The organism is Pseudomonas sp. DrBHI1, assembly GCF_002205115.1.
Lineage (GTDB): Bacteria > Pseudomonadota > Gammaproteobacteria > Pseudomonadales > Pseudomonadaceae > Aquipseudomonas > Aquipseudomonas mosselii.
The window spans coordinates 20,740-76,956 of the sequence record NZ_NIBE01000116.1 but is presented as its reverse complement, the minus strand read 5'-3'; the positions used below and the strand labels follow the sequence as shown (position 1 = coordinate 76,956).

The following is a 56,217-nucleotide window of genomic DNA, read 5'->3' as shown; positions in this document are numbered from 1 at the left end:
GCCCCTGTCCGAGGCGGGCGTGGATATCTTCCACTGCTCCACCCGGCGCTTCTGGGAGCCGGAGTTCGAGGGCAGCGAACTGAACCTCGCCGGCTGGACCCGCCAGCTCACCGGCAAGCCGACCATCACCGTGGGCAGTGTCGGCCTGGATGGCGAGTTCCTGCAGTTCATGGTCGCCACCGACAAGGTGGCCAAGCCCGCCAGCCTCGAAGGGTTGCTGCGCCGCTTGCACGACCAGGAGTTCGACCTGGTGGCCGTGGGACGCGCTTTGCTGGTGGATGCCGAATGGGCGCGCAAAGTGCGGGAAGGGCGTGAAGACGATGTGCTGCCGTTCAGCCGTGAGGCGCTGACGACCCTGGCTTGATCACCAGTGGCGGGGTTTGTTCGCGGGCGGCCTGCGGCTGGCGGCAGGCGCCGTACAGGTAGCCCTCGAACTGCTCGACGATCGCCGGCCAGCCCTGGCGGCTGGCGTGCTGGCGGGCGTTCAAGCGCACCCGGCGCAGGGTTTCGCCTTCCTCCAGCAACCAGCAGGCGGCGTCGATGAACGCTGCCTGGTCCCCCGGCATGGCCAAGGCGCCACTGTGGCCGTGGCGGATATGCTGGGCGGCGGCGGCTTCGTCGTAGGCGACCACGGCCAGTCCCGAGGCGAGCGCTTCGAGCACGACGTTGCCGAAGGTTTCGGTCAGGCTTGGGAACAGGAAAAGGTCGCCGCTGGCGTAGTGCTCGGCCAGTACCTCGCCGCGCTGCGCGCCACAGAACACGGCATCGGGCAGTTGCTGTTCGAGTTGTCCACGCAGCGGGCCATCACCGACGATCACCAGGCGCAGGCGCCGCTGCGGATAGGCCTTGCCCAGGGCCTCCATGCAAGGACGCAGCAGGGCCAGGTTCTTCTCCGCGGCCAGGCGCCCGACGTGTAGCACGGCAATATCGTCCACACCCAGCCCCCACTGCTCGCGCAGGGCCTGGCTGCGGCGTGCCGGGGTGAACAGGCTGGCATCGACCCCGCGGGCCATCAGGCCGAGCCGTTCGAAGCCGCGGCGCTCCAGCTCCAGGCGCTGGCTGACGCTGGGCACCAGGGTGATGGCGGTGCGCCGATGGAACCAGCGCAGGTAGTGGGTGAGCATCCGCGACAGCAGGCCCAGGCCATACTGCCCCGAATATTGCGGGAAGTTGGTGTGAAAGCCGCTGACCACCGCCACGCCCAGGCGTCGTGCGGCGCGCAGGGCGCTCAGGCCCAGCGGGCCTTCGGTGGCGATGTACAGCACATCCGGGCGCTGCCTGCGCCAGCGACGCCACAGCTTGTGCATCGACACCTCGCCCCATTGCAGGCCTGGGTAGCCCGGCAATGGCCAACCTCGGCACAACAGCAGGGTCTCGTCGTTGCCGGCCCCGTTGTCGGTGGCTTGGCGCGGGCGGATCAGTTCCACCTGGTGGCCGCGCCGGCGCAGCCCTTCGCTGAGGCGTCCAAGGGTGTTGGCCACGCCATTGATCTCGGGTGGGAAGGTTTCGCTGACCAGGGTAATACGCAGGGACGGTGTGCTCATGGGAAAAAGTCTGGGCCGCCCCCGTTTCGGGCATGTGACGCCTTTGTGACGGGTACGTGACGCCTGATTTCCGGCACTTGCATCCGTTTGAATATTTCCTTGCAAGGCACTCAAGAACCCTCGCCACGCAGCCGATGCAGAGGCATTCGACTCTATGAATTCGCTCCGGGAGAGCGGCCATGTTCAACAGCAAATTGAAGAAAGAAATCCAGCAACTGCGCGAAGAGCTGATGTCCATCGAGCAGGTCAAGAACAGCCTCGACAGCGAAATGCTGGTGCTCCAGCTCGATCCCCAGGGGCGCATCGAGTCGGTCAACGGCAACTTTGAGGCCGAGATGGGCTATCGCGCCGAGCAACTGATCGGGCGCAACATCGAGGAGATCGTGCCCGCGCATGTGAAGAAGCTCGATTTCTACCAGCGCATGAAGCAGGCCATCACCCGTGGCGAGCACCTCAACGGTGCCTTCCGTCTGCTGCGCGGCAACGGTGACGAGGCGTGGCTGCGTTCGATCCTGCAGCCGGTCAAGAACAGCGAAGGGCGCATCAAGTACTTCTCCCTGCACTCCAGCGACCTGACCCGCACCATCGAGACCTCCCGCGAGCACGAGAGCCTGATCAAGGCGCTGATGCGCTCCACCGCGGTAATCGAGTTCAACCTCGAAGGCCAGGTACTGACTGCCAACGACCGCTTCCTGCAGACCATGGGCTACAGCCTGGAGCAGGTGCGCGGCAAGCCGCACCGTATGTTCTGCGAGCCGGAAGAAGCCAACTCGCCTGGCTACCAGGAGTTCTGGAACCGCCTGCGCCGCGGCGAGTTCGTCGCCGAGCGCTTCAAGCGTATTGATTCCCATGGCCGGGTGGTCTGGTTGGAGGCTACGTACAACCCGATCATCGACGCCCACGACGTGCTCTACAAAGTGGTCAAGTTCGCCACCGTGATCACCGACCAGGTCAACCAGGAACTGGCCGTGGCCCAGGCCGCCGACATTGCCTACACCACCTCGCTGGAGACCGACGACAGCGCACGCAAGGCCACCGACGTGGTGACCCAGACCGTCGAGGTGATGCGCGGCCTGGAAGGTTCGATGCAAAACGCCGCCGATGGCATCCAGGCGTTGGACAAGCAGTCAAAGGTGATCGGCGCGATCATCAAGACCATCAGCGACATCGCCGGTCAGACCAACCTGCTGGCGCTCAACGCCGCCATCGAAGCCGCCCGCGCCGGCGAGCAGGGGCGCGGCTTCGCCGTGGTCGCTGATGAAGTGCGTCAGTTGGCCTCGCGCACCAGCAGCGCCACCGAGGAGATCGCCAAGGTGGTGCAGCAGAACGAACAGCTGGCCCAGGCCGCGGTGGACATCATCGACACCAGCAAGCGCCAGGCCGAGCAGGGCCTGGCCCTGGCCGCCGATACCGGCGGGGTGATCGTCGAGATCCAGGAAGGGGCGAAGAAGGTGGTGGATGCGGTGGGGCAGTTTTCCAGCCAGTTGAGCCACTGACCGGACTTAAGCCATCGCGGGGCAAGCCCGCTCCCACGCATTGCGCGTGGGAGCGGGCTTGCCCCGCGATGGCTTCATTCAGGTACGCTCACGCACCCAGAACAGCGTCGCTCCGGCCACTGCCGCCGGCATCATCAGCACGTTGACCCCCGGAATCATCAGCGCAAGATAAGTGATCCCGCCAAACCCCATCGATTGCCAGCGCTTCTGCCGCAGCCAGGCGAGCATGTCCTGCCAGCTCATCTTGTTGTTGTCCGCCGGGTAGTCGATGTACTGGATCGCCATCATCCAGATCCCGAACACCAGCCACAGTGGCGCGGCGATCACGTTCACCACCGGGATGAACGAGAGGATGAACAGGCCGATGGCCCGAGGCAGGAAGTAGCCCAGCTTGCGCATCTCACGGCTGAGGGTGCGTGGCACCATGGCCACCAGCTCGGCCCAGCTGAAGGGCGGGAAGTTGTCCTGGCCGCGCACCACCACCTCGACCTTTTCCGCCAGGAAGCCGTTGAACGGCGCGGCGATGACGTTGGCCAGCAGGGTGAAGGTGAAGAACACCATCAACAGCACCAGGGCAACGAACAGCGGCCACAGGATGTAGGTGAGAAAGCCCAGCCAGTCGGGCAGGGTGGGCATCAGCGCATCGACCCACAGGCTGAACTGATGGCCGGCGAAATAGATCAGGCCGCCGAACAGCAGCAGGTTGACCGCCAGGGGCAGCAGCACGAACAGGCGCAGGCTCGGGCTCAGGACCAGTTTCAGGCCTTCGCGCAGGTACTGGGGGCCGGACAGGACGGGGGCTTGCATCGGAATGCTCCGCTTGAGGAAAACGCGCTGACCTTACCGAGTTTGGCGCGCGGACGAAAGGCACCGCGCCTCTGGGAAACGGTGTGTAACAAAGCACTGGGACAATGGCTGCCGGATAGAGACTGTCTATAAGGTGGATTGTCGAAGGATATTTCCTTAATCTCTGCGGCCTCGCTACAGTGCGCTCAACTTTTTCGGTTTTGGACCAACGCGTTGTAGCCTTCCCCAAGTGCTGCGTGGGTCCCTTTTAATTCCAGCTGGCGCAACCGGCACCTAGATGCCCCGTGCGGCCCGCTCGACAGGAGTTCGACATGTCTGAAGTACGTCATTCGCGCGTCATCATTCTCGGTTCCGGCCCTGCCGGTTACAGCGCCGCGGTGTACGCCGCCCGTGCCAACCTCAAGCCGCTGCTGATCACCGGCATGCAGGCCGGCGGCCAGCTGACCACCACCACCGAAGTCGACAACTGGCCGGGCGACCCCCACGGCCTGACCGGCCCGGCCCTGATGCAACGCATGCAGGAGCACGCCGAGCGCTTCGAGACCGAGATCGTCTTCGATCACATCAACGCCGTCGACCTGGCCAACAAGCCGTTTACCCTGCGCGGTGACAGCGGCACCTACACCTGCGACGCGCTGATCGTCGCCACCGGCGCCAGCGCCCGCTACCTGGGCCTGCCGTCGGAAGAAACCTTCATGGGCAAGGGTGTGTCGGCCTGCGCCACCTGCGACGGTTTCTTCTACCGCAACAAGCCGGTCGCCGTGGTCGGTGGCGGCAACACCGCCGTGGAAGAAGCTCTGTACCTGGCCAACATCGCCAGCAAGGTGACCCTGGTGCACCGCCGCGACACCTTCCGCGCCGAGAAGATCCTGATCGACAAGCTGCACGCCCGTGTCGCCGAAGGCAAGATCGAGCTCAAGCTCAATGCCACCCTGGATGAAGTGCTGGGTGACAACATGGGCGTGACCGGTGCGCGCCTGAAGAACAACGACGGCAGCTTCGACGAAATCAAGGTCGACGGCGTGTTCATCGCCATCGGCCACACCCCGAACACCTCGCTGTTCGAAGGCCAGCTGACCCTGAAGGACGGCTACCTGGTGGTCCACGGTGGCCGTGAAGGCAACGCCACCGCCACCAATGTCGAGGGCGTGTTCGCCGCTGGCGACGTGGCCGACCACGTCTACCGCCAGGCCATCACCTCGGCCGGTGCCGGCTGCATGGCGGCCCTGGACGTCGAGCGTTACCTGGACGGCCTGGCCAACGCCGCGCACTGATCCAGCCTTTGCGGGCCAGCCCCGCGATAAAAAAACCGGCCATCTGGCCGGTTTTTTTGTACTCGCGTTTCAGCTCACAGGCTCAGGCGCATCGACAGGTCCACCGCCTTCACGTCCTTGGTCATCGCGCCGATCGAGATGTAGTCCACCCCCGTCTCGGCAATCACCCGCAGGGTGGTCTCGTTGACGCCGCCGCTGGCCTCCAGCTTGGCCTTGCCGGCAGTGATGCTTACCGCTTCGCGCATCTCATCCAGGGTCAGTTCGTCGAGCATGACGATATCGGCCCCCGCCGCCAGCGCCTGACGCAGTTCGTCCAGGCTTTCCACCTCGATTTCCACCGGTTTGCCTGGGGCGATGCGATGCGCCGCCGCCACGGCCTCGGCCACGCCACCGCTGGCGGCGATATGGTTTTCCTTGATCAGGAAGGCGTCGTACAGGCCGATGCGGTGGTTGTGGCAGCCGCCGCAGGTGACCGCGTACTTCTGCGCCAGGCGCAGGCCGGGCAGGGTCTTGCGGGTGTCGAGCAGGCGCACCTGGGTGCCTTCCACCAGGTCGGCCAGGAAGCGCGCGCGGGTGGCCACGCCCGAAAGCATCTGCAGGAAGTTCAGCGCCGTGCGCTCGCCGCTGAGCAGCGAGCGCGCCGGGCCTTCGAGGTGGAACAGCACCTGGTTGGCCGTGGCCCGCTCGCCGTCGGCCACCTGCCAGTGCACCGCCACCCGTGGGTCGAGCTGGCGGAACACCGTATCGACCCAGGCGGTGCCGGCGATCACGCAGTCCTCGCGGGTGATGATGGTCGCCTTGGCCAGGCGCTCGGCCGGGATCAGCTGGGCGGTGATGTCGCCGCTGCCGATGTCCTCGAGCAGCGCGCGGCGCACGTTGGCTTCGATTTCGGCGGTCAGGTCGGCGAGGCGTAGGTTCGGCATGGTCGGCTCCACAAGCTAGGTGCCGCGATTATAGGGCAGGGGGGCGGCGTGTACAGCTGCCGGGCAGATGACCTTTGGTCAGGCGGTTTGAGCATTCCTGCGAACGCACTGTCAGTTGAGGCGCACGAATGGGGTGCTGGCAGCTGTCGGTGTTTTCACCGATAATGGCGACCAGTATTTGGCGTCATAGCTTTGACGATCCCCTTTCAGTCGAACAACGCAACATCCAGCAAGGAGTTCGGGATGCATGATGAAGGCAAGGTGGTGCCCCTGGCGGCCGCCATCGACCGGGGTGCGCGCGCGCCCTCGCCATGCCTTCCCGTGCTGCTCCTGCAGGTGCGCGACAAGGCCGCCCTGCAATTGCGCCAGGGATTGCAGGCTTTGTTCGACAATGCCGATGACACCCTGTTTGAAATGGCCGACAAGGCCAGCGGCCGCCTCGACCAGAACCTGTATTTCGAAGCCATGCGCGACTTGCGCCTCAAGCGCAAGAGCATCGAGCGGGGCTTCCTCGACACGTTCTACGAGGCCTTCGCCCGTATCGGCCAGGGCGACGGGCTCGAGTCCCTGGTCAGGGCGCAGACGCAGGACAAGCCGTCACTGGAGCGCTCGGTGGCCGTGCAGGCCATGGTCGACCGGGTGCTCTCCCGCGACGGCTTTCTGCTTGAGCAACTGAATCTGCGCTTCACCACGCTGCTGGAGCTGCCGGTGGCCAGCGCAAGCAATCCCCTGGGGCCCGGCAACCTGTGTGGCTACTTCCTGGATGCCGGGCGCAACCTGGGAGTCGGTGCCAGCGTCAAGATGGTGCTGCTCAAACTGTTCGAGCGCTACGTGCTGCGCGACCTCGACCTGCTCTACGGCGAGGCGAGCCAGTTGCTCGCCAGCGCCGGCGTGCTGCCGGAGCTGATGCCCGCCCCGCGGCGCCGCGCCGAGGACCGCCGCAGCATCGCCCGGCGCGTCCCGACCAGCCCGGCGCAGGGCGGCTTGTCCGACTCGGCCGGCCAGGCGTTCTTCGCCTCGGTGCAGGCGTTGCTGGCGCCGGTGCGTGGGCGTGTCGCGCCGCGGCTGCAGGCGGCCGGATCCGCGCAGCCGACCAGTACCGGCGACCTGCTGCGCCTGCTCACCCACCTGCAGCACTATGTGCCGGCCCCCGGCGAGCCGGATGACTTCAACCTCGGTCAGCAACTCGAGCAGCTGCTGCTGCGGGTCAGCGTGCGCAGCGGCACGCGGCGACGCATAGCCACCGACGACGAGGACACGATCAACCTGGTCGACCTGCTGTTCGCCTACATCCAGGGCGACGACAACCTGCCGGCCAGCCTCCGGGCGCTGATCGCCCGCCTGCATATCCCGGTGCTCAAGGTCGCGCTGATCGACAAGGGCATGTTCAGCCGTGCCGGCCACCCGGCGCGCCGCCTGCTCAACGAGATCGCCGCCGTGGCCATCGGCTGGGAAAGCGATGCCGAGGGACTGCGCGACAGCCTGCACCTGCGGGTCGAGCGTATTGTCCAGCGCCTGCTCAATGATTTCTCCGACGACTGCGCGGTGTTCAACGAGCTGCTCGATGAGTTTCTGGCCTTCAGCCAGGACGAGCGCCGACGCAACGAACTGCTCGAGCAGCGCACCCGTGACGCCGAGGAGGGCCGTGCCCGCACCCTGCAGGCCCGCCAGCGGGTGCAGCGGGAGTTGAACGACCGCCTGCACGGCCGGGTGCTGCCGCAGGTGGTGGTGCAGATGCTGGTGCAGTCCTGGAGCCAGGTGCTGCTGCTGGCCTGGCTGAAGCAGGGCGAGGGCTCGGCGGCCTGGGCCGACGCCTTGGCGACGGTGGACGACCTGCTGGTCAGTATTGCCCCGTACCGTGAACCGCAGCGCCTGCTGGAGCAGGTGCCGGGCCTGCTCAAGGCCCTGCGCGACGGCCTGGCGGGGATAGCGCTGGACTCCGCCGCCACCCGTGATTTCTTCCTGCAACTGGAGAAACTGCACCTGCGTGCCTGCGGTGGCACGCAGGAGCCGGATGCCGCGCTAGACGAGGTGTGGATTGAGGACGATATCGTGCTGGCGGTCAGCGACGAGTCCGCCCTTGCCCCTGGCCTGCCTTTCGACGATCAAGAGCCGGCATTGCGCCAGGTGCAACGCTTGCAGGTCGGTACCTGGGTCGAAGTGATGGACGACGACGAGCCGCTGCGTTGTAAGCTGGTGGCGCGCATCGACAGCAATGATCGCCTGGTCTTCACCAACCGCACCGGCATGAAAGTGCGTGAATGGAATCGCATGGGCCTGGCCCTGGCCTTGCGTCGTGGCGAGGTGCGCTTGCTGGACGGCGGCCTGCTGTTCGAGCGGGCGCTGGAGGCGGTGCTGGAGCAGTTGCGCGGGCAGCAGGCGCAGTAACGCTGACTTTCCCTACACAATCATTTACATGCAAGCGCCGGTTGGTCACGGCATACTGGGTACCTGTCTCGGGCGTCATTTCAGGATCTGCACCATGCAATTGGACCGTGCGACCGGCTGGTTCACCGGCGTCAGCCACTGCCCCTCGCCGAACTTCAACGCCCGCCCCGAGGGCGAGGCCATCGCGCTGCTGGTCATCCACAACATCAGCCTGCCACCGGCCTGCTTCGGTACCGGCAAGGTGCAGCAGTTCTTCCAGAACCGCCTGGACCCGAACGAGCACCCCTATTTCGCGACCATCAACCACCTGACCGTTTCGGCGCACCTGTTCGTCGAGCGCGATGGCGCGGTGACCCAGTTCGTCTCGTTGCTCGACCGCGCCTGGCATGCCGGCGTGTCGCGCTTCGGCGAGCGCGAGGGTTGCAACGATTTCTCCATCGGTATCGAACTGGAAGGCACCGACGAACTGCCCTACACCGATGCCCAGTACGCCACCCTGGAGCGGCTGACCCGCGAGATCCGTGCGGCCTGGCCGGTGATCGACGCCCAGCGCATCTGTGGCCACAGCGATATCGCCCCGCAGCGCAAGACCGATCCGGGGCCGGCCTTCGACTGGCCGCGCTACCGGGCCGCGCTGCAATGCAACGAGGACAAGGCATGAGTTTTCTGGTGTTGGTGCTGGCGCTGTGGGTCGAGAAGTTCTCGGCCCTGCGCCAGCGGTTGCAACGCGACGGCTTCTACCTGGGCGAACTGGTGCGCCTGGAGCGCAGCGGCAAGGTCCATCCCTGGTGGACGCTGGGCATCCTGGTCCTGGCGCCGGTGGCGCTGCTCGCGCTGCTGCTGCATGTGCTGGAGCCGGTGGCCTACGGCCTGCTGGCGTTGCCGGTGCACCTGCTGGTGCTGGTCTACAGCCTGGGTCGCGGCGATGTGAAAGCGGCGCTCGGGCCGTTTCGCGACGCCTGGCGCCGCGGTGACGACCAGGCCGCGCTGCACGTGGCCGAACGCGACCTGGGGCTGGCCGCCGACGATCCCCAACGCCTGATCAAGCAGGTCCAAGGCCACTTGCTGTGGCAGGCCTACCAGAGCTTCTTCGCGGTGATCTTCTGGTACTTCCTGCTGGGCCCGGGCGCGGCGTTGGCCTACCGCCTGCTGGCGCTGACCATGGACCATAGCCGCCAGCCGGCGCTGCAGACCCTGGCCGGGCAATTGCGCCATGCCATGGACTGGCTGCCGGTGCGGGTGATGACGGTGAGTTTCGCCCTGGTCGGCAATTTCGTCGCGGTGACCCGGGTGATGTTGCACGAGCTGCTCGACTGGCACGTCAGCGCCGGGCACCTGGTGGCCAAGGTCGGTCGGGTGGCCGACGACATTCCCGAGGAAGAAGACCGCCAGCGTGGCCTGGAACGCCTGGACAGCCTGTGGGAGCTGCTGCTGCGCTGCGCCGTGTTGTGGTATGCCTGCCTCGCCCTGTGGACCGTGCTGGTCTGAGCCGCTTATCAACGCGTTGGTTGCTTAACCATAAGTTACAAACCTTGATTCCAATCTGCGCTATACAAAGCCACTGGCCCTAGATGGCTTTGTGCTACCCCGCAGAACAACAAGAATTCAAGGAGGTGACCTGTGAAGCGTCTGCTCTATCCGGCCATCGCACTGATGAACCGGCTGAGCTTCGGCATGAAGTTCAGCCTGATCAGCGTCCTGTTCTTCCTGCCCATGCTGGTCACCAGCTTTTACCTGGTCCGCGATGCCTACAACCAGCTACAGGCCACCCGTGGTGAACTCCAGGGGCTGGCGCCGCTGTCCGAGAGCCTGGCCTTGCGTGGCGACCTGGAGTCGCTGGGCAATCTGCTGCAGATCAACGCCGTGCTGGGCCAATCGGGCCAGGCCGGCGATGTGGAAAGCCGTATCGGTGCCCTGCAGGACAAGGTCCAGGCCCGCCTCGAGGGTCTCAAGGGCAGCGATCCGGCGCTCGAAGCCAAGCGTGCCGAGCTGGCCGAGGCCTTTGCCCGCGCCCGTGACGAAAGCTCGCTGCAGAACAAGGCGGCACTGTTCGACAAGCTGCTGGCCCAGGCTCAGGTGCTGGGCAAGCTGGTCGCCAGCCAGTCGGGCTTGAACCAGGACAGCCAGGCTTCGGTGCGCCAACTGAGCGAACTGATCGGCAACGCCACGGCGCAGGTCACCCAGGCCCTGAGCGAAGGCCGGGCGATGGGCGCGGTGGCCCTCGGTCGCGGCTTCATGGATTCCTCGGGCAGCGCGCGCTTCGAAGACCTGCTGCAGCGCCTGGAGCGGCTGTCCGCCGACTATGCCATCCGTCTCGACGACGTCCTGGCCAGCGATACCGGGCTCAAGGCCGCGCTGGCCAGCGATGCCCAGGCCAGCCAGGCCACGGTCAAGCAGGCCGCGACCCTGTTCGAGGACCAGGTGGTGGTGGCCGAGACCCTGGATGCGCCCTGGAGCGGCTTCTACCAGCAGACCAGCGACCTGATGGCGCAGACCTACCGCTTCAACGACGCTGTCCTCGCCCACCTGCATGGCCAGCTGGAAGAGCGCCTGGGCGAGCACCACCTGCGTACGACCGCGTTGGTCGCGGCCCTGGCCATGGTGTTCGCGCTAATCCTCTACCTCTACGGCGGCTTTTACGTCTCCACCCGGGAAACCCTGGGCAACCTGGGCAACGCCATGGACAAGGTCGCCGCCGGCGACATGACCATCAGCTTCAAGGCCAACAGCCAGGACGAACTGGGCGAGCTGGGGCGTGGCTTCAACGAGACGGTACGGCGCATTCGCGGGCTGATCGAGCAGGTCGGCAAGACCGTGACCACGGTCGAGGAACAGGCCGGGCAGGTGCTGTCGGTGTCGAGCCGCAGCAACCAGGCGGTCAGCGGCCAGCGCGAGCAGATCGAGCAGGTGGCCACGGCCATGAACCAGATGAGCGCCACCGCGCAGGAGGTCGCCCGCAGCGCCGCCCTGGCCGCCGAAGGCGCGCAGCGGGTCAACCACGAGAGCGCTTCGGGCCGCGACCTGGTGGCAAGCCAGCAGGGTAGCATTGCCCGCCTGGCCGGCGAGATCGACCAGAGCGTGGCGGCGGTGAACCAGCTGGCGGGCGACAGCCAGGCCATCGGCCGGGTGCTGGAAGTGATCCGCAGCATCGCCGAGCAGACCAACCTGCTGGCCCTCAACGCCGCCATCGAGGCAGCCCGGGCCGGCGAGCAGGGCAGGGGCTTCGCGGTGGTCGCCGACGAAGTGCGGACCCTGGCCAGGCGTACACAGGACTCCACCGAAGAGATCGCGCAGATGATCCAGCGCCTGCAGGATGGCGTGGGCGCGGCGGTGCGGGTGATGGGCAGCAGCCACCAGATGGCCGCCGGCACCGTGGACGAGGCACGCCAGGTGCAACAGGCCCTGGGCAATATCCTCGGCGCGGTGGGCGGTATCGTCGAGCAAAACCAGCAGATCGCCGCCGCCGTCGAGCAGCAGACCGCCGTGGCCCACGATATCGACCAGAACATCGTGGCGATCAACCGCGCGGCACAGGACACCACCGAGGGCGCCTGTCAGACCGAGGACGCCAGCCGGGCGTTGTCGGCGCAGGTGGTGGAGCTCAAGCGGTTGATCGGGGCGTTCAGAGTGTGATCATGGCCGGCGCGAATCCGTGTCGGGCTTCCAGCCAAACACCTCGCAGGCATTGCGACTACTGGCTTCGGCCAGCAGCCCTGGCTCGATCCCCATGACGTCGGCCAACGCCTCGGTTATCTCGGGCAGGTGCTCCGGGCTGTTGCGCCGCCCTGGGAACATCACCGGCGCCATGTCCGGCGCGTCGGTCTCCAGCACCACGCTGTCCAGCGGTAGCCGTGGCAGGGTCTTGCGCAGGCGCAATGCCTGGGGCCAGGTGCCGGCGCCGCCGAGTCCCAGCTTGAAGCCGAGCTTGATGTATTCCCGCGCCTCTTCGTAGCTGCCGGCAAAGGCATGGATGATCCCCGCCCGCGCCGGCTTGTAGCGTTTGAGCGTGGCGATCACCTGGGCGTGGCTGCGGCGCACATGCAGCAGCGACGGCAGCTCGAATTCGCAGGCCAGTTGCAGTTGGGCTTCGAACAGCGCCTGCTGGCGCGTCGGGTCCAGCTGGGGCAGGTAGAAGTCCAGGCCGAACTCACCCACCGCGCACAGCCGTGAATCGCCGCGCAAGCGCTCGAGCCAGTCGCGCAGCTGCGCCAGGTGTTCGGGGCGGTGCTGCTCGAGGTAGATCGGGTGCAGCCCCAGCGCCGCGTACACGCCTTGGTTGGCGCAGGCCAGGTCCCAGACCCGCTGGAAGTTGTCCTGGAACACCCCCAGCACCACCATGCGCTCCACCCCGCGCGCCGCCGCGTTGGCCAGCAGGCGCGGGCGGTCGGCGTCGAAATCGGGGAAGTCGAGGTGGGTGTGGGTGTCGATCAGGCGCATGTTCAGGCCTTGGCGATCCGTTGCTTGAAGGTGCGGCCGATGGCGTGCACACCGGGCTCGTAGCGCTTGTCCTCGATGGCGGCCAGGGCCAGTTCCAGCGCGGTGGCGGCGATCAGGCCGTGCTGCTGGGCCATGGCGTTGACCGGCAGCGGCAGGAAGTCGAGCAACTGGTTGTCGCCGAAGGTGCCCAGTTGCAGCTCACGGGAATCCTCAGGGCGCGCCTGGAGGGTGTCGAACACGCCCTGCAGCAGCACGTAGGAGGTGGTCACCAAGGCATCCGGCAGACCGCCCAGTTCGTCGATCAGTTGCTGCATCAGGCGCTGGCCGCATTCACGGCTGAAGGCCTCGCCCTGGTAGCGCCGCACGTCGCCGTCGAAGCCTTGCAGGGCCTCGTCGAAGCCACCGGCGCGGGCCTGGCTCACCGACAGCTCGGGGCGGGCGCCGATCAGGGCGATGCTGCGCGGGCGGGTTTTCAAAAGGCTCTGGGCCAGCTGGCGGCTGGCGTCGCGGTCGTCGCTGATCACCGAGCAGAAATGCGCCGGGTCCAGGCGTCGGTCAATGGCGATCACCGGCAGGCCCTTGGCCTGCAGCTCGCGGTAGCTGTCGTCCTCCGGCGGCAGGCAGCTGGCGACGAACAGCGCATCGCAGCGGCGGGCGCGGAACAGCTGCTGCAACTGGCGTTCGCTGTCGGGCTGGTCGTCGCTGCTGGCGATCAGCAGCTGGTAGCCACGGGCGCGGGCGCCTTGCTCCAGTTGCTTGGCGATGCGGGCGTAGCTGGGGTTCTCCAGATCCGGGAGAATGAAGCCCAGGGTGCGCGTGTGGCGGCTGCGCAGGCCGGCGGCCTGGGGGTTGGGCGTAAAGCCGTGGGCCTCGACCACCGCACGCACGCGCTCGACGGTGCTGTTGCTGATGCGCTGCTGTTCGGCCTTGCCATTGATGACGTAGCTGGCGGTGGTCACGGACACACCGGCCAGACGGGCGATATCGCTGAGTTTCACCGAATTTTCCTTGTTGTTTCCGGGACTGGCCACGGGGCTTGACCGGCTAGTTTCACCCATCCGCGGGCCCGCGCGCAGACGACCATTGTCGCAATTGTCCGACAGGATGGGGCTTTTTCGTTGGCAGATTATCGAGTAACGTGGCCGTCTGGTCAGATTAAACGTTTCAGCAAGACGAAATTTCCTGCCTGGAAATACGCATTCGCCCGTTGCGCTGATCGTTTTGGCGGCTTTTGCCGTCGAATTCCACAACAATACCTCGGTAGCCAACAGGGCTGCCGCAAAAGGAGAGGGTCATGCTCGAGCTTGCCGTGGAGCAGATTGCCATGGGCCAGCGTGCCGCCGACAAGGGCGAGGCACTGGCGTTGCTGGCCGATCGACTGGTTGCCGATGGCTTGGTCGCCGAGGGCTACCTGGCGGGGCTGCAGGCCAGGGAGGCGCAGGGCTCGACCTTCCTCGGCCAGGGTATCGCCATCCCCCACGGCACGCCGCAGACCCGCGCGCTGGTGTACGCCACCGGTGTGCGTCTGCTGCAGTTCCCCGATGGCGTGGACTGGGGCGACGGCCAGATCGTCTACCTGGCCATCGGCATCGCCGCCCGCTCCGATGAACACCTGCGTCTGCTGCAGTTGCTGACCCGTGCCTTGGGCGAAACCGACCTGGCCGAGGCGCTGCGCCGGGCCAGCTCCGCCGAGGCGCTGCTCAAACTGCTGCAGGGCGCGCCGCGCGAGCTGGCGCTGGATGCCCAACTGGTCGGCCTCAACCTGGCGGCGGAAGATTTCGACGAGCTGGCCTGGCGCGGCGCCCGCCTGTTGCAACGCGGCGGCTGTGCCGACAGCGGCTTTGCCGCCGTGCTGCAGCAGACCGAGCCGCTGCCGCTGGGCGAAGGCCTGTGGTGGCTGCACAGTGAACGCGAGGTGCGTCAACCGGGCCTGGCCTTCGTTACTCCACAGCAGCCACTGCGCTACCGCGACCAGCCGCTCAATGGCCTGTTCTGCCTGGCCAGCCTCGGCGCCGCCCACCAGGCCTTGCTCGAGCGCTTGTGCGAGGTGCTGATCGAGGGCCGTGGGCAGATGCTCTACCAGGCCACCAGCAGCCGCGCCGTGCTCGAAGTGCTCGGCGGCGAGGCGCCCGCCGACTGGCCCAGCGCCCGGGTGGTGCTGGCCAACGCCCATGGCCTGCATGCGCGTCCGGCCAAGGCGCTGGCGCAGTTGGCCAAGGGCTTCGAGGGCGAGATCCGCATCCGCCTGCATGATAGCGCCCAGCCCGCCGTCTCGGTGAAGAGCCTGAGCAAGCTGCTGAGCCTCGGCGCTCGCCGTGGCCAGGTGCTGGAACTGATCGCCGAACCTGGCGTTGCCGCCGATGCCTTGCCGGTGCTGCTGGCCGCCATCGAGCAGGGGTTGGGCGAGGAGGTCGAGCCCTTGCCGCAAACGGCAGCTGTGGAGCAGCCACCCATCGAAACCCTCCAGGCTCCGGCGCCCGGCAGCACCCTGCAGGGTGTCGCGGCCGCGCCGGGCATTGCCAGTGGCCCAGCCCATGTGTGCGTCGAGCGCGAGATCGACTACCCGCTGCGCGGCGAGTCGCCGGGCCAGGAACGCGCCCGGTTGCGAGTGGCCATCGACAAGGTGCACGCCGACCTGCAGGCCCTGGTGCAACGCAGCGACAAGGCCATCGGCGAAATCTTCATCACCCACCAGGAAATGCTGGCCGATCCGGCCCTGACCGATGATGTCGAGGTGCGCCTGGCCCAGGGCGAGAGCGCCGCCGCCGCGTGGATGGCGGTGATCGAGAGCGCCGCCCGCCAGCAGGAGGTGCTGCACGACGCCCTGCTGGCCGAGCGCGCCGCCGACCTGCGCGATATCGGTCGCCGTGTGCTGGCCCAGTTGTGTGGCGTGCAGACGGTGGTCGAGCCCGAGCAGCCCTACGTGCTGGTGATGGCCGAGGTGGGCCCGTCCGATGTGGCGCGCCTGGACCCGGCGCGGGTCGCCGGCATCGTCACCGCCCAGGGCGGCGCCACGGCCCACAGCGCGATCGTCGCCCGGGCGCTGGGCATCCCGGCGGTAGTCGGGGCCGGCGCGGCCGTGCTGCTGCTGGAGAACGGCACGCCACTGCTGCTCGATGGCCAGCGCGGGCAGGTCGAGGTCGCGCCGCCCGAGGCCCGCTTGCAAAGGGCGCTGGCCGAGCGCGATGCCCGCGAGCGGCGCTTGCAGATCGCCTGGGCCAACCGCCATGAGCCGGCCCTGACCCGCGACGGCCACGCCGTCGAAGTGTTCGCCAACATCGGCGAAAGCAGCGGCATCGGCAAAGTCGTCGAGCAGGGCGCCGAAGGCGTCGGCCTGCTGCGCACCGAGCTGATTTTCATGGCCCACCCGCAACTGCCCGATGTGGCCACCCAGGAGGCCGAGTACCGCCGGGTGCTCGACGGCCTGGGCGGGCGCCCGCTGGTGGTGCGCACCCTTGATGTGGGCGGCGACAAGCCCTTGCCGTACTGGCCGATCGCGGCGGAAGAGAACCCGTTCCTCGGCGTGCGCGGCGTGCGCCTGACCCTGCAACGCCCGCAAGTGATGGAAGACCAGCTGCGGGCCCTGCTGCGCGCAGCGGACAATCGCCCGCTGCGCATCATGTTCCCCATGGTCGGTCAGCTCCATGAATGGCGTGCCGCCAAGGCCATGGTCGAGCGGCTGCGCCAGGAGGTTCCAGTGGCCGACCTGCAGGTGGGCATCATGGTCGAGGTACCGTCGGCCGCCCTGCTGGCGCCGCAGTTGGCCCGCGAGGTGGACTTCTTCAGCATTGGCACCAACGACCTGACCCAGTACACCCTGGCTATCGACCGTGGCCACCCGAGCCTCTCGGCCCAGGCCGACGGCCTGCACCCCGCGGTGCTCAACCTGATCGACATGACCGTGCGCGCCGCCCATGCCCAGGGCAAGTGGGTGGGCGTGTGCGGCGAACTGGCGGCCGATCCGCAGGCCGTCGCCGTGCTGCTGGGCCTGGAGGTGGACGAGCTGAGCGTCGCCGCCCGCAGCATCCCTGAAGTCAAGGCTCTGGTACGCCAGGCCGACCTTTCGACGGCACGCGCCCTGGCGCGCGAGGCCCTGCAACAAGACAGCGCCGAGGCAGTCCGGGCGCTGGTGGAGCGTTACTGATGGCCAAGATCCTCACCCTTACCCTCAACCCGGCGCTGGATATCACCATCAGCCTCGAGCGCCTGCGCCCCGGCGCGGTCAACCGCAGCCAGGCTCAGCACAGCCATGCCGCCGGCAAGGGGCTTAACGTCGCCCAGGTGCTGGCCGACCTGGGCCACAGCGTGACCGTCGGCGGTTTTCTCGGGCTCGACAACCTGGCGCCGTTCGAGGCGCTGATTGCCTGGCGTGGGTTCGCCGACTGCTTCGTCCGCGTGCCCGGCGAGACCCGCAGCAACATCAAGCTGGTCGAGGCCGATGGCCAGGTCACCGATATCAACGGGCCGGGGCCGCAGGTCGACGAGGCCGCCCGCGACGCTTTGCTGCGCCGACTGGCCGAGGTGGCCCCGGGGCATGACGCCGTGGTGGTGGCCGGTAGCCTGCCGCAGGGGGTCAGCCCCGAATGGCTGCGCGAATTGCTGCTCATGCTCAAGTCACAGGGATTGAAGGTGGCCCTGGACAGCAGCGGCGAAGCCTTGCGTGCCGGCCTTGAGGCCGCGCCCTGGCTGGTCAAGCCCAACACCGAGGAGCTGGGCGAGGTGCTTGGGCAGCCCGTGCTTGACCCGGCCGGCCGGCGCGCCGCTGCGCAGCGCTTGCTGGCCAGCGGTGTCGAGCATGTGGTGGTGTCCCAGGGCGAGCAGGGCGTGACCTGGTTCGCCGCCGGCCTGGCGCTGCATGCGCAGCCGTCGAAGGTGCACATCGCCAGCACCGTCGGCGCCGGTGATTCGCTGGTCGCCGGCATGGTCCATGGCCTGCTCCAGGCCGAGGCGCCCGCCGCCACCTTGCGCCGTGCCACCGCCATCGCCGCCCAGGCGGTCACCCAGGTCGGCTTCGGCATCCAGGATCGCGAGCAACTGGCCCGCCTGGAGGCCGCCGTGCACCTGGTAGAACAACAAGAAGAGGGTTGCTGATGAACATTGCCATTGTCACTGCCTGCCCCAACGGGCAGGTGTCCAGCGTGCTCAGCGCCCGCCTGCTGGCCGCCGCGGCCCAGCGTCGGGGCTGGAGCACCAGTGTCGAGGTGCAGGATGCCGAGCACCCCGAGCGCCGCCTGACCATGGCGCAGATTGCACAGGCCGACTGGGTGCTGGTGGTCAGCACCGGGGCGCTGGACCTGGCGCGCTTCGCGGGCAAGCGCGTGTACCAGAGCACGCCGGCCCAGGCACTGGCGGACCGCGAGGGGTTTCTTGACCAAGCCGCCGCCGAGGCTCGGGTGCACGAGGCGACACCGGCTCCACTGGGCAGCGCGCCGAAAATCGTCGCGGTGACCGCCTGCCCGACCGGCGTGGCCCATACCTTCATGGCCGCCGAAGCGCTGCAACAGGCGGCGCAGACCATGGGCTACCAGCTCACCGTGGAGACCCAGGGCTCGGTTGGCGCGCGTAACCCGCTGCCGGCCGAGGCCATCGCCGAGGCCGACGTGGTGCTGCTGGCCGCCGATATCGAGGTGCCGGCTGCGCGTTTCGCCGGCAAGCGCATCTACCGCTGCGGTACCGGCATTGCCCTCAAGCAGGCCCGCGCCACGCTGGACAAGGCGCTGGCCGAGGGCAAGGTAGAGGCTGCGGGGGGGGCGCCTGGCGCGGTGCAGCAGGCCGAGAAGACTGGCGTCTACAAGCACCTGCTGACCGGGGTGTCGTTCATGCTGCCGATGGTGGTGGCCGGCGGCCTGCTGATCGCGCTGTCGTTCGTGTTCGGTATCGAGGCCTACAAGGAGCCCGGTACGTTGCCCGCCGCGCTGATGCAGATCGGCGGCGAGGCGGCGTTCAAGCTGATGGTGCCGCTGCTCGCCGGCTACATCGCCTGGTCCATCGCCGACCGCCCGGGCCTGGCGCCCGGGATGATCGGCGGCCTGCTGGCGAGCACGCTGGGGGCGGGGTTCATCGGCGGCATCGTCGCCGGCTTCCTGGCCGGCTACAGCGCCAAGGCCATCGCCCGCTGGGTGCGCCTGCCCAGCAGCCTCGACGCGCTAAAGCCGATCCTCATCATCCCGCTGCTGGCCAGCCTGTTCACCGGCCTGGTGATGATCTACGTGGTCGGCCAGCCCGTGGCCGCCATGCTTGAAGGGCTGACCCATTTTCTCGACAGCATGGGCACCACCAACGCAATTCTGCTCGGGCTGCTGCTCGGCGGCATGATGTGTGTAGACCTGGGCGGACCGATCAACAAGGCTGCCTATGCGTTCTCGGTAGGGCTGCTGGCGTCGTCGAGCTATGCGCCAATGGCCGCGACCATGGCCGCCGGCATGGTGCCGCCGATCGGCCTGGGCATTGCCACCTTTCTGGCCCGGCGCAAATTTGCCCAGAGCGAGCGCGAGGCCGGCAAGGCCGCGCTGGCGCTGGGGCTGTGTTTTATCTCTGAAGGGGCGATTCCGTTCGCCGCCAAGGATCCGTTGCGGGTGATCCCGGCGAGCATCGCCGGTGGCGCGCTGACCGGGGCCTTGTCGATGTACTTCGGCTGCAAGCTGATGGCGCCCCATGGCGGCCTGTTCGTGCTGCTGATCCCCAACGCGATCAACCATGCGCTGCTTTACCTGCTGGCGATCGTGGCCGGCAGCCTGCTGACGGCGGTGGTGTATGCCGTGATCAAGAAGAGCGAACAGGTGGAGATGGTGGTGGCGCCGGCCAAGGGGTAGGCCGGCAGGGCCCTTCGCGCGGCAAGCCTGCTCCCATGCCTGATGGTACATGTGATGTGGGAGCGGGCTAGCCCCGCGAGGGTCATTCGAACGTCATGCCGATCCGCTGGCGATGCTTCGAGTACCAGATACCGGTGATTTTCGCGGTCACGTCAGCTACCGCGACCTGGCCGATGTAGCGGCTGTCGTTGCTGTTGTCGCGACGGTCGCCGAGCAGGTAGACGTGGCCAGGTTCGACCGTCACGGGTGCCAGGCTCAGTGATTCTGGGCGGCGCACCATGTCCTGCGGCGCATGGAACAACCCCAGGTTGCGGTCATTGACGATCAACTCGCCCCCGACGATTTCCAGCCGGTCTCCGGCCACTCCGGCCACACGCTTGAAGGCCTCGCTAGTGCCTTGACGGTACAGCACGATATCGCCGACCTTGAGGGCTTCGCTGAAACGATGGTCACTGATGATGTGGTCGCCTATCTGCAGCGTTGGCTCCATCGAACCTGAAGGAACCTGGTCGAGCTGGTACCCGAACAGTGGTGCGCGCAGTGCCACCAACACCGCGGCCATGGCCACCACTGTTGCGGCGTAGGCCACCAGTTGTGCGCCAGGGGGTTCGCTCCCCGCTTGACCGCGCAGGGCGATCCAGGCCGCAAGACACGCCGAACCGAACTTGAGAGCCAGCACGATGGACAGGCCGACGATCAACGCTCTGGGCGTGGCGAACAGACCGATCAGGAAGAAGTCAGCAAGAATCAGCCCCAGCAGCATCAGTGCCCAACGGCGTCGTCCAACATAGAAAAGCCCCCAGCCAGAAACCAGCAGGGAAATGACAAAAGCCGAAGAAGCGGATTGGCGAGATGGCATGAAAGGTGATTCGTCCTTGAAAACGTGGTCTGTTTATTTCGGCAGGTGTCGAGCGTTCTTGATGAGTCAGCGTCGCGATGCCTTTGCCCGCAACGGTTTCAGCAGATCACCCAACCCGTTGTGGTCGATCTCATGCATCAACGCCAGCAACCCGCCCAGCTCCCCGGGCGGGAAGCCCTTGCGGGCGAACCACGCCAGGTAGTCGCCCGGCAGGTCAGCGATGATACGGCCCTGGTACTTGCCGAAGGGCATGGTGCGGGTGACCAGCAGTTGCAGGGTTTCAGGTTTCATCGAGCATCGGCCTGTGGCGGGTTGAGCGCGGACCATACTGCAAACTGCACGACGACCCAAGCGGCGATCATGCAGAACGCCGTTTTCAGGTTTTTGATTGTTTGGTTTAACTTGTTGATTTTTATAGTTATTTTTCTATTCATTAGCCTGGCACGAAGTCTGCTCCGGTAAAGGTGACTATCACCTGCCAAGGAGTTTGTTGCCATGAGCAATCCCAACAAAGACACGATTGACGTACTCAACGACCTGATCGAGTACAGCAAGGATGGTGAGAAAGGCTTCAAGACCTCTGCCGAGGATGTGAAGAATCCCCAACTCAAAGCCTTCTTCGTACAGCGCGCCAGCGAGTGCGCCAGTGCTGCGGCCGAGCTGCAGAGCGAAGTGCGCCGGCTGGGTGGCGATCCAGAGACCAGCACCAGCATCAGCGGCGACCTGCACCGTGGCTGGGTCAACCTCAAGTCAATGGTCACCGGCAAGGATGAAGAGGCGGTGCTAAACGAGGTGGAGCGCGGTGAAGACCATGCGCTCAAGGCCTACAAAGAGGCCCGTGAGAAGCTGGTCAAGTTGGGGCGCTCGGTCAATGACCAGAGCTATGCACTGGTGGAGAAGCAACTGCAGGGTGTGCAGCGCAATCATGACCAGGTGAAGGCTCTGCGTAACGCAGCTCGCGCTCAGTCTTGAGTTTGAGGGGCTGCTCTGCAGCCCTCTCGCTGGCAAGCCGGTTCTCAAGAGATGGCACATGGCTGCATTTTGATGTGGTCGTTGTGGGAGCCGGCTTGCCGGCGAAAGGCCGCATAGCGGCCCCAGCGCCTCAAGCCTCAGGCCCTTCCACCCGATTACGGCCATTGGCCTTGGCGCGGTACAACGCCTCATCCGCATCGGCCAGCAGTGCCGACAGATCCTGCGCGGTGCCCGGTACATACAAGCCGATTCCTACGCTGACCGTCACTGATCGCTCATCATCGCCGAACGGCGGCATCGCCTCTACGCTGGCGCGAATGCGCTCGGCCAGCAGCCGCGCACCCGCCAGGTTAGTCTCCGGCAACACCACCTGGAATTCCTCACCGCCATAGCGCGCCGCCATGTCCGCCGGGCGCCGGATGCACAGCTCCAGGGTCGTGGCCACCTCGCGCAGCACATGGTCGCCGCCCGCATGGCCGTGGCGTTGGTTAAATGCCTTGAAGTGATCCACATCCACCATCAGCACCGCCAGTGGTTTGCGGTTTCGCTGCGCCCGCGCCCACTCCTGACGCAGCACCTGATCCAGGCGGCGGCGGTTGGCAAGGCCCGTGAGGCTGTCGGTGGCGGCGAGGGTGGCCAGGCCTTGCTCGGCATCGTGGCGACGGCGCAGTTCACGACCCAGCAGCAGGGTCAGCCAGAGGATGCCGATGCACAGCACGCCGGTGGCTACGCTGACCACGATCGCGGTGCGCCGCCACGACTGGAACACCTCGTCGGCCGAGTGCGCCACCAGCACGATCAGCGGCAGGTCGGCGACCCGGGCGAAGGTGTAGATACGCAGGCCTTCATAGACCGTTGAGTGGGCGGTGAAGCTGCCGCTGCGCTCCTCGAGGATGCGCTTGAAGTTGGGGCGCTCGCTGAAGCTGGTGCCGATCAACGGATCCTGCGGCCGGGTCGGCTGGCGCGCCAGCAGCTGGCCGTCGGTGTTGAGCAGGTTGATGCTGCTGTCCACGCCGATGTCCAGGCGCTGGAACAATTCGTTGAAGTAAGACAGGCGCAGGGCCCCGGCGGCCAGGCCCTGGAACTCGCCGTTGGCGCCGGAGATGCGCCGGCTGAAGCTGATGCACCAGTCCAGGTTGCCCAGCCGCGCCTTGAACGGTGGGCTGATCAGCAGGCCCAGGCCCGGGCGGTCGCGGTGGGCTTGGAAGGGCACGGTGTCGGCGAAGTTGGCTTGGCGCGGCACCACGCTGGTGGAGTCGCCAAGCACGTCGCCCTTGGCATCGAGCCAGAGGATGTCGCCGCGCACCGGGGCTGAGAAGGCCTGGTTGAAGAGGATCTGCTGGCGCAGCTTGGCGGGCACGTTGAGCAGCTCGGGGTGCTGCACGGCCCAGATCAGGCCCTTGAGCGACTGGTCGTAGAGTTCGACGTTGCGCAGGATGTCGCTTTCGATCAGTTGCACGATGTTGCTCGACGAGCGCATCGCCGACTGCTCGACGCTGTCGCGCTCGCGGGCCAGCAGGTAGCTGACGATGGCCACGATGGCGAGCACGGCAAGGCAGCTGCCCAGGTTGAGGACCAGCTCGGGGTGTGACTTGTACAGGGCGGATCGTGGTGATCGGGTGGGCAACGTCATGCTCGCAACTGCATAAGCCCCGGGATCCATGGGGAGTGGGCCGGAAAGCGGCGGCAGTATTTTAGGCAACGCGGGATTGTCGGACAAGATCAAAGCTGATTTGGCCGACGGAAATGATTCAGTAGGCCCATCGCGGGGCAAGCCCGCTCCCACCATTCGCCAAGGCCAAGGCCAGGTCATGGTCGTGGGAGCGGGCTTGCCCCGCGATCGGTTTCAGATCAGAACACGTTCAACGGATAATCCACGATCACGCGGAATTCGTTGTTGTCCTGGATGTTCGAGTACGCCGCGTTGGCCCGGTGCGTGGCATAGCGCAGCAGCACCGACAGGTCCTTCAGCTGGCCTTGCTGGAATACGTACTTCACGTCGAAGTCACGCTCCCAGTGCCGGGCATTCTCGCCGTCGGCGTTATAGAAAGCGTAGTACTGGGTGTCCTGGCTGGCTTTGGTCAGGTCGGCCTTGCCGCGCGAGTACGACAGCGAGGTGCTCAGGCCCGGCATGCCGAGGCCGGCGAAGTCATAGTCGTACTGCAGCTTCCACGAGCGCTCGTTCGGTGCGTTGAAGTCCGAGTACATGCGCGAGTTGTCGAGGAAGATGCTGTCGCCCAGGTTGATGTAGTCGAACGGCGTGTCGCCGTTGACCCGCTGGTAGGCGGCGGTGACGCTGTGGTACCCGGCGGCGACGGTGAAGTGCACGCTCCAGGTGTTGTTGTCGATGTCGCCCAGCTTTGACTGGCCGGTGTCCTGGGTGTGATAGAAGTGCACGCCAGGGTTCAGGCTGACCAGGTCGTTGACCGCGTAGGTGTAGTCGAAGTCGGCGTAGTACTGGTTCCAGATGTCCTTCAGCTCGGCGGCGTAGACGTTGGCGGTGACGCCTTCGGTGCCGCTCCAGGACGCACCGGCCCAGCTCAGGTTCTGGCTGTCCTGCTCGGGCGTCTGGTTGCTGTAGTAGGTGTTGATGCGGCGGTGGCCGCTCTGGTTGTACGGCTTGGTGAAGCTGACCTTGCCGCCTTCGAGCATCAGCCCGTCGATGCTGCGGTTGGTCACGGCGACGCCGCGGAAGGTCTGCGGCAGCATGCGGCTTTCGCCACCGGCGATCACCGGGTTGGTGAGGAACAGGTCACCGGCCTTGAACTCGGTATCGAAGCCCTTGAGCTTGATCGCGCCGCCAGCGGTGGAGAAGGCATGGCGTGCCTTGTCTTCCGGCGCGCTCGGCAGGATCGAGGTGCCGGCGCGGCCGCCGCCGCCGTCCAGCTTCAGGCCGACCATGGCGTGGGCGTCGAGGCCGAAACCGATCACGCCGGGCGTGTAGCCGGACTCGAAGCGGGCGACGGCACCTTGGCCCCACTCGCGCTTGTCCTTGATCGAGGCATTCTTCTCGTTGCGGTTGAAGTAGGCATTTCTGAAATGCAGGTTCAGCGTGGAACCCTCGATGAAGCCATCAGCCTTGTCTTCATCGGCCTGTGCGGCCATGGGCATCGTTGCGGCCAATGCAACGAACAACGGGGTGAAACGAAACGCAAAAGACACCGGTACACACTCCTTTGGTCAAGCGATGGGGCAGTTTTTTATTGTCGTGTCTGCAAGTTCTTATTAGAGACGTAACAGCCAGGCTGATATTTTCGACGCATAAAAAAAGCCGCTGAAAGGCAGCGGCTTTGAAAGGCTAACATATCGTCACAGGCAGTGCCCATGGTGTAGCCCAGGGAAAACTGGAAACAGTTGACGTGGCCGGTCAACTATCGGCATCGGTATCGACAGATACCTTGGAGGCTGTCTGCTGTGCGTCTTTTGCCGCAGCGGACTGCTGTGCGGCGTAAGCGTCACGCGCCTCCTGGTGAACTGCGGCGAGTTCGGCGTTACGGGCAACGAAGGCCGGGGATTCTTCGGCCATGGCCAGGGGCGACAACAACAGGGAAGACAGGACGAACACGCTGGCAATACCCATACTGTTGGACATTTGATGCAACCTTCTTGCGTGGCAAGTGCTAATGGAGACAGGGCTAAAGTTAGTCCTGTAAACAGCGGGGAAACAGAGGCTGTTCAGATAAGCACTGTTGCGCAAAAAGTAATGATAGCGGCAAAAACACTCAGACTTTTACCGCAAACCCGCGTAGTTGAGCGTTCGGCAGGTTAATGCCGAAGGTATTGGCGCCGGCTTGGCTGTGCACGAAAACACTGCCACCGTGCATCAGGGCGATCGCCTTGACGATGGCCAGGCCCAGTCCGTGGTTGCCGCCGCCGCTGTTGGCACGCGCTGCATCCACTCGGTAGAAGCGCTCGAACAGCATCGGCAGGTGCTCGTCGGCAATCGCCGGCCCTGGGTTGCTCACCGCGATGCTGACCTGTTCCTCGCCCGCCTCGATGCGCACCTGGATCACCTGGTGCGGCGCGGTGTGCTGGACGGCGTTGTTGAGCAAGTTGATCAGCGCCCGGCGCAGCTGGGCCTTTTCGAAACAGGCTTGGGCGTCGCCGCTGACGCTGACGCTGACCTGGGCGTCCTCGAGGATGTAGTCGAGGTAGTCGAGGGTGGTGGCCACTTCCTCGGCCAGCGAGGCGCTGGTCAGCGAGGTGGCCTTGCTGCCCTGGTCGGCGCTGGCCAGGAACAGCATGTCGTTGATGATGCTGCGCAGCCGCTCCAGCTCTTCGAGGTTCGATTGCAGCACCTCGAAGTAGTGCTCGGCGCTGCGCCCGCGGGTCAGGGCGACCTGGGTCTGGCCGATCAGGTTGGTCAGCGGCGAGCGCAGTTCGTGGGCGACGTCGGCGTTGAAGGCCTCGAGTTGCGAATAGGCCTGGCTGACCCGGTCGAGGGCGGCGTTGAAGGCGCCGGCGAACTGCGCCAGCTCCGGCGGCAGGTCGCGGGTCTGCAGGCGGTCGTCCAGGCGCGGCGGGGCCAGGGCCTGGGCTTCGTCCGACAGCGCCAGCAGGGGCCTGAGGCCGATGCGCGCGACCCAGTAGCCGAGCAGCGAGGCCAGCAGCACGCCGAGGGCGGCCAGGCCGACGATGGCCACCAGCAGGCTGTGCTGGGCCTGCCAGAAGGTCTCGGTGTCGATGCCGATCAGAAAGCGCAGCGGCGGGCGCTCACCCAGCGCCGGCAGTTCGCTGACCAGCACCTTGTACGGGTAGGGGCTGTCGCTCAGGCGCAGGTCACGCATGCCCGGCGCGCCCTCGGCGAAGCCGCGCACCTGCTCGGTGGGACGGCCGTACTCGAAGGCCGGGTTGCTGCTCACCACCCAGAAGCGGATGCGCCGGTCTTCCTCGCTGAGCAGGTTGAGCTTGTTGTTGATCTTGGCCCAGTGCTCGGGGGTGCCGTAGCGGTTGAGGGTGGATTCGAGCACGCTGAAGCGCGCGTCCAGTTCGGCGGCCGGCAGCAGGTCGAGGCTGCGGTCGACCTGGCGGTACAGGGCGCTGCCGATCAGCACGAACACGGCCAGGGCTACCAGGGTGAACAGCGCCGAGAGGCGCAGGGCGATGGAGTTGCCGGGTTTGCTTCGGAAAAGGGTCATGGACAAATCTCACTGGGGGCTGCTGCGCAGCCCTTTCGCGACGCAAGGCCGCTCCTACAGGGAGACGCGAGCCGCTGTGGGAGCGGCCTTGCGTCGCGAGTGGGGCGCGCAGCGCCCCCCGGGCTACCCACGGTGCTCCAGGACATAACCCATGCCTCGAATGGTATGCAGCAGCTTGTTGTCGAACGGCCCGTCGAGCTTGGCGCGCAGGCGCTTGATGGCCACCTCGACGACATTGGCGTCGCTGTCGAAATTGATGTCCCAGACCAGCTCGGCGATGGCGGTCTTGGACAGGATCTCACCCTGGCGCCGGGCCAGCACGCTGAGCAGCGAAAACTCCTTGGCGGTGAGATCCAGACGCGCCCCCGCGCGGGTGGCCTTGCGTGCCATCAGGTCGATCCTCAGGTCCGCCACCTGGATCTGCAAGGGCTCATGAATGGCGCTGCGTCGGGTCAGCGCCTGCAGGCGGGCGACCAGTTCAAGGAACGAGAACGGCTTGCCCAGGTAGTCGTCGGCGCCTTCGCGCAGGCCATGAATACGGTCCTCGACCCGCTCACGGGCGGTGAGCATGATCACCGGCGTCTGCTTGCGCGCCCGCAGTGCGCGCAGCACGCCGTAGCCATCCAGGCCCGGCAGCATTACGTCGAGCACGATCACCGCGTAGTCGCCTTCCAAGGCCAGGTGCAGGCCGTCGATGCCGTCGCGGGCCAGGTCGACGGTGAAGCCCTGCTCGGTGAGGCCGCGATGCAGGTAGTCGGCGGTTTTCTCTTCGTCTTCGATGATCAGCACACGCATGGTCTTGTCTCAACTGGCGGTCGGCGCGGGGGCGGCAGCGGCCCGGCGGCGGTGGAACAGGCGCTCCAGGGCCAAGTATATGACCGGGGTGGTGAACAGCGTCAGCGCCTGGCTTACCAGCAGGCCGCCGACCACGGCGATGCCCAGCGGCTGGCGCAGTTCGGCGCCGGTGCCGAAGCCGAACATCAGCGGCACCGCGCCGAGCAGCGCGGCCAGGGTGGTCATGATGATCGGACGGAAGCGCACCAGGCATGCCTGGCGAATCGCCTGCTCGGGCGTCATGCCCTGGTGGCGCTGGGCGTCGAGGGCGAAGTCGATGAGCAGGATGCCGTTCTTCTTGACGATGCCGATCAACAGCACCACGCCGATCAGGCCCATGATGGTGAAGTCCTGGCCCATCAGCCACAGCAGGATCAGCGCGCCCAGGCCCGCCGAGGGCAAGGTGGAGATGATGGTCAGCGGGTGCACGAAGCTCTCGTAGAGCACGCCGAGGATGATGTACACCGCCACCAGCGCGGCGAGGATCAGGTATGGCTGGCTGGACAGCGAGCTCTGGAACGCCTGGGCCGCGCCCTGGAAGTTGCCGGCGATGGAGTCGGGCATGCCCAGCTCGCGCTGGGTGCGTTCGAGGATCTGCACCGCATCGCCCAGGGCCACGCCGGGAGCCAGGTTGAACGACAGGTTGGCCGCTGGGAACAGGCCGTCGTGGCTGATCGACAGGGGGCCGGTGCTGGGCGGCGCGACATGGGCCAGGGCCGACAGCGGCACCATCTCGCCGGACAGCGGCGAGCGCAGGTAGAAGTAGTTGAGGCTTTCGGCCTTGCCACGCTGGCGGGCGTCCAGCTCGAGGATCACCTTGTACTGGTTGGTCTCGGTCTGGAACTCGCTGATTTGTCGCTGGCCGAAGGCGTCGTACAGCGCCTGGTCGACGTCGGTGGTGGTCAGGCCGAAGCGCGCCGCGGCCTGGCGGTCGATGTCGATGCGGGTGACGCTGGCGCCCAGCTGCAGGTCGTTGGACAGGTCGCGAAACGCCGGGTTTTCGCGCAGGCGCTCGGTCAGGCGCTGGGTCCACAGGTTCAGCGCCACGCCGTCGTTGCTCTTGAGCACGTACTGGTACTGGGTGCGCGAGGGACCGGAGCTGAGGTTGATGTCCTGCCCGGCGCGCAGGTACAGGACGATGCCGGGGATCTGCATCAGTTTCGGGCGCATGCGGTCGATCCACTCACTGGCCGAGACGTCGCGTTCGCCACGGGGCTTGAGGGAGATCCAGAAGCGGCCGTTGGCGATGGTCTGGTTGCTGCCGGTGACGCCGACCGAGTGAGAGAAGGCGCGCACCGCAGGGTCGGCCTCGATGATCTTCGCCAGGGCCTGGTGTTTCGCGATCATCGCCGGGTAGGAGACATCCGCCGCCGCCTCGGTGGTGCCGAGGATGAAGCCGGTGTCCTGCAATGGGAAGAAGCCCTTGGGGATGGCCACGTAGCCGGCCACCGCCAGCGCCAGGGTCAGGCCGAACACGCCGAGGGTGACGCGCCGGTGCGCCAGGGCCCGGTCCAGGCCCTTTTCGTACCAGCGCACCAGGCGCTGGCCGAGGCCGCCGTGCTGCTCGTCGGGCGGGCGGCGCATGCACAGCGCGGCCAGGGTCGGTGCCAGGGTCAGCGAGACCACCACCGAGATCAGGATGGTCGCGGTGGCGGTCAGGGCGAACTCCTTGAACAGCCGGCCGACCACGCCGCCCATGAACAGCAGCGGAATGAACGCGGCGATCAGCGAGAAGCTGATCGACACCACGGTGAAGCCGATCTCGCCGGCGCCCTTGAGCGCGGCGGTGCGGCTGTCGTCGCCGGCCTCCAGGTGGCGGTGGATGTTCTCCACCACGACGATGGCGTCATCCACCACGAAGCCCACGGCGATGACGATGGCCACCAGGGTGAGGTTGTTGAGGCTGAAACCGAACACGTACATCAGCGCGCAACTGGCGATCAGCGACACGCCGAGCACGCTGGAGACGATGAAGGTCGCCGACCACTGGCGCAGGAACAGCGCCATCACCCCGATCACCAGGGCCACGGCGATCATCAGGGTCAGCTCCACCTCATGCAGCGAGGCGCGGATGGTCTGGGTACGGTCCTGCAGCACCGAGACATCGACCGCCGCCGGCAGCATCTCCTGCAAGCGCGGCAGGGCGTCGAGCACCCGGTCCACGGTGTCGACGATGTTGGCGCCGGGCTGGCGGAAGATCACCAGGTTGAGCCCCGGCCGGTCGCCGGACCAGGCCTTCACATAGGCGTTCTCGGCGCCATCGATCACCTTGGCCACATCGGCCAGGTGCACCGGCGCGCCGTTGCGGTAGCTGACGATCAGCCTGGCGTAGTCCTCGGGATGGAACAGCTGGTCGTTGGCGGCAAGGGTCGACACGCTGTGCTCGCCGTACAACGCGCCCTTGGCCAGGTTGAGGCTGGTCTGCTGGATGGCCAGGCGGATGTCGGCCAGGGTCAGGCCGATGGCGGCGAGCTTCTCGGGCTGGGCCTGCACACGGATGGCCGGGCGCAGCTGGCCGGTGATGTTGATCAGGCCGACCCCGTCGATCTGGCTGAGCTGGCGGGCCAGCAGGGTCTCGGCGTAGTCGCTCAGTTGGTTGCCGGGCATCTGCGTCGAGCTGACGGTGAGGATCAGCACCGGGCTGTCGGCCGGGTTGACCTTGCGCCAGGTCGGCGGGCTGGGCATGTCCTGGGGCAGGCGCGCGGTGGCGGTGTTGATCGCCGCCTGGACTTCCTGGGCGGCGGTGTCGATGTTCTTGTCGAGGGTGAACTGCAGGATCAGGTTGGTCGAGCCCAGGGCGCTGCTGCTGGTCATCTGGGTCATGCCGGGGATGGCGCTGAACTGCACCTCCAGGGGCGTCGCCACCGACGAGGCCATGGTTTCCGGGCTGGCGCCGGGCAGCTGGGCGGTGACCTGGATGGTCGGGAAGTCGGCCTCGGGCAGGGGCGCCACCGGCAGGCGCGGGAAGGCGATGGCGCCCAGCAGCACCAGGGCGAAGGTCAGCAGCAGGGTGGCGATGGGGTGGTCGATGCACCAGGCCGAGACGCCGTTGCGGGTGTTCATGGCTGGCTCCTGCGGTCGGCCATCTCCGCCGGGGCGGGGGCGTCGGGCGTGACCTCGACGGTGCTGCCGGGTTTGAGCCGCGACTGGCCGTCCAGCACCAGGCGGTCGCCGGCCTTGACCCCGGCGATGACGTTCAGCGTGCTGTCCTGGTACACCACCTTGACCGGCACGGCGCTGACCTTGTCGCCGTCCAGGCGATAGACGAAGTGGCCGTCGATGCTGCGCTGCACCACCGGCGGCGGCACCACCAGGGCGTCCTCGTCCACTGCCGTACGCAGGCGTACCGTGACCAGTTGGCCGGGCCACAGGCGGCCGTCCTTGTTGTCGAACTCGGCTTTTACCCGCACCGTGCCGGTGGTGGCCGAGACCTGATTGTCGATCAGCATCAGGTGGCCCCTGGCGAGCAGGCTGCGTTCACCGTCGGCGTCCATGTACGCCTCGACCTCGGCGGGGGTAGGTGATTTCAGCAAGCCCTGCAGGACCGGGAGCTGCTGCTGAGGCAGTGCGAACTCCACGGCGATCGGATCGATCTGGGTGACGCTGAACAGGCTCTGGGTGTCGCTGGTGCGCACCAGGTTGCCGGGGTCGACGTTGCGGATGCCGACGCGGCCGGTGACCGGCGAGCGGATCTGCGTATAGCTGAGCTGTACCGCGGCATTGTCGATGGCCGCCTGGTTGCCCTTGAGGGTCGCCTGCAACTGGTTCACCAGGGCTTGCTGCTGATCGAGGGTCTGCTTCGACACGCCGTCGTCGGTGCTCAGCAGCTGGTAGCGCTTGAGGTTGACGTTGCCGACCTGCAACTGCGCCTGGGTCTGGCCGAGCTGGGCGCGGGCCTGATCCAGGTTCGCGCGGATTGCCCGGTCGTCGAGGGTGGCCAGCACGTCGCCCTGGCTGACCCATTGGCCTTCCTTGACCAACACCTGGGTCAGCACGCCCTCGACCTGGGGGCGGACCTCGACGCTGTGCAGCGACAGCACCGAGCCGATGGCGCTGAGGTCGCGCGGTACATCCTGCTGGGCCACCGCGACCACCCGCACCGGGATCGCGCTGGCGGCGCGGCTGGCTGGAGCTTGCTGGCGCAACTCCTGCCAGGTGCCGACGGCGGCCAGCAGGACGAGGGCCAGGCCAGTGATAACGAGGGAACGGGACGGACGTCGCATCGGGGCGGGCACCTTGGCCAAGGGGCTGGGGAAAAGATTCGGCTATTGCAGGGTTATAGCGCGCCGAGCGGGTCGGCAGCGTGACGCCTGGCTGTCACGGCTGTCAGTTTCGGCGGGTTGATGGCCAAGTGCCAATACCCTGCCGTGGATCAATATTGCACCGACGTTTGCCCCTAAAGTCGTACGCCCTGCCGATTTCCCGTACAACAACGAGAGCCTCCGATGAAGTGCAATGTGCCTGTTACCGGTCGCGAAGTGGATTACCCCGGCGACGCCAACATCCTGTCCACCACCGACCTGGACAGCCGCATTACCTATGCCAATGATGATTTCCTGCGGATCAGTGGTTTCTCCCGCGAGGAACTGCTGGGCAACGCCCATCACATCGTCCGCCATCCCGACATGCCGCCCCAGGCGTTTGCCCAGATGTGGCAGGCGCTCAAGGCCGGGCGTTCGTGGATGGGGCTGGTGAAGAACCGCTGCAAGAACGGCGACCACTACTGGGTAAGCGCCTTCGTCTCGCCGATCAGCAGCGGCGGGCAGGCGCTGGAGTACCAGTCGGTGCGGACCAAGCCTGGGGCCGAGCAGGTCGCGGCGGCCGAGCGCTGCTATGCGCGCCTGCGCGAAGGCCGACTTGGCTGGCGTGAGCGCTTGCCGGTACTGGGATTGGGCTCACGTTTGTCGCTGGCGGTCGGTGCCGTGCTGGCGCTGGTAGTGGGTGCCGGGCAGTGGTGGCTGGGGGCGCCGTTGCTGGAATCGCTGGTGGAAGTGGCAGCGGCGGCAGGTTTGAGCAGCCTGGCGATTCTGGTGCTGTTGCGCCCTTACGAGCGGTTGCGCCAGCAGGCCCAGGCGATCGCCGACAACCCGTTGAGCCAGCAGTTGTATACCGGCCGGCGTGACGGCCTGGGGCAGATCGAGTTCGCCATGCGCATGCTCAAGGCGCAGCTGGGGGCGGTGGTCGGGCGCATCGGCGATACCTCGTCGCGCCTGGCCGGGCACTCCGGCTCGCTGGTCGAGGCCCTGCACAGCAGTCATGCCAACAGCCTGGAGCAGCAGAGCGAAGCCGACCAGGTGGCGACAGCGATCCACCAGATGAGCGCCAGCGTCGCGCAGGTGGCCAGCAGCGCGCAGATGGCGGCGATGGCCGCCGACCAGGCCGAGGGTGAGACCCAGTCCGGCCATCACCTGGTCGACCGCAACCGCTGCGCGATCCAGGACCTGGCCGGCTCGCTGGTCGAGGCCAGCGAAGTGATCCACCAACTGGAGAATCACAGCAGCGAGATCTCCGGGGTGCTCGACGTGATCCGTGGCATCGCCGAGCAGACCAACCTGCTGGCGCTGAACGCCGCCATCGAGGCGGCGCGTGCCGGTGACCAGGGGCGTGGCTTCGCGGTGGTCGCCGACGAGGTGCGCGGCCTGGCCCAGCGCACCGCGCAGTCGACCCACGATATCCAGCGCATGATCGCCGCCCTGCAGGAGGGTGCCCGCGCGGCGGTGCAGGTGATGCAGCAGAGCAGCGCCCATGCCGGGCACAGCGTCGAGCAGGCGCAACTGGCCAGCGACGCGCTGGACAGCATCAGCGTGCGGGTCAACCAGATCAACGAGATGAGCCTGCAGATCGCCGCAGCGGTGGAGCAGCAGAGCCAGGTCAGCGAGAACATCAACCGCAACATCACCAGCATCCGCCAGGCCAGCGAGGCGACGGTCAGCGTCGGGCAGCGCAGCCACAGCAGTGCCAGTGACGTGGCGGAGCTGGCCAAGGACCTGCGGCGGCTGGCGGATGAGTTCTGGCGGCGGTGTCAGTGATTGAGTTGTCAGTGCCGGCCCTATCGCGGGGCAAGCCCGCTCCCACAATAGTGGCCTCGAAGCCTGGAGTGTCGAGGGCTAGGGCGTGGGAGCGGGCTTGCCCCGCGATTGGATCTATCTAGAAACCGATGAACGCATAGTAGATCGGCGCTTCGCCCGTCACCTGCAGGCGATGACCCTGTAATTCGGCCGCAAGCGCCTCGTCCTGCACATGCACCACCCACGGCCCATCGACCGCCATTGGCGCCTGTTCCAGCACCGCCGCGAACGCCGCCATGTCCGGCAACCACGCGGTAAACCCGTTGCCCTTAAGCGCGCTGGTGGTCATCCCCAGCGCCTGGCAGATCGCCACCTTGGCGGCGATATCGTCGCGGTCCGCCTGACGCGAAGCCTCGATCAAGGCGCGCAGTGTCTCATCCACCGGCAGGCTGCCATGAATCAGCTCAGGCCCTTGTTCCCAAGCTTCGGGCGGGCAGTCCTTGTTTTCCGGCCGCAGCGGCAGGTGCGGGTTGATTTCCGCCGGGTAGATGCGACAGACCAGCGGCCGGCTTTCATAGATGCCGCACAAGTCGTTGTCGTCGAGGTTGCGACAACGCCCCGGGTTGAACGCGGCGAAGGTGACCGACACCTGCAGTTGCCCGGCACCACAGGGCACCGGGAATGAACGGCGCAGCACATGCTCGCGCTGGTCCACCGGCATGCCCGGGCCATCGGCGAGGAACCCTTCGATCAGCACCACCACCTGGCCGCCGGAGGCCGCCCACGAGTGGGCCTCGGCAAGTGTCAGCGGCACATGATGGCCCGTGCAGCATTTGCCGCAGCCGGTGCAGGCGAAGCGAATGCTGTCGCTCATCGCTTGCCGGCGTCCCATTCGCTGGTGAAGGCTTGCTGGCGTTGGCGGTCATACAGGCACAACTCGGTACCGGTGCGGTTCTGCATGTGCTTCTGCGGGTAGGTGCCCTCGATCAACAGCGCGCTGTAACCGACCCGGTCGTCGAACTCGGTGGGCTTGCCCAGGGCGTGGGCATCCTTGAACTGGCTGGCGGCCAGGCAGGCCTTGAGCATGTGCTTGCGCTGGTCGGTCCAGGCCTGGTTGCTCGAGGCGTGGGCTACGCCGCTGGCAAGGGCGCAGAGAATGAGGAACGAACTGAGGTATTTCATACGCGACACCGCCAATGAATCTGCGAAGGGCGCGAATTATGCCCGAACGTTTTCCTTCATCAAGTCAGGAAAATCCTGACTTGATGTGTCAGCGCTCCTCGAACACCACCGTCCGCGCCGCCGTCACCAGGCAGTTGGTCAGCTCCGGCGAGGAGAACTTGGTCAGGATCGCATTGGCCCCCGCCAGCTTGGCCTTGTCGCCGCTCATCGCGCTGTCCAGCGAGGTGTGCAGCAGGATGTACAGGTGCTGGAAGTCCGGCGTTTCACGCAGGGTGCGGGTGAAGGCGAAGCCATCCATCTCGGACATCTCGATGTCGGAGACGATGATGTTGATTTCCCGCTCGGTGCCTTGCAGCTCCAGCAGCACGTTGATCGCATCCTTGGCGCTGCGCGCGGTATGGCACTCGATGCCGAGGTTGCGCAGGGTGTGCACCGATTGCTGCAGCGCGACCTGGCTGTCGTCCACCACCAGGATGTTGGCGGCGGCCAGCAGGCTGGCGTCTTCCTCGCTGACTTCGCCCGGGTGCGGCTCGTGGGCCGGCGGGGCGATGCCGTGGATGACTTTCTCGATGTCCAGCACCTGCACCAGGGTGTTGTCGACCCGGGTCACGCCGGTGATGAACGAGCGGTTGCCCGATCCGTAGGGCGGCGGCTTGATGTCGGTGCTCAGGCAATGGACGATGCGGCTTACCGCCTGCACGTGCAGGCCCTGGCGCGAGCGGCTGATCTCGGTGACGATCAGGCAGCCGCCGTCGGGGTCGGCCAGGGGCATTTCGCCGATGGCGCGGGACAGGTCGATCACCGACAGCGAGTTGCCGCGCAGGGTGGCGACGCCTTTGACATGCGGGTGGGACTCCGGCAGCTTGGTCAGCGGCGGGCAGGGGATGATCTCGCTGACCTTGAGCAGGTTGATAGCCATCAGCTTGCCGCTGCGCAGGGTGAACAGCAGCAGGGACAGCGAGTCCGCGCGGGCTTTTTGCGTGGCCATGGGCAACCTTCGGTTCGAAATGGGGGAGGATGCCGGGTTATCGGCTTTTTGGCGTCAGGCTTTAGCGTAGTTTGCTATTTGCGATGGTGTATTCAGCGCAAGCCCAGTCGCTTGGCCAGCCGGCTCAGGTTGGCCCGGTCCAGCCCCAGCTCTCGCGCCGCGGCGGCCCAGTTGTCATGGTGGCGATTCAGGCAGGCTTCGACGATCTGCCGCTGATAATCATCCACCGCTTCACGCAGCCCGCCCTCGGGCAACGGCACATCGGCCGACGGCGCTTCGGCTACTACCGGCATGGCCGGCGCCAGGTTGCGCAGGTCGAGGTCGGCCGCTTCCAGGGTGAGGATCTTCGGCCGCTGCCCGTGTTGCCCCAGCGCCTTGAGCGCCGAACGGCCGATCAAGTGCTCCAGCTCGCGCACATTGCCCGGCCAGCCGTAGGCCAGCAGCGCGGCCTGGGCGTCCGCGGACAGCCGCAGGCTGCCCAGCCCCAGGCGCGAGCGGTTCTGTTCGAGGAAATAGCCCGCCAGCAACAGCACGTCGCGACCCCGTTCGCGTAGCGGTGGCACGTGCAACGGATAGACGCTCAGGCGGTGATAGAAGTCGGCGCGGAAGTGGCCGCTGCGCACCTCCTCGGCCAGATCGCGGTTGGTCGCGGCGATCAGACGGACATCCACGCGGTGTTCGCGATCCGAGCCCAGCCGCTGCAGTTGCCCGCTTTGCAGTACCCGCAGCAGCTTGGCCTGTACCGCCAGGGGCAGTTCGCCAACCTCGTCGAGGAACAGCGTGCCGCCGTTGGCCAGCTCGAACTTGCCTCGGCGTTCGCCGTGGGCGCCGGTGAAGGCGCCGCGCACGTGGCCGAACAGTTCGCTCTCCACCAGGGTGTCGGGCAGCGCGGCGCAGTTGAGGCTGACCATCGGTTTGTCGGCGCGCTGGCTGGTGCGGTGCAGGGCCTGGGCCACCAGTTCCTTGCCGACGCCGGTCTCGCCGGTGATCAGCACGGTCAGGTCGCTGCCGCCGACCAGGCGGATCTCCTCGACCAGGCGCTTGTGCGCCTTGCTCTGGCCAATCAGTTCCCGGTCCTGGCCGCTGGCCTGGCGGTACACCTCGGCGCGCTGGTGTTCGTCCTCGGCGCGCGAGGCCAGGTGTTCGATGCGCTCGGCCACGGTCACCGTGGCGGCGGCCAGGCTGGCGAAGGCCTGCAAGGCGTCGAGCTCCAGGCTCTGGAACTGGCCGGGGGTGAGGGCGTCGAGGGTCAGCAGGCCCCAGGGGCGCTCGTCGACCATCAACGGGCAGCCCATGCAGTCGTGGACTTCGAGGTCGACATGCTCGGCATTGACCAGGCCGTCATAAGGGTCGGGCAACTGGCTGTCACTGGCGAAGCGGGTCGGCTCCGGGCGACTCAGGAGCACCTGGAAGCGCGGATGCTCGCTGACCTTGAAGCGCCGGCCCAAGGTGTCTGGCGACAGCCCGTCCACCGCCAGCGGCACCAGCCACTCACCGTCCAGGCGCAGCAGTGCCGCGGCATCGCAAGGCAGCAGGCCGCGCATGGCACCGAGCAGGCGGCGGTAGCGCTCCTGGTCGGGCAGGTCGCAGGAGAGGTCGCTGACCAGAGGGAGGAGGGCGGTGAGCAGGGGCTTTGCAGTCATATGGACTCCTGTTGGTCGTAATGACTATACGCCTGAGTGTGTCCTTATGACACTGATGTGCTCAAGAGCCTGATTTTATTGGTGTTTAAAGTTGGCACGATTGCTGAAATACCCCAGGCAACCATTCGAAGCCAAAGGCTCAGGAGTTGTCGCAATGCTCAATGCCGAACAACGTGCAATCATCAAGGCCACTGTCCCCCTGCTGGAAAGCGGTGGCGAGGCCCTGACCACCCACTTCTACAAACTGATGCTCAGCGAGTACCCCGAGGTGCGTCCGCTGTTCAACCAGGCCCACCAGGCCAGCGGCGACCAGCCGCGTGCCCTGGCCAACGGCGTGCTGATGTACGCCCGTCACATCGACCGGCTCGAGCAACTGGGCGGCCTGGTCGGGCAGATCATCAACAAGCATGTGGCCCTGCAGATTCTCCCCGAACATTATCCGATCGTTGGCAGCTGCCTGCTGCGCGCCATCGAGCAAGTGCTGGGCAAGGACATCGCCACCCCGGAAGTGATCGCCGCCTGGGCCGCCGCCTATGGCCAGCTGGCCGATATCCTCATCGGTGCGGAAGAGCACCTCTATAAGGAGAAGGAGCAGGCCGCTGGCGGCTGGCGCGGTACCCGTGAATTCCGCCTGGTGCGCCGCGAGCAGGAAAGCCGCGAGATCGTCTCGTTCTACTTCGCACCGCTCGATGGCAAGCCGGTGCTCAAGGCCGAGCCGGGCCAGTACATCGGCTTGCAGGTGTTCATCGATGGCCAGGAGCAGCGCCGCAACTACTCGCTATCGGCTCTGTGCGACGGCGAGCAGTACCGCATCAGCGTCAAGCGCGAAGCGGGTGGCAAGGTCTCCAACTACTTGCATGACGGCTTGATGGTCGGTGATACCCTGCAACTGTTCCCGCCATCCGGTGACTTCACCCTCGCCGCCAGCGACAAGCCGCTGGTGCTGATCAGTGGCGGGGTTGGCATCACCCCGACCCTGGCGATGCTCGAGGCGGCGCTCAAGACCGAGCGACCGGTGCACTTCATCCACTGCGCGCGAAATGGCGCGGTGCACGCCTTCCGCGACTGGATCGACGGGCTGGCGGCGCGCCACCCGCAGCTCAAGCGCTTCTATTGCTACGCCGAGGAAGATGGCAGCCAGGCCGCCGACGCCGTGGGCCTGCTGGACCAGGCGCTGCTGGGCGAGTGGCTGCCGCGTGAGCGTGACATCGACGCCTACTTCCTCGGGCCAAAGGGCTTCATGGCCGCGATCAAGCGCCAGCTCAAGGGCCTGGGCGTGCCGGAAGGGCAAGCGCGCTACGAGTTCTTCGGACCGGCGGCGGCGTTGGAGTGAAACGCTGAGCCCATCGCGGGGCTTGCCCCGCGATTCATCCCAATCGCTGCGGTTCGGCGTTCTGTCGGGCCGACAGCACCCGGATGCTCCCGGCCGTGGGTAATCGAGAACGAAACGGACGATGACATTCGGCGCTATCGATGTGGCCGAGCGCCGAACCGCAGCGATTGGGCCTGTCCCTTCACTATATAGAAAGAGATGAACGCCTCCACACCGGCGTTCATCTTTAATCCTCCTTTAATCACGGTATCCTTCACTCCTGGGTGTCGAGGGGCCTGCCCCTGTCCGGTGCTCAAGCTGGCACATTTTTCATGTTGGCCAGTGAACCGAAACCGACCCGCTCGGTCCTAGGTCATCAGTGGATAGCCACGCACGCCCCTGCTCGATGCATTCAAAGGTCATCTCCAGCGTGTAGACTGGGCGCCCCTCGGGCAGCCCACGCTGCCACTCTCCATCGAAGGAATCGGCAATGAACGAACTCTCATCGCGCCTGAACCGGGAACGGCGCTTTCTGGTGCTCCTCGGCGTGATCTGCCTTGCGCTGATCGGCGGCGCCCTGTACATGCAGGTAGTGCTGGGCGAGGCGCCGTGCCCGCTGTGCATCCTGCAGCGTTATGCCCTGCTGTTCATCGCGATCTTCGCCTTCATCGCCGCGGCCATGCCCGGGCGCCGTAGCCTGACCTTCTTCGAGGCGCTGGTGGTGCTCAGCGCCATCGGCGGGATCGTTGCGGCGGGCAACCATGTGTATATACTCGCCAACCCGATGGTGAGCTGTGGCATCGACACCCTGCAGCCCATCGTCGACGACCTGCCGCTGGCCAAGCTCTGGCCACTGGCCTTCCAGGTCGACGGTTTCTGCTCCACCCCGTATCCGCCGATCCTCGGCTTGTCGCTGGCGCAATGGGCGCTGATGGCCTTCGTCCTGACGGCGCTGCTGGTGCCCCTGGGAATCTACCGAAACCGACGTCGCGGTTAGACCAAAGTCCCGAATTGACCTGGGTCTATTGCACGGCAAGATAAGCCGCAAAGTGCGCCGCACGATTGATCCAGGTCAGCCATCAGCCCTTGCGCGGCAAGGGTTTCAGGGCTACTGGAAGGGGTGCGACAAACTGTCGCGAAGTTGATTTTTTGACCAGTATTGTTGCGCATTCTGTAAAAGACTGTTGCTCAATAAGTCATAGTCATCGTGGGGCGACCTATCTACAATCGCCCCCAATTTCCGTTCGGCACTGCTTGCAAGTCGCAGGATTGATGGAAGCCGCAGCGCTTTCCATTTGCTGACTTCGTCAAGTTTCGCCCAACGGCGATACCGGGCGGACCCCCCTCCGCGTTTTCCGCACCAAATGGACTTGGTCTGAAGTACAGGCCTGTTGCCTACGAAACCATAAGCACCGCACACCCGCTTGACGCCAAGATCCTGCAGTCGGATCCCTGGCAGGGGCGAGTACGGGCGCCAATTGCCGCACTTGGCAGGACGAAGTGTTGGCTACCAAAACACAAATTGCATTGAAGCAAGCTGATCTAGAGGTCGTGAGATGAGTAAAAAGCGTTACCCCAGACTGTTTGGCATATTGCCCTTTTTAGGCATGCTTTTACTCAGTGGGTGCAACTGGACCCTGCTCGACCCCAAGGGCCAGGTCGGCATTGAGCAGAAGAACCTGATCCTGATCGCCACCGGCCTGATGCTGCTGGTGGTCGTGCCCGTGATCATCATGACCCTGGCGTTCGCCTGGAAGTACCGTGCTTCCAACAAGGCCGCCACCTACACCCCCGACTGGTCGCACTCGACCAAGATCGAGGCCGCGGTGTGGATCATCCCGATCCTGATCATCATCGCCCTGGGTTACTTCACCTACCACTCCACCCACAAGCTGGACCCGTACCGTCCACTGGATTCCGATGTGAAGCCGGTGCAGATCGACGTGGTCGCGCTGGACTGGAAGTGGCTGTTCATCTACCCGGAGCAGGGCATCGCCACGGTCAACAAGATCGTCTTCCCGGCCAACACCCCGGTTAACTTCCGTGTCACCTCCGACGCCGTGATGAACTCCTTCTTCATCCCGGGTCTGGGCGGCCAGATCTACGCCATGGCCGGCATGACCACCAAACTGCACCTGATCGCCAACGAGAACGGTGTGTTTGACGGCATCTCCGCCAACTACAGCGGCGCCGGCTTCACCGGTATGAAATTCAAGGCTGTCGCCACTTCGCAAGCTGACTTCGATGCATGGGTCGCTGAAGTGAAGGCATCGCCGAAGAAACTGGACCAGGCCGAATATGACGCCTTGGCCAAAGCTAGCGAAAACAACCCAGTCGCGCTGTACAGCGAGGCTCCGGCTGACCAGTTCCAGCGCATCGTCGACAAGTACGAAGGCATGAACCGCGGTCGTCCGAACCACGAAGAAGCAGGCAGCAAAGATCTGGCCACCACCAAGGGTGTGGAATCGAGTATGCAACCAGCTGCCGGTGCAGAGGAGTAAGAGATGTTCGGTAAATTAACTCTGGAGGCGATACCGTATCACGAGCCGATAGTCATGGTGACGCTTGCCATGATCGCGCTCGGTGGTATCGCTGTCGTTGGTGCCATCACCTATTTCCGCAAGTGGACCTACTTGTGGACCGAGTGGCTGACCACGGTCGACCACAAGAAAATCGGCGTGATGTACATCATCGTCGCTATGGTCATGCTGCTGCGCGGCTTCGCCGACGCCATCATGATGCGTACCCAGCTGGCCGCCGCCACCGGTGGCTCGGAAGGCTACCTGCCGCCTGAACACTATGACCAGATCTTCACCGCCCACGGTGTGATCATGATCATCTTCATGGCGATGCCGTTCTTCACCGGCCTGATGAACCTCGCGGTTCCGTTGCAGATCGGTGCACGTGACGTTGCCTTCCCGTTCCTGAACTCCCTGAGCTTCTACCTGCTGCTGGCAGGCGTGCTGCTGGTCAACATCTCGCTGGGCGTTGGTGAATTCGCCAAGACCGGCTGGGTTGCCTATCCGCCGCTCGCGGGTATCCAGTACAGCCCTGGGGTGGGTGTCGATTACTACATCTGGGCGCTACAGCTCTCAGGCTTGGGTACGACACTGACAGGCGTGAACTTCCTCGTCACCGTGATGAAGATGCGCGCCCCTGGCATGAAGCTGATGGACATGCCGATCTTCACCTGGACCTGCACCTGGGCCAACGTGCTGATCGTCGCTTCCTTCCCGATCCTGACCGCCGCACTCGCCCTGCTGACCGTTGACCGTTATCTGGACTTCCACATCTTCACCAACGAGCTTGGTGGGAACCCGATGATGTACGTCAACCTGTTCTGGGCGTGGGGTCACCCTGAGGTCTACATCCTGATCCTGCCGGCCTTCGGCGTGTTCTCGGAAGTCACCTCGACCTTCGCAGGCAAGCGCCTGTTCGGTCACCACTCGATGATCTACGCCTCGGGCGCGATCGCCATCCTGGGCTTTGCGGTCTGGCTGCACCACTTCTTCACCATGGGTGCCGGCGCCAGCGTCAACACCTTCTTCGGCCTGGCGACGATGCTGATCTCCATTCCGACCGGTGTGAAGCTGTTCAACTGGCTGTTCACCATCTACCAGGGCCGTCTGCGCTTCACCGCGCCGATCATGTGGACCCTGGGCTTCATGGTCACCTTCTCCATCGGTGGCATGACCGGCGTCCTGCTGGCTGTTCCAGGTGCCGACTTCGTTCTGCACAACAGCCTGTTCGTGATCGCCCACTTCCACAACGTGATCATCGGTGGCGCGGTATTCGGCTACATCGCCGGCTTCGCCTTCTGGTTCCCGAAAGCCTTCGGTTTCACCCTGAACGAGAAGTGGGGCAAGGCTGCCTTCTGGTTCTGGATCTCCGGCTTCTACGTTGCGTTCATGCCGCTGTACGCCCTGGGCTTCATGGGCATGACCCGTCGTCTGAACCACTCCGACAACCCGCTGTGGGAACCCTACCTGTACGTGGCCGTGGTCGGCGCCGTGCTGATCCTGTTCGGTATCGCCTGCCAGCTGATCCAGATCTACGTCTCGGTTCGCGACCGCAAGGACAACATGGACGTCACTGGCGACCCATGGGGCGGCCGTACCCTGGAGTGGTCGACTTCGTCGCCACCTCCGTTCTACAACTTCGCTCACATGCCTGAGCATGTTGGCCTGGACGCCTGGCACGAAGCCAAGCAAGCCGGTGCCGCGTACAAAGCTCCGGCCAAGTACGAAGCGATCCACATGCCGAGCAACACTTCCACCGGTCTGTTCATGGGTCTGTTCCTGACCGTGTTCGGCTTCGCCTTCATCTGGCACATCTGGTGGCTGGTGGGTGCGAGCCTGGTTGCGACCATCGCCGTCTTCGTTCGCCACGCCGCGCGTGACGACCAGGGCTACATGGTGCCGGCCGAAGAAGTGGCGCGCATCGAAGGCGAGCGCATGAAAGCGCTGGCCAACGCTGGTGCACTGCCTGCCGGCGGCGCACGTGTCGAATCGTTTGAACGGGTGTAATCAATGTCCAGTCAAGTAATCCACGGTGGCGCGCATGGTCATGACCATGCGCACGATGACCACCACCACGACTCGGGCCAGATGACCGTCCTCGGTTTCTGGCTGTACCTGATGACCGACTGCATCCTGTTTGCGTCGCTCTTCGCCACCTACGCGGTGCTGTCCGGCAGTTTTGCCGGCGGCCCGTCGGGCCACGACATCTTCCAGCTCGACTTCGTGCTGGTTGAAACCGCGTTCCTGCTGCTGTCCTCGATCACCTTCGGCTTCGCCATGCTGAAGATGTTCGACGGCAAGAAGGCCGGCGTACTGGGCTGGTTGGCCGTGACCTTCCTGTTCGGTGCAGGCTTCATCGCGATGGAAATCTATGAATTCCATCACCTGATCGCCGAAGGTTTCGGCCCGCAGCGCAGCGGCTTCCTGTCGGGCTTCTTCGCCCTGGTGGGCACCCACGGTCTGCACGTGACCGCTGGCCTGATCTGGATGGCGATCATGATGTATCAGATCAACAAGCACGGCATCACGCCGACCGCCAAGACTCGCATGAGCTGCCTGAGCCTGTTCTGGCACTTCCTGGATGTGGTCTGGATCTGCGTGTTCACCGTCGTCTACCTGCTGGGAGTTCTGTAATGGCTAGCGCACACGACACTCATCACGAGGGTAACCACGGTAGCGTGAAGTCGTACATGATCGGCTTCGTCCTCTCGATCATCCTGACCGCGATTCCGTTCGGCCTGGTGATGTTCCCGAGCCTGCCGAAGAACCTGACCGTCCTGATCGTGGTGGCCATGGCCGTCATCCAGGTGGTTGTGCACCTGGTGTACTTCCTGCACATGGACCGCTCGAAAGAGCAGCGTTCCAACGTGTCGACGTTCCTGTTCACTACCCTGGTGATCGCTCTGCTGGTCGGCCTGTCGCTGTGGATCATGTTCAGCATCCACTTCGAAATGTTGGCCAAGTGAGGTAAGACTGCATGTCCGTGAAGCACTTTATCCAAATCACCAAACCGGGGATCATTTTCGGTAACGTGCTTTCCGTGGCAGGCGGTTTCTTCCTTGCCGCTAAGGGGCATGTGGATTTCGCCCTGTTCCTGGCGGTGGTGATCGGTACTTCCCTGGTGGTCGCGTCCGGATGCGTGTTCAACAACTGCATCGACCGTGACATCGACCACAAGATGGAACGTACCAAGAACCGCGTCATGGTTCAGGGCGGCATGTCGCTGCCCCTGGCGCTGATCTACGCCACCCTGCTCGGGGTGGCGGGTTTCAGCCTGCTGTATGTGCAAGCCAATCCGCTGGCGGCGTTCTGCGCCCTGGTCGGTTTCGTGGTCTACGTCGGTTTCTACAGCCTGTGGCTGAAGCGCAAATCGGTGCACGGTACCCTGGTCGGCAGCCTGTCCGGTGCCATGCCTCCGGTGATCGGCTACTGCGCCGTGAGCAACAGCTTCGACCTGGCCGCGGTGACCCTGCTGGTGATGTTCAGCCTGTGGCAGATGCCGCACAGCTTTGCCATCGCCATCTTCCGTTTCAAGGACTACAGCGCCGCCAACATTCCGGTCCTGCCGGTGGCACGCGGTATCCTCGCGGCGAAGAAGCAGATCGTGCTGTATGTGCTTGCCTTCGTGCTCGCCACCCTGATGCTGACCCTCGGCGGCTATGCCGGCCTGGGTTACCTCGCCGTGGCGGCGGCCATGGGCCTGTACTGGCTGTACATGGCCTGGGGCGGCTACAAGGCCGAGGACGACAGCAAGTGGGCCCGCAAGGTGTTTGGCTTCTCCATCCTCACCGTTACCGCCCTGAGCGTGATGATGGGCGTGGACAGCCAGACCGCGGCTGATGTGCTGATGACCTACGCGCGCTGATACAGCAGCCTGTTACACCAAGAACCCCGGCCATGTGCCGGGGTTTTTTTATGCTTTTTTCCTGTGTTTGCCCGCGAAGGGCCAGTGCTGGAAACATAAATCTCAAATTTCAAAAAAATAGTCTGAAAAAATCCAACAAAACAGGAAATTATCTTTTGCATTAACTGTGTTTCGGCACTATCTTCTGATTCAGGCCGCCGCAGCGGCCAGCGTCGCTCGGACGGTTCCGGGCGCTTACGTCTGCAGAGGAACACATGGCCAACCCAGGTTCGCCGCGCCGCTTCGCGCGCATCGATCGTCTCCCCCCGTACGTCTTCAACATCACCGCCGAGCTCAAGATGGCCGCCCGCCGACGTGGCGAGGACATCATCGACCTGAGCATGGGCAACCCCGATGGCGCCACGCCGCCGCACATCGTCGAGAAGCTGGTGCAGGTCGCCCAGCGCGAGGACACCCACGGCTATTCCACCTCCCGTGGCATCCCGCGCCTGCGCCGGGCCATTTCCAACTGGTACAAGGAACGCTACGACGTCGCCATTGACCCGGAAAGCGAGGCCATCGTCACCATCGGCTCGAAAGAGGGCCTGGCGCACCTGATGCTCGGCACCCTCGACCATGGCGATACGGTACTGGTGCCCAACCCCAGCTACCCGATCCACATCTACGGCGCGGTGATCGCCGGCGCCCAGGTGCGCTCCGTGCCGCTGGTGCCGGGGGTGGATTTTTTCAACGAGCTGGAGCGGGCGATCCGCGAGTCGATCCCCAAGCCGAAGATGATGATCCTGGGCTTTCCGTCCAACCCCACCGCCCAGTGCGTCGAGCTGGACTTCTTCGAGCGCGTGGTGGCCCTGGCCAAGCAGTACGATGTGTTGGTGGTGCACGACCTGGCCTACGCCGACATCGTCTACGACGGATGGAAGGCGCCGTCGATCATGCAGGTGCCGGGCGCCAAGGACATCGCCGTGGAGTTCTTCACCCTGTCCAAGAGCTACAACATGGCGGGCTGGCGGATCGGCTTCATGGTCGGCAACCCCGAGCTGGTCAGCGCCCTGGCGCGGATCAAGAGCTACCACGACTACGGCACCTTCACCCCGCTGCAGGTGGCCGCCATCGCCGCCCTGGAAGGCGACCAGCAGTGCGTGCGCGATATCGCCGAGCAGTACCGTCAGCGCCGCAACCTGCTGGTCAAGGGCCTGCACGAGATGGGCTGGATGGTCGAGAACCCCAAGGCCTCGATGTATGTCTGGGCCAAGATCCCCGAGGCCTATGCGCACCTGGGGTCGCTGGAGTTCGCCAAGAAACTGCTGGCCGAGGCCAAGGTCTGCGTGTCGCCGGGGATCGGCTTCGGTGACTACGGCGACGATCATGTGCGCTTTGCCCTGATCGAGAACCAGGACCGGATCCGCCAGGCCATTCGCGGCATTCGCCAGATGTTCCGGGCCGATGGTGTGACCCGCAAGTAAGCCGTTCACCCTGATCGCGGGGCAAGCCCGCTCCCACGCCATTCAGTGGGAGCGGGCGTGCCCCGCGATGCGTTTGCGCCGATCAGCGGCGATCTTTTTTTGCGTCCCCCTCTTCTCAGCCGTTCGCGCCTGGATTACAAATAGCGCCGCGGGCGCTCGCCCCGATAACAACAACCTCCTTCCCTGGCCATCATGTCCGATCAGAACCCTTGCCTGACCTGCGGCGCCTGCTGCGGCTACTTTCGTGTGTCTTTCTTCTGGGGTGAATGCCAGTCCGCCGGTGGCGTGGTGCCCGACGATCTGGTGGTGCAGATCAATCCGACCCGGGTCGCCATGATCGGCACCGACGCCAAGCCTTGCCGCTGCGTCAGCCTGGGCGGCGAGATCGGCACGCAAGTGGCGTGCTCCATTTATGAGAACCGCTCCAGCCCCTGCCGCGAGTTCGAGGCCTCGTGGAAAAACGGTGTGCACAACCCCAGCTGTGACGACGCACGGGCGGCCTATGGTCTGCCACCGCTGACACCACCGGGCGCCAATGAGCCGCATTGGCCGGAAGAGGGAGCGGAGGTCGCCTGAAAGTCGACCTGCCTTCCGAGCGACGGTACGGCGATGGGAATTGCCCCGTGATGGCCGTATGGCCTTATCGCGGGTAGGCTTGCTTTCACACACCGCCGTACATTTTGGCCTCCGCCATTACCGCTCGTCGGTTGGATCCAATGCTCGGGTGGCTGAAACCCGCGAAACACGTGCCGCCTCGACAAAGTATTAACACCATTTGACCGTCCCCTGCGCCGTATTGCCCGCGCCTGAGCGGCTACACATTCCTTCAAAGGATATTCGTAGCCATAGATCAGGCGTTTCGGCCGTCGCGTGTTCCACTGCTCTTTTCTGCCCTGCTGTGCACGCATTCAAGGACTGAAGTGCCTGATCCACGAAGGAGCTCTACGTGGACAGACGTGCCGCCCCCCGTTCACCCGCCCGTTTCTCGCAACTGTCGCTGGCTGTCAGCCTGGCTGTCGGTGCGATGGCATTTGGTCTGTCCAGCGAACAGGCGCTGGCCGTCTGTAGCGCGGCCGGTTCGACGATCACCTGCAACGGCGCTGCCAACCCGCTGGCGCCGAGCTATACCAATGGCGGCAGTGGCCTTACCGTCAACGTCAACCCAGGCGCGAGCCTGGGTACCTTGCTGGGCGTGGGCGGCACTTCGTTGTCACTGGCCGGGAACAACAACACCCTGAACAACTCCGGCACCATCGACCCGACGTTGCTCGGGCTGCTGAGCATCCAGTCCTCCGCCGTGCTGATCGGCAACACCGGCACCGGCAGCATCCTCAACATCAACAACAACGCCACGGGCGTGATCAAGGGCACCGGCGCCTTGCTCGGCGCCAACCTGCTGAACCTCACCGGCATGGCGCTGGACGCGCGCAACGGCGCCGGCGGCACCACCACCATCAGTAACGCCGGCAGTATCGGCTCCTCGGCGCTGGCCAGCCTCACGCTGGTGAGCGAGGACACGCCGGTCATCGCCGTGACCGGCGGCAGCACGGTGAACTTCACCAACACCGGCACCATCCTTGGCCGTGCCGCGTTCGAGGCTTCCGCGGCTGGCAACACCTTCACCAACGCCGGGACCCTGACCGGCAGCCTGTCGATGGGGGCCAACAGCACCAACCGCTTCAACGCCATCACCGGCTCCAGCGTTGGGGCAGGGCTTGGCGTCGGCGTGGCCTTGCTGGTCACCAGCAACCCGAACCTTGCCTACGCGGCAGCTGGCAAGATCGACGGCGGCGCAGGCGGCACTAATACCTTGGCATTGCAAAACGCCATTGGCGGCGGCAGTGGGACCAGTGGCAGCGGCACGATCAACGCCACCAACTACATCAACTTCAGCCGCCTGATTGTCGACGCCGGCACCTGGAGCCTGATCGGCCAGGTGCTCAACGGCACCACCCAGACCACCCTCAACGGTGGCCAGCTCAACTTCGACAACGCCAGCGCCTTCGGTAGCGGTGCCATTACCGTCAATGGGGGTGGGCTGGCGGGGACTGTCGGTGGTCTGAGCCTGGCCAACAACTTCATCCTCAACGCCGGTCTGAGCGTCGGCGGCGCCACCGACATGGCCCTCAATGGCGTGGTTTCGGGTGTCGGCGGGCTGACCAAAACCGGCGCCGGGCTGCTCACCCTTGGCGCCACCAACACCTACAGTGGCGGCACCACCCTCGCCGCCGGCGGTCTCAACCTGACCAGTGCCGCGGCGCTGGGCAGTGGCGGCCTCACCGTCAGCGGCGCCAGCAGCCTGCAGGGCAGCGTGCCGCTGGTGTTGAACAGCAACGTGGCATTGAACGCGGCGTTGACCTTGCCCGGCAGCAATGCCCTGACTCTGGGGGGCGTGCTCAGCGGCACCGGTTCGCTGGTCAAGAGCGGTAGCGGTGGCTTGACGCTGAACGGCGTCAACACCTACAGCGGCGGCACGACCCTGGGCAGCGGTACCCTCACCCTCGGCAACGCCAGCGCCCTGGGCAGCGGCGCGTTGGCACTGAGCGGCAACGGCACCCTGGACACCACGGCGACCATGGCCCTTGGCAATGCCATCAATCTGGGCAGCAGTACCCTGACCTTGCCGGGCAATAACGCCTTGACGCTCAACGGCGTGATTGGCGGCAGCGGCAGCCTGACCAAGAATGGCACCGCCGACCTCACTCTCAACGGCGTCAACACCTACAGCGGCACCACCACTCTGGGCGGTGGCAAGCTCACCGTCGGCAACAGCGCGGCGCTGGGCACCAGCGGCCTGACCCTGGGCGGCAATGCCAGCCTGGACGCCAGCAGCGCGGTCAGCCTGGGCAATGCGATCAACCTGGGGGCCAACACCCTTGACCTGCTGGGCACCAGCGCCACCACCCTGGGCGGTGTCATCAGCGGGACTGGCGCGCTGGTCAAGAATGGCGCCGGCGACCTGACCCTCAATGGCAACAACACCTTCAGCGGCGGCCTGACGCTCAACACCGGCAAGCTCACCGTCGGGCACAGCAATGCGCTGGGCAGCGGAGCGCTGACCCTGGGCGGCAACGTCAGCCTCGATGCCGGTACCGCGGTCAACCTGGGCAACGCGGTCAACCTCGGCGCCAACACCCTCAACCTGCTGGGCACCAGTGCCACGACCCTGGGTGGTGTCATCAGCGGTACCGGCGCGCTGGTCAAGAACGGCAGCGCCGGCCTGACCCTCAACGGCAGCAACACCTTCAGCGGCGGCACCACCCTCAATGGCGGCGTGCTGACCGTGGGCAACAACAATGCCCTGGGCACCGGCGCGCTGTCCCTGGGCGGCAATGCCAGCCTCGATGCGGGCGTGGCGGTCAACCTGGGCAACGCCATCAACCTGGGTGGCAACACACTCACTCTGCCGGGCACGAGTGCCACCACCCTGGGTGGCGTGATCAGCGGCACCGGGGCGCTGGTCAAGAATGGCAGCAGCAACCTGACCCTGGGTGGCGCCAACACCTTCAGCGGCGGGCTGACCCTCAATGCCGGTACCCTGACCCTGGCCACCGCGGCGGCCCTGGGCACGGGCGGCTTGACCGTCGGTGGGGCCTCGACCCTGGCCAACACGGCAGCGATGACCCTGAACAATGGCGTCAATCTCGGCGCCGACCTGACCCTCGCCGGCGCCAACAACCTCACGCTGGCCGGCAACCTCGGCGGCAGCGGCGGCCTGATCAAGAACGGCAGCGCCAGCCTGACCCTGAGTGGCAACAACACCCAGAACGGCGCCACGGCGCTGAACGCCGGCACCCTGGTGCTCGGCAGCAACACCGCGCTGGGCACCGGCGCGCTCAATGCCGCGGCCAACACCACCCTGGATACCAGTGTCGCCGGGCTGAACATCGGTAACGCCCTCAACCTGGCCGGCAACCTGAACCTGCCCGGCAGCAACGACCTGACCCTGAGCGGCGTCATTGCCGGCGCCGGCGGCATCACCAAGGGCGGCAACACCACCTTGACCCTGACCGGTGCCAACACCAACAGCGGCTCCACCTTCCTCAACGCCGGCACCCTAATGGTCGGCAACAACACCGCGCTGGGCACCGGAACCCTCAACACCGCAGCCGGCACCCACCTGGACGCCAGCACGGCCGTGAGCCTGGCCAACGACGCCATCATCGCCGGCCCCCTGACCATCGACGGCACCGCCAACCTGGGCTTGAGCGGCGTGCTCAGCGGCATCGGCTCGCTGGTCAAGAACGGCAACGCCAGCCTGACCCTGAGCGGCAACAACGTCTTCACCAACGGCACCCAGCTCAACGCCGGTACGCTGGTCCTGGGCAGCAACACGGCATTGGGCATCGGTAGCCTGACCCTGGGTGGCAACGCCAACCTCGACACCAGCAGCGCTGTCGCGGCCACCAACACCATCAGCCTCGGCGCCAACACCCTGACCGTGCTGGGCAGCAACGCCACCACCCTGACCGGGCAGATCAGCGGTACCGGCGCGCTGGTCAAGAGCGGCAGCGCCGCCCTGACCCTCAACGGCAACAACACCTACAGCGGCGGCACCACCCTCAACGGTGGGTTGCTGACCCTGGGCAACAACAATGCCCTGGGCACCGGCGGCTTGACCCTGGGTGGCAACGCCAGCCTCGACAGCAGCGGCACCCTCAACCTGGGCAACGCCATCAACCTCGCCGGCAATACCCTGACCCTGGCAGGCAGCAATGCCACCACCCTAGGCGGCGTGATCAGTGGCACTGGCGCACTGACCAAGAACGGCAGCACCAACCTGACCCTGTCAGGCGCCAACACCTTCAGCGGTGGTCTCAACCTCAATGCCGGGACCTTGACCCTGGCCAGCGCCGCCGCGCTGGGAACCGGCGCGCTGAACGTCGGCGGCGCGGCCACCCTGGCCAACGCCACGGCCATGACCCTGAACAACGCCATCAACCTCGCAGCCGACCTGTCCCTGCCCACCACCAGCAACCTCACCCTGGCCGGCAACCTCAGTGGCACCGGCGGCCTGGTCAAGAGCGGCAGCGCCACCCTGACCCTGAGCGGCAACAACACCCACAGCGGCGCCACCGCGCTCAACGCCGGCACCCTGGTACTGGGCAGCAACACCGCCCTGGGCACTGGCGCGCTGAATGCCGCCAACAACACCACCCTGGACACCAGCGTCGCCGGCCTGAATATCGGCAACGCGCTGAACCTGGCCGGCAACTTCATCCTGCCCGGCAGCAACGACCTGACCCTGAGCGGCACCATCGCCGGCGCCGGCGGCATCACCAAGAACGGCGCCACCCGCCTGACCCTGACCGGCAACAACAGCAACAGCGGCATCACCCGTCTGAACGCCGGTACCCTGGTGGTCGGCAGCAATACCGCGCTGGGCACCGGCACCCTCAACACCCTGGCCGGCACCCACCTGGATGCCAGCACCGCGGTCAGCCTGGCCAACGACGTCACCATCGCCGGCCCCCTGACCATCGACGGCAGCGCCGACCTGGGCCTGAGCGGCGTGGTCAGCGGCATCGGTTCGCTGGTCAAGAACGGCAACGCCAACCTGACCCTGAGTGGCAACAACCTCTACACCAACGGCACCCAGCTCAATGCCGGCACGCTCACCCTTGGCAGCAACACTGCGCTGGGGATCGGCGCCCTGACCCTGGGCGGCAACGCCAACCTCGACGCCAGCACCGCCGTGGCGGTGACCAACGGCATCAGCCTGGGCAGCAACACCCTGAGCGTGCTGGGCAGCAATGCCACCACCCTCGGTGGCCTGATCAGCGGCAGTGGCGCGCTGGTCAAGAATGGCAGCGCCGGGCTGACCCTCAACGGCAACAACACCTACAGCGGCGGCACCACCCTCAATGCCGGGCTGCTGACCCTGGGCAACAACAACGCCATCGGCAGCGGCGCCCTGAGCGTGGGCGGCAATGCCAGCCTCGACGGCAGCGCCGCGCTCAACCTGGGCAACGCCATCAACCTCGGCACCGGCGCCACCCTGACCTTGCCGGGCAGCAATACCACCACCCTTGCTGGCGTGATCAGCGGCGCTGGCGCGCTGACCAAGAACGGCAGCACCAACCTGACCTTGTCAGGCGCCAACACCTTCAGCGGGGGGCTCAACCTCAACGCCGGCACCCTGACCCTGGCCAATGCCGCGGCGCTGGGGACTGGCGCGCTGAACGTCGGGGGGGCCGCAACCCTGGTCAACAGCGTGGCGATGACCCTGGGCAACGATGTCAACCTCGGCGCCAACCTGACCCTCGGCGGCAGCAACAACCTGACCCTTGGCGGCGTGCTCGCAGGCACCGGCGGCTTGGTCAAGAACGGTGTGTCCGACCTGACGCTGACCGGCAACAACACCTTCAGCGGTGCCATCGACCTGCTCGGCGGCAGCATCACCACGGTCGGTACCACGGCCCTGGGCAATACCTCGGCGGTCAGTGTCGGTGCCGGCACCAGCCTCAACCTCGGCGCCAGCGCCACCATCGGTGGCCTGAGCGGTGCCGGTACGGTGAACATCGCCGCTGGTGGCGCCCTGACCCTGGGCGGCAACAACCTCAACAGCGTGTTCAGCGGTGCATTGGCCGGCAGCGGTGGGTTGGTCAAGACCGGCACTGGCAGCTTCGAGCTGTCCGGGGTCAACGTGCTAGGTGGCAACACCACGGTCAATGCCGGCCTGCTCAATGTCACCGGCTCGCTGGCCAGCCCCGGCGTGCAGGTCAACAGCGGTGCCAGCCTCGGCGGCACCGGCAGCTTGCTGGGGGCGGTCGACATCGCCAACGGCGCGCACCTGCTGGCCAACAGCGGTGCGACCCTCAGTACCGGCGCGCTGACCCTGCACAGTGGCTCGATCCTCGACTTCGGCCTGGGCTCGCCAGCCACTGGCGGTACCGCGCTGGTCAACGTCAACGGCAACCTGACCCTGGACGGCACCCTCAACGTCACCGACGTCGGCGGCTTCGGCACCGGTATCTACCGGCTGTTCGACTACACCGGCGCGCTGGTCGACAACGGCCTGCTGGTCGGCAACGTGCCAGGCGCCATGCTGCCTGGCGACCTGCAGGTGCAGACCTCGATCGGTAGCCAGGTCAACCTGCTTGTCGGCGGCGCCTCCGGCACCGTGCAGTTCTGGGATGGCGGCCAAAGCGTGCCCAATGGCGTGATCGACGGCGGCACCGGCACCTGGAATGGCAGCAACACCAACTGGACCGATGTCAACGGTGTGCTCAACGGCAGCTGGGCCAGCGACTTCGCGGTATTCCAGGGCACTGCAGGGGATGTCACCGTGGTCGGCACCCAGGCCGCCACTGGCCTGCAGTTCGTCACCAACGGCTACCGACTGATCGGCGCCGGTGGGCTGGACCTGGTCAACGGCAGCAACGGCGCCTTCGCCGTGCGTGTCGACCCCGGCGTCACCGCGACCCTCAACGTTGGCCTCTCGGGCAACGGCCAACTGGCCAAGCTCGACAGCGGCACCTTGGTGCTCAATGGCGCCAACAGCTACACCGGCGGCACCCTGCTCAACGGTGGCACGATCGTGGTCGGCAACAACACCGCTTTGGGTAGCGGTTCTGTCAGTACCGCCAACGGCACCACCTTGGACAGCAACACCGCCGTGACCCTTGGCAACGCCTTCAATCTCAGCGGTGCCCTGACCGTCGCGGGCTCCGCCGACCTGGGGCTGTCCGGCGTGGTCTCCGGCCTTGGCAGCCTGGTCAAGGCCGGCGGCGCCAACCTGACCCTGGGTAACGCCAACACCTACAGTGGCGGCACCAGCCTGGGTGCCGGTACCTTGACCCTCGGCAACGCCCAGGCGTTGGGTACTGGCGGCCTGACCGTCACCGGCGCCGCCAGTCTGGACACCTCCGGTAACCTGGCACTGGGCAATACCGTCGCCCTGAATGCCAACCTCACCCTGCCGGGAACAAACGACCTCAGCTTCAACGGAGCGCTCAGTGGCACCGGGGGCCTGGTCAAGACAGGTTCCGGCACGCTCACCCTCAACGGCAGCAACAGCCAGCAGGGCAGCACCAGCCTGAACGGCGGCACCCTCGTGGTAGGCAGCAACACCGCGCTGGGCACCGGTGCGCTGAACGCAGTCGGTGGCACCACCCTGAGCAGCAATGCCAACGTCACCCTGGCCAACCAGCTCAACCTGGCCGGCAACCTGACCATCGCCGGGGCGCAGAACCTGACCCTGGGCGGCAACGTCAACGGCGTCGGCGGCCTGACCAAGACCGGCAGCGGCACCCTGACCCTGAACGGCACCAATGGCAACCTGGGCAACACCAACCTCAATGCCGGTACCCTGGTGCTCGGTAGTGCCAGCGCCCTCGGCCTTGGCCAGCTCAACGCGGCGGCCGGCACCACGCTGGACAGCGCTGCGGCGATCAACATCGGCAACACCGTCAACCTGGGCGGCGACCTCACCATCACCGGCAGCAACGACCTGGGGCTGGGAGGGCTGGTCACCGGTGCCGGTAGCCTGATCAAGAACGGTGCCAGCAACCTTACCCTCAGTGGCGCCAACACCCTGATCGGCGGCGTGACCCTCAATGCCGGCACGCTTACCCTGGGCAACAACCAGGCGCTGGGCACTGGCACCCTGACTGTCGGTGGCGACAGCAACCTGGCCACCACCGGCGCCCTGACCCTGGCCAATCAGGTGACGCTCAACAGCACCCTGAACCTGACCGGCAACAACAACCTGGCCCTCAATGGCGTGATCAGCGGCACCGGCGGCCTGAGCAAGACCGGCAGCGGCAACCTGACCCTCGGCGCCGCCAACACCTACCAGGGCACCACCACCCTTGGCGGCGGCACCCTGACCCTGGGTAACAACACCGCCCTGGGCACGGGCAACCTGGCGGTGACCGGCAACAGCACCCTGGCCACCATCGGCGTACTGCAGGTGGCCAACGCCATTGGCCTTGGTGCCGGTACCACCCTCGGCATCAACAACACCCAGACCCTGACCCTCGATGGCGTCATCAGCGGTGCCGGGGCGTTGAACAAACTGGGTGCCGGGCAACTGGTGCTCAATGGCAGCAACACCTACGCCGGCGGCACCTCGCTGCAGGCCGGCAGCCTGCTGCTGGGCAATGCCGGCGCCCTGGGCAGCGGAGCACTGACCGTCAACGGCGCCGCCAGCCTCGATGCCAGCCAGGCGCTGGCGCTGGTGAACGCCATCAACCTCGCCGGTGGCAACCTGACCCTTGGCGGCAGCCAGGCGCTGACCCTCAACGGCGTGATCTCCGGCAGCAACGGCCTGGTCAAGAACGGCGCCGCTACCCTGGCCCTGAACGGCAACAACACCTACAGCGGCGGCACCACCCTCAACGCCGGCACTCTGGTGGTCGGCAGCAACACCGCGCTGGGCAGCGGTGACCTCAGCACCGGCGCCAACACCAGCCTCGATGCCGGCGGCGCGGGCGTCACCCTGGCCAACAATGTGCATCTGGGCGGTACCCTCAACCTGCCGGCCAGCGCCGACCTGACCCTCAACGGCGTGGTGGATGGCGTCGGCGGCCTGAACAAGTCGGGCGCCGCGACCCTTACCCTCAACGGCGCCAACAACTACCTGGGCGGCACCACCCTGAATGCTGGCCGGTTGGTGGTCGGCAACGACAACGCGTTGGGGCAGGGCGCCCTGACCGTCGCCGGGGCCTCGACCCTGAGCAGCGGCGCCAGTACCGCCCTGGCCAACAACGTCACCCTCAACGCCGGCCTGACCGTCGATGGCGGCAACGA

The 56,217-nt window shown here is 65.8% G+C and carries 39 protein-coding genes and 3 pseudogenes; 24 read left to right on the top strand and 18 right to left on the bottom strand.

Annotated elements, in window-relative coordinates; all coding sequences use genetic code 11:
• Positions 1-364 (top strand): annotated as a pseudogene (locus CC207_RS27905) (12-oxophytodienoate reductase); the annotation flags it as partial.
• Here the strand turns inward: CC207_RS27905 and CC207_RS22080 are convergent.
• Entirely contained in the window at positions 333-1,544 is a 1,212-nt protein-coding gene (locus CC207_RS22080) for a glycosyltransferase family 1 protein (protein WP_088852764.1), read from the bottom strand. The pseudogene CC207_RS27905 and the gene CC207_RS22080 overlap by 32 nt on opposite strands.
• A gap of 179 nt (positions 1,545-1,723) precedes the next feature.
• Between CC207_RS22080 and CC207_RS28445 the strand changes: the two are divergent.
• Positions 1,724-2,446 (top strand): annotated as a pseudogene (locus CC207_RS28445) (PAS domain-containing protein); the annotation flags it as partial.
• A 162-nt stretch (positions 2,447-2,608) separates the two neighbouring features.
• A complete protein-coding gene (locus tag CC207_RS28440) occupies positions 2,609-3,040 on the top strand; it encodes a methyl-accepting chemotaxis protein (RefSeq protein WP_371349845.1) in 432 nt (143 codons plus the stop codon).
• A 78-nt stretch (positions 3,041-3,118) separates the two neighbouring features.
• Here the strand turns inward: CC207_RS28440 and cysZ are convergent, their stop codons facing one another.
• Positions 3,119-3,847 (bottom strand): sulfate transporter CysZ, encoded by a 729-nt coding sequence (cysZ, locus tag CC207_RS22070; protein ID WP_028689830.1) that lies wholly within the window; start codon positions 3,845-3,847, stop codon positions 3,119-3,121.
• A gap of 311 nt (positions 3,848-4,158) precedes the next feature.
• Between cysZ and trxB the strand changes: the two genes are divergently transcribed.
• Entirely contained in the window at positions 4,159-5,121 is a 963-nt protein-coding gene (gene trxB, locus CC207_RS22065; RefSeq protein ID WP_028689829.1) for a thioredoxin-disulfide reductase, read from the top strand.
• Positions 5,122-5,195: 74 nt separating this feature from the next.
• Here the strand turns inward: trxB and nadC are convergent, their stop codons facing one another.
• The gene (nadC, locus tag CC207_RS22060; RefSeq protein WP_028689828.1) at positions 5,196-6,044 is read right to left on the bottom strand and encodes a carboxylating nicotinate-nucleotide diphosphorylase; all 849 of its coding nucleotides are present in this window, start codon (positions 6,042-6,044) and stop codon (positions 5,196-5,198) included.
• Positions 6,045-6,287: 243 nt separating this feature from the next.
• On the opposite strand from nadC, the gene CC207_RS22055 reads away from it, so the two are divergent.
• From CC207_RS22055 to CC207_RS28430, 5 genes and pseudogenes are all read left to right on the top strand, one after another.
• On the top strand, positions 6,288-8,432 hold the full coding sequence (locus tag CC207_RS22055) for a DUF1631 domain-containing protein (RefSeq protein WP_069016132.1): 2,145 nt from the start codon (positions 6,288-6,290) through the stop codon (positions 8,430-8,432).
• Positions 8,433-8,526: 94 nt separating this feature from the next.
• Entirely contained in the window at positions 8,527-9,093 is a 567-nt protein-coding gene (ampD, locus tag CC207_RS22050) for a 1,6-anhydro-N-acetylmuramyl-L-alanine amidase AmpD (RefSeq protein ID WP_088852763.1), read from the top strand.
• The gene (ampE, locus tag CC207_RS22045) at positions 9,090-9,920 is read left to right on the top strand and encodes a regulatory signaling modulator protein AmpE (RefSeq protein WP_088852762.1); all 831 of its coding nucleotides are present in this window, start codon (positions 9,090-9,092) and stop codon (positions 9,918-9,920) included. Before ampD ends, ampE begins: the two co-directional genes overlap by 4 nt.
• Positions 9,921-10,085: 165 nt before the next feature.
• A pseudogene (locus CC207_RS28435) lies at positions 10,086-11,207 on the top strand (HAMP domain-containing protein); the annotation flags it as partial.
• A gap of 144 nt (positions 11,208-11,351) precedes the next feature.
• Positions 11,352-12,065, top strand: coding sequence for a methyl-accepting chemotaxis protein (locus CC207_RS28430; RefSeq protein WP_371349844.1), 714 nt, complete (start codon positions 11,352-11,354; stop codon positions 12,063-12,065).
• Here the strand turns inward: CC207_RS28430 and CC207_RS22035 are convergent, their stop codons facing one another.
• Positions 12,066-12,869, bottom strand: a complete 804-nt coding sequence (locus CC207_RS22035; protein ID WP_062363995.1) for a TatD family hydrolase — start codon at positions 12,867-12,869, stop codon at positions 12,066-12,068.
• Positions 12,870-12,871: 2 nt separating this feature from the next.
• Positions 12,872-13,867: a catabolite repressor/activator gene (gene cra / locus CC207_RS22030; RefSeq protein WP_028689822.1), complete on the bottom strand. Its 996-nt coding sequence runs from the start codon at positions 13,865-13,867 to the stop codon at positions 12,872-12,874.
• Positions 13,868-14,163: 296 nt separating this feature from the next.
• Between cra and ptsP the strand changes: the two genes are divergently transcribed.
• Genes ptsP through CC207_RS22015 form a run of 3 tightly spaced genes read left to right on the top strand, consistent with a single transcriptional unit; the run spans position 14,164 to position 19,681 of the window.
• Complete coding sequence (gene ptsP, locus CC207_RS22025) at positions 14,164-17,013, top strand: phosphoenolpyruvate--protein phosphotransferase (RefSeq protein ID WP_088852760.1); 2,850 nt, start codon at positions 14,164-14,166, stop codon at positions 17,011-17,013.
• A complete protein-coding gene (gene pfkB / locus CC207_RS22020) occupies positions 17,013-17,960 on the top strand; it encodes a 1-phosphofructokinase (protein WP_069016126.1) in 948 nt (315 codons plus the stop codon). The genes ptsP and pfkB overlap by 1 nt, the downstream gene beginning before the upstream one ends.
• Positions 17,960-19,681: a PTS fructose-like transporter subunit IIB gene (locus tag CC207_RS22015; RefSeq protein ID WP_088852759.1), complete on the top strand. Its 1,722-nt coding sequence runs from the start codon at positions 17,960-17,962 to the stop codon at positions 19,679-19,681. The genes pfkB and CC207_RS22015 overlap by 1 nt, the downstream gene beginning before the upstream one ends.
• 82 nt (positions 19,682-19,763) lie before the next feature.
• On the opposite strand, the gene lepB is transcribed toward CC207_RS22015, so the two are convergent.
• The gene (gene lepB, locus CC207_RS22010; RefSeq protein ID WP_028689818.1) at positions 19,764-20,540 is read right to left on the bottom strand and encodes a signal peptidase I; all 777 of its coding nucleotides are present in this window, start codon (positions 20,538-20,540) and stop codon (positions 19,764-19,766) included.
• 66 nt (positions 20,541-20,606) lie between these two features.
• On the bottom strand, positions 20,607-20,831 hold the full coding sequence (locus tag CC207_RS22005; RefSeq protein ID WP_028689817.1) for a DUF3820 family protein: 225 nt from the start codon (positions 20,829-20,831) through the stop codon (positions 20,607-20,609).
• Between the two features lie 204 nt (positions 20,832-21,035).
• Here CC207_RS22005 and CC207_RS22000 point away from each other — a divergent pair, with 204 nt between their 5' ends.
• On the top strand, positions 21,036-21,512 hold the full coding sequence (locus CC207_RS22000) for a PA2169 family four-helix-bundle protein (protein ID WP_028689816.1): 477 nt from the start codon (positions 21,036-21,038) through the stop codon (positions 21,510-21,512).
• A gap of 130 nt (positions 21,513-21,642) precedes the next feature.
• Here the strand turns inward: CC207_RS22000 and CC207_RS21995 are convergent, their stop codons facing one another.
• The 7 genes from CC207_RS21995 to CC207_RS21965 form a co-directional block, all read right to left on the bottom strand.
• Positions 21,643-23,139 (bottom strand): sensor domain-containing diguanylate cyclase, encoded by a 1,497-nt coding sequence (locus CC207_RS21995; protein WP_069016181.1) that lies wholly within the window; start codon positions 23,137-23,139, stop codon positions 21,643-21,645.
• 224 nt (positions 23,140-23,363) lie between these two features.
• Entirely contained in the window at positions 23,364-24,674 is a 1,311-nt protein-coding gene (locus CC207_RS21990) for an OprD family porin (protein WP_028689814.1), read from the bottom strand.
• Positions 24,675-24,879: 205 nt separating this feature from the next.
• Positions 24,880-25,104: a hypothetical protein gene (locus CC207_RS21985; RefSeq protein WP_023631633.1), complete on the bottom strand. Its 225-nt coding sequence runs from the start codon at positions 25,102-25,104 to the stop codon at positions 24,880-24,882.
• Between the two features lie 130 nt (positions 25,105-25,234).
• A complete protein-coding gene (locus tag CC207_RS21980; RefSeq protein ID WP_028689813.1) occupies positions 25,235-26,650 on the bottom strand; it encodes a heavy metal sensor histidine kinase in 1,416 nt (471 codons plus the stop codon).
• Between the two features lie 123 nt (positions 26,651-26,773).
• Entirely contained in the window at positions 26,774-27,445 is a 672-nt protein-coding gene (locus CC207_RS21975; RefSeq protein ID WP_088852758.1) for a heavy metal response regulator transcription factor, read from the bottom strand.
• Positions 27,446-27,454: 9 nt separating this feature from the next.
• Positions 27,455-30,547: a multidrug efflux RND transporter permease subunit gene (locus CC207_RS21970; protein WP_069016124.1), complete on the bottom strand. Its 3,093-nt coding sequence runs from the start codon at positions 30,545-30,547 to the stop codon at positions 27,455-27,457.
• Entirely contained in the window at positions 30,544-31,707 is a 1,164-nt protein-coding gene (locus CC207_RS21965) for an efflux RND transporter periplasmic adaptor subunit (protein ID WP_088852757.1), read from the bottom strand. Before CC207_RS21965 ends, CC207_RS21970 begins: the two co-directional genes overlap by 4 nt.
• Before the next feature lie 222 nt (positions 31,708-31,929).
• Here CC207_RS21965 and CC207_RS21960 point away from each other — a divergent pair, with 222 nt between their 5' ends.
• Positions 31,930-33,513 (top strand): PAS domain-containing methyl-accepting chemotaxis protein, encoded by a 1,584-nt coding sequence (locus CC207_RS21960; protein ID WP_062364007.1) that lies wholly within the window; start codon positions 31,930-31,932, stop codon positions 33,511-33,513.
• Between the two features lie 118 nt (positions 33,514-33,631).
• Here the strand turns inward: CC207_RS21960 and CC207_RS21955 are convergent, their stop codons facing one another.
• The 4 genes from CC207_RS21955 to norR all read right to left on the bottom strand — a co-directional run bounded on the left by CC207_RS21955 (position 33,632) and on the right by norR (position 37,305).
• Complete coding sequence (locus CC207_RS21955; protein WP_088852756.1) at positions 33,632-34,366, bottom strand: YkgJ family cysteine cluster protein; 735 nt, start codon at positions 34,364-34,366, stop codon at positions 33,632-33,634.
• Entirely contained in the window at positions 34,363-34,674 is a 312-nt protein-coding gene (locus CC207_RS21950) for a hypothetical protein (protein WP_028689807.1), read from the bottom strand. The genes CC207_RS21955 and CC207_RS21950 overlap by 4 nt, the downstream gene beginning before the upstream one ends.
• An 88-nt stretch (positions 34,675-34,762) precedes the next feature.
• Positions 34,763-35,662 carry a chemotaxis protein gene (locus CC207_RS21945; protein ID WP_028689806.1) on the bottom strand — a complete coding sequence of 300 codons (900 nt, stop codon included), beginning with the start codon at positions 35,660-35,662 and terminating at the stop codon, positions 34,763-34,765.
• 92 nt (positions 35,663-35,754) lie between these two features.
• Complete coding sequence (norR, locus tag CC207_RS21940; protein ID WP_088852755.1) at positions 35,755-37,305, bottom strand: nitric oxide reductase transcriptional regulator NorR; 1,551 nt, start codon at positions 37,303-37,305, stop codon at positions 35,755-35,757.
• A 154-nt stretch (positions 37,306-37,459) separates the two neighbouring features.
• Here norR and hmpA point away from each other — a divergent pair, with 154 nt between their 5' ends.
• From hmpA to CC207_RS27270, 10 genes are all read left to right on the top strand, one after another.
• Positions 37,460-38,638, top strand: coding sequence for an NO-inducible flavohemoprotein (gene hmpA, locus CC207_RS21935; RefSeq protein WP_028689804.1), 1,179 nt, complete (start codon positions 37,460-37,462; stop codon positions 38,636-38,638).
• Positions 38,639-39,107: 469 nt separating this feature from the next.
• Positions 39,108-39,614, top strand: coding sequence for a disulfide bond formation protein B (locus CC207_RS21930; RefSeq protein ID WP_088852754.1), 507 nt, complete (start codon positions 39,108-39,110; stop codon positions 39,612-39,614).
• Positions 39,615-40,173: 559 nt separating this feature from the next.
• On the top strand, positions 40,174-41,118 hold the full coding sequence (gene cyoA / locus CC207_RS21925) for a ubiquinol oxidase subunit II (protein WP_028689802.1): 945 nt from the start codon (positions 40,174-40,176) through the stop codon (positions 41,116-41,118).
• A gap of 3 nt (positions 41,119-41,121) precedes the next feature.
• Entirely contained in the window at positions 41,122-43,143 is a 2,022-nt protein-coding gene (gene cyoB, locus CC207_RS21920) for a cytochrome o ubiquinol oxidase subunit I (protein WP_028689801.1), read from the top strand.
• A 3-nt stretch (positions 43,144-43,146) separates the two neighbouring features.
• Complete coding sequence (cyoC, locus tag CC207_RS21915) at positions 43,147-43,770, top strand: cytochrome o ubiquinol oxidase subunit III (protein WP_028689800.1); 624 nt, start codon at positions 43,147-43,149, stop codon at positions 43,768-43,770.
• Positions 43,770-44,102 carry a cytochrome o ubiquinol oxidase subunit IV gene (gene cyoD, locus CC207_RS21910; RefSeq protein WP_028689799.1) on the top strand — a complete coding sequence of 111 codons (333 nt, stop codon included), beginning with the start codon at positions 43,770-43,772 and terminating at the stop codon, positions 44,100-44,102. Before cyoC ends, cyoD begins: the two co-directional genes overlap by 1 nt.
• 11 nt (positions 44,103-44,113) lie before the next feature.
• Positions 44,114-45,001 carry a heme o synthase gene (cyoE, locus tag CC207_RS21905; RefSeq protein ID WP_028689798.1) on the top strand — a complete coding sequence of 296 codons (888 nt, stop codon included), beginning with the start codon at positions 44,114-44,116 and terminating at the stop codon, positions 44,999-45,001.
• Positions 45,002-45,255: 254 nt separating this feature from the next.
• Positions 45,256-46,464 carry an alanine transaminase gene (alaC, locus tag CC207_RS21900; RefSeq protein WP_028689797.1) on the top strand — a complete coding sequence of 403 codons (1,209 nt, stop codon included), beginning with the start codon at positions 45,256-45,258 and terminating at the stop codon, positions 46,462-46,464.
• Between the two features lie 192 nt (positions 46,465-46,656).
• Positions 46,657-47,040, top strand: coding sequence for a YkgJ family cysteine cluster protein (locus CC207_RS21895; RefSeq protein WP_088852753.1), 384 nt, complete (start codon positions 46,657-46,659; stop codon positions 47,038-47,040).
• A gap of 370 nt (positions 47,041-47,410) precedes the next feature.
• The coding region (locus CC207_RS27270) for an autotransporter-associated beta strand repeat-containing protein (RefSeq protein WP_218192832.1) at positions 47,411-56,217 on the top strand (8,807 nt) is incomplete at its 3' end.

Excerpts from the sequence above, each read along its gene's own strand:
- norR (WP_088852755.1), bottom strand. The coding sequence starts at position 37,305 with ATGACTGCAAAGCCCCTGCTCACCGCCCTCCTCCCTCTGGTCAGCGAC.
- cyoB (WP_028689801.1), top strand. The coding sequence starts at position 41,122 with ATGTTCGGTAAATTAACTCTGGAGGCGATACCGTATCACGAGCCGATA.
- pfkB (WP_069016126.1), top strand. The coding sequence starts at position 17,013 with ATGGCCAAGATCCTCACCCTTACCCTCAACCCGGCGCTGGATATCACC.
- CC207_RS28430 (WP_371349844.1), top strand. The coding sequence starts at position 11,352 with ATGAACCAGATGAGCGCCACCGCGCAGGAGGTCGCCCGCAGCGCCGCC.
- hmpA (WP_028689804.1), top strand. The coding sequence starts at position 37,460 with ATGCTCAATGCCGAACAACGTGCAATCATCAAGGCCACTGTCCCCCTG.
- CC207_RS22035 (WP_062363995.1), bottom strand. The coding sequence starts at position 12,869 with ATGCGCCTGATCGACACCCACACCCACCTCGACTTCCCCGATTTCGAC.
- CC207_RS28440 (WP_371349845.1), top strand. The coding sequence starts at position 2,609 with ATGCGCGGCCTGGAAGGTTCGATGCAAAACGCCGCCGATGGCATCCAG.
- CC207_RS21985 (WP_023631633.1), bottom strand. The coding sequence starts at position 25,104 with ATGTCCAACAGTATGGGTATTGCCAGCGTGTTCGTCCTGTCTTCCCTG.
- CC207_RS21970 (WP_069016124.1), bottom strand. The coding sequence starts at position 30,547 with ATGAACACCCGCAACGGCGTCTCGGCCTGGTGCATCGACCACCCCATC.
- CC207_RS21955 (WP_088852756.1), bottom strand. The coding sequence starts at position 34,366 with ATGAGCGACAGCATTCGCTTCGCCTGCACCGGCTGCGGCAAATGCTGC.
- cyoD (WP_028689799.1), top strand. The coding sequence starts at position 43,770 with ATGGCTAGCGCACACGACACTCATCACGAGGGTAACCACGGTAGCGTG.
- CC207_RS21980 (WP_028689813.1), bottom strand. The coding sequence starts at position 26,650 with ATGACCCTTTTCCGAAGCAAACCCGGCAACTCCATCGCCCTGCGCCTC.
- ptsP (WP_088852760.1), top strand. The coding sequence starts at position 14,164 with ATGCTCGAGCTTGCCGTGGAGCAGATTGCCATGGGCCAGCGTGCCGCC.
- CC207_RS21945 (WP_028689806.1), bottom strand. The coding sequence starts at position 35,662 with ATGGCCACGCAAAAAGCCCGCGCGGACTCGCTGTCCCTGCTGCTGTTC.
- ampE (WP_088852762.1), top strand. The coding sequence starts at position 9,090 with ATGAGTTTTCTGGTGTTGGTGCTGGCGCTGTGGGTCGAGAAGTTCTCG.
- ampD (WP_088852763.1), top strand. The coding sequence starts at position 8,527 with ATGCAATTGGACCGTGCGACCGGCTGGTTCACCGGCGTCAGCCACTGC.
- nadC (WP_028689828.1), bottom strand. The coding sequence starts at position 6,044 with ATGCCGAACCTACGCCTCGCCGACCTGACCGCCGAAATCGAAGCCAAC.
- CC207_RS22000 (WP_028689816.1), top strand. The coding sequence starts at position 21,036 with ATGAGCAATCCCAACAAAGACACGATTGACGTACTCAACGACCTGATC.
- cysZ (WP_028689830.1), bottom strand. The coding sequence starts at position 3,847 with ATGCAAGCCCCCGTCCTGTCCGGCCCCCAGTACCTGCGCGAAGGCCTG.
- alaC (WP_028689797.1), top strand. The coding sequence starts at position 45,256 with ATGGCCAACCCAGGTTCGCCGCGCCGCTTCGCGCGCATCGATCGTCTC.
- CC207_RS21960 (WP_062364007.1), top strand. The coding sequence starts at position 31,930 with ATGAAGTGCAATGTGCCTGTTACCGGTCGCGAAGTGGATTACCCCGGC.
- trxB (WP_028689829.1), top strand. The coding sequence starts at position 4,159 with ATGTCTGAAGTACGTCATTCGCGCGTCATCATTCTCGGTTCCGGCCCT.
- CC207_RS21965 (WP_088852757.1), bottom strand. The coding sequence starts at position 31,707 with ATGCGACGTCCGTCCCGTTCCCTCGTTATCACTGGCCTGGCCCTCGTC.
- lepB (WP_028689818.1), bottom strand. The coding sequence starts at position 20,540 with ATGCCATCTCGCCAATCCGCTTCTTCGGCTTTTGTCATTTCCCTGCTG.
- CC207_RS22055 (WP_069016132.1), top strand. The coding sequence starts at position 6,288 with ATGCATGATGAAGGCAAGGTGGTGCCCCTGGCGGCCGCCATCGACCGG.
- CC207_RS21930 (WP_088852754.1), top strand. The coding sequence starts at position 39,108 with ATGAACGAACTCTCATCGCGCCTGAACCGGGAACGGCGCTTTCTGGTG.
- CC207_RS22015 (WP_088852759.1), top strand. The coding sequence starts at position 17,960 with ATGAACATTGCCATTGTCACTGCCTGCCCCAACGGGCAGGTGTCCAGC.
- cyoC (WP_028689800.1), top strand. The coding sequence starts at position 43,147 with ATGTCCAGTCAAGTAATCCACGGTGGCGCGCATGGTCATGACCATGCG.
- CC207_RS21950 (WP_028689807.1), bottom strand. The coding sequence starts at position 34,674 with ATGAAATACCTCAGTTCGTTCCTCATTCTCTGCGCCCTTGCCAGCGGC.
- CC207_RS21975 (WP_088852758.1), bottom strand. The coding sequence starts at position 27,445 with ATGCGTGTGCTGATCATCGAAGACGAAGAGAAAACCGCCGACTACCTG.
- cyoE (WP_028689798.1), top strand. The coding sequence starts at position 44,114 with ATGTCCGTGAAGCACTTTATCCAAATCACCAAACCGGGGATCATTTTC.
- CC207_RS21895 (WP_088852753.1), top strand. The coding sequence starts at position 46,657 with ATGTCCGATCAGAACCCTTGCCTGACCTGCGGCGCCTGCTGCGGCTAC.
- cyoA (WP_028689802.1), top strand. The coding sequence starts at position 40,174 with ATGAGTAAAAAGCGTTACCCCAGACTGTTTGGCATATTGCCCTTTTTA.
- CC207_RS22005 (WP_028689817.1), bottom strand. The coding sequence starts at position 20,831 with ATGAAACCTGAAACCCTGCAACTGCTGGTCACCCGCACCATGCCCTTC.
- CC207_RS22080 (WP_088852764.1), bottom strand. The coding sequence starts at position 1,544 with ATGAGCACACCGTCCCTGCGTATTACCCTGGTCAGCGAAACCTTCCCA.